The sequence below is a fragment of the Dactylosporangium sp. CA-092794 genome, assembly GCF_050948465.1.
In the GTDB taxonomy this organism is placed as follows: Bacteria; Actinomycetota; Actinomycetes; order Mycobacteriales; family Micromonosporaceae; genus Dactylosporangium.
Genome location: NZ_CP192044.1, coordinates 11,136,622 through 11,193,778 on the forward strand (window position 1 = coordinate 11,136,622; position 57,157 = coordinate 11,193,778).

The 57,157-nt window shown below is 67.8% G+C and carries 50 protein-coding genes and 6 pseudogenes (2 of these 56 running past the window's edge); 23 read left to right on the forward strand and 33 right to left on the reverse strand.

From position 1 onward, the window contains the following. The 4 genes from ACQPXD_RS48070 to ACQPXD_RS48085 all read left to right on the forward strand — a co-directional run. Positions 1 to 529, forward strand: partial view of an XRE family transcriptional regulator gene (locus ACQPXD_RS48070; RefSeq protein ID WP_432830501.1) — the 3' end only. 617 nt of this gene lie to the left of the window's left edge; 529 of the gene's 1,146 nt are visible here — the last part of the coding sequence; its start codon lies off the left edge, out of view; it ends in the stop codon at positions 527 to 529. Between the two features lie 343 nt (positions 530 to 872). Next, positions 873 to 2,273 carry a 3'-5' exonuclease gene (locus ACQPXD_RS48075; protein ID WP_432830503.1) on the forward strand — a complete coding sequence of 467 codons (1,401 nt, stop codon included), beginning with the start codon at positions 873 to 875 and terminating at the stop codon, positions 2,271 to 2,273. Then, positions 2,270 to 2,935: a DarT ssDNA thymidine ADP-ribosyltransferase family protein gene (locus tag ACQPXD_RS48080; protein WP_432830505.1), complete on the forward strand. Its 666-nt coding sequence runs from the start codon at positions 2,270 to 2,272 to the stop codon at positions 2,933 to 2,935. The genes ACQPXD_RS48075 and ACQPXD_RS48080 overlap by 4 nt, the downstream gene beginning before the upstream one ends. A gap of 47 nt (positions 2,936 to 2,982) precedes the next feature. Then, the gene (locus ACQPXD_RS48085; protein WP_432830507.1) at positions 2,983 to 4,602 is read left to right on the forward strand and encodes an ADP-ribosylglycohydrolase family protein; all 1,620 of its coding nucleotides are present in this window, start codon (positions 2,983 to 2,985) and stop codon (positions 4,600 to 4,602) included. Between the two features lie 227 nt (positions 4,603 to 4,829). On the opposite strand, the gene ACQPXD_RS48090 is transcribed toward ACQPXD_RS48085, so the two are convergent. The 4 genes from ACQPXD_RS48090 to ACQPXD_RS48105 all read right to left on the reverse strand — a co-directional run bounded on the left by ACQPXD_RS48090 (position 4,830) and on the right by ACQPXD_RS48105 (position 9,197). Then, on the reverse strand, positions 4,830 to 5,723 hold the full coding sequence (locus tag ACQPXD_RS48090; protein WP_432830509.1) for an IS982 family transposase: 894 nt from the start codon (positions 5,721 to 5,723) through the stop codon (positions 4,830 to 4,832). A 441-nt stretch (positions 5,724 to 6,164) separates the two neighbouring features. Next, on the reverse strand, positions 6,165 to 7,484 hold the full coding sequence (locus tag ACQPXD_RS48095) for a hypothetical protein (protein WP_432830511.1): 1,320 nt from the start codon (positions 7,482 to 7,484) through the stop codon (positions 6,165 to 6,167). A 179-nt stretch (positions 7,485 to 7,663) separates the two neighbouring features. Continuing rightward, the gene (locus ACQPXD_RS48100; RefSeq protein ID WP_432830513.1) at positions 7,664 to 8,248 is read right to left on the reverse strand and encodes a hypothetical protein; all 585 of its coding nucleotides are present in this window, start codon (positions 8,246 to 8,248) and stop codon (positions 7,664 to 7,666) included. A gap of 232 nt (positions 8,249 to 8,480) precedes the next feature. Next, entirely contained in the window at positions 8,481 to 9,197 is a 717-nt protein-coding gene (locus tag ACQPXD_RS48105) for a hypothetical protein (protein ID WP_432830515.1), read from the reverse strand. 140 nt (positions 9,198 to 9,337) lie between these two features. Between ACQPXD_RS48105 and ACQPXD_RS48110 the strand changes: the two are divergent. Then, positions 9,338 to 10,147 (forward strand): annotated as a pseudogene (locus tag ACQPXD_RS48110) (IS256 family transposase); the annotation flags it as partial. Here ACQPXD_RS48110 and ACQPXD_RS48115 read toward each other — a convergent pair. Next, a pseudogene (locus ACQPXD_RS48115) lies at positions 10,124 to 12,237 on the reverse strand (ISAzo13 family transposase). The pseudogenes ACQPXD_RS48110 and ACQPXD_RS48115 overlap by 24 nt on opposite strands. A 47-nt stretch (positions 12,238 to 12,284) precedes the next feature. Here ACQPXD_RS48115 and ACQPXD_RS48120 point away from each other — a divergent pair. Further along, positions 12,285 to 12,767: pseudogene (locus tag ACQPXD_RS48120) on the forward strand (transposase); the annotation flags it as partial. An 832-nt stretch (positions 12,768 to 13,599) separates the two neighbouring features. Here the strand turns inward: ACQPXD_RS48120 and ACQPXD_RS48125 are convergent. Beyond that, positions 13,600 to 13,731, reverse strand: coding sequence for a hypothetical protein (locus tag ACQPXD_RS48125; protein ID WP_432830517.1), 132 nt, complete (start codon positions 13,729 to 13,731; stop codon positions 13,600 to 13,602). A gap of 42 nt (positions 13,732 to 13,773) precedes the next feature. Between ACQPXD_RS48125 and ACQPXD_RS48130 the strand changes: the two genes are divergently transcribed. The 3 genes from ACQPXD_RS48130 (at position 13,774) to ACQPXD_RS48140 (ending at position 16,780) form a co-directional block, all read left to right on the forward strand. Continuing rightward, complete coding sequence (locus ACQPXD_RS48130; RefSeq protein WP_432830519.1) at positions 13,774 to 14,787, forward strand: hypothetical protein; 1,014 nt, start codon at positions 13,774 to 13,776, stop codon at positions 14,785 to 14,787. A 370-nt stretch (positions 14,788 to 15,157) separates the two neighbouring features. Continuing rightward, positions 15,158 to 16,114: a DUF4238 domain-containing protein gene (locus ACQPXD_RS48135; protein WP_432844222.1), complete on the forward strand. Its 957-nt coding sequence runs from the start codon at positions 15,158 to 15,160 to the stop codon at positions 16,112 to 16,114. A 78-nt stretch (positions 16,115 to 16,192) separates the two neighbouring features. Continuing rightward, complete coding sequence (locus ACQPXD_RS48140; protein ID WP_432830521.1) at positions 16,193 to 16,780, forward strand: GIY-YIG nuclease family protein; 588 nt, start codon at positions 16,193 to 16,195, stop codon at positions 16,778 to 16,780. 36 nt (positions 16,781 to 16,816) lie between these two features. Here the strand turns inward: ACQPXD_RS48140 and ACQPXD_RS48145 are convergent. The 5 genes and pseudogenes from ACQPXD_RS48145 to ACQPXD_RS48165 all read right to left on the reverse strand — a co-directional run. Further along, a pseudogene (locus ACQPXD_RS48145) lies at positions 16,817 to 19,042 on the reverse strand (Tn3 family transposase); the annotation flags it as partial. Positions 19,043 to 19,369: 327 nt separating this feature from the next. Further along, positions 19,370 to 19,831 (reverse strand): annotated as a pseudogene (locus ACQPXD_RS48150) (DUF4158 domain-containing protein); the annotation flags it as partial. A 21-nt stretch (positions 19,832 to 19,852) separates the two neighbouring features. Then, a complete protein-coding gene (locus ACQPXD_RS48155; RefSeq protein ID WP_432830523.1) occupies positions 19,853 to 20,389 on the reverse strand; it encodes a hypothetical protein in 537 nt (178 codons plus the stop codon). Next, a complete protein-coding gene (locus ACQPXD_RS48160) occupies positions 20,386 to 20,616 on the reverse strand; it encodes a hypothetical protein (RefSeq protein ID WP_432830525.1) in 231 nt (76 codons plus the stop codon). The genes ACQPXD_RS48155 and ACQPXD_RS48160 overlap by 4 nt, the downstream gene beginning before the upstream one ends. A 94-nt stretch (positions 20,617 to 20,710) precedes the next feature. Then, complete coding sequence (locus ACQPXD_RS48165) at positions 20,711 to 21,298, reverse strand: hypothetical protein (RefSeq protein ID WP_432830527.1); 588 nt, start codon at positions 21,296 to 21,298, stop codon at positions 20,711 to 20,713. A 392-nt stretch (positions 21,299 to 21,690) separates the two neighbouring features. Between ACQPXD_RS48165 and ACQPXD_RS48170 the strand changes: the two genes are divergently transcribed. Continuing rightward, positions 21,691 to 22,422 carry a hypothetical protein gene (locus tag ACQPXD_RS48170; RefSeq protein ID WP_432830529.1) on the forward strand — a complete coding sequence of 244 codons (732 nt, stop codon included), beginning with the start codon at positions 21,691 to 21,693 and terminating at the stop codon, positions 22,420 to 22,422. 246 nt (positions 22,423 to 22,668) lie between these two features. Next, on the forward strand, positions 22,669 to 22,911 hold the full coding sequence (locus ACQPXD_RS48175; RefSeq protein ID WP_432830531.1) for a hypothetical protein: 243 nt from the start codon (positions 22,669 to 22,671) through the stop codon (positions 22,909 to 22,911). Positions 22,912 to 23,312: 401 nt separating this feature from the next. Here the strand turns inward: ACQPXD_RS48175 and ACQPXD_RS48180 are convergent, their stop codons facing one another. From ACQPXD_RS48180 to ACQPXD_RS48190, 3 genes are all read right to left on the reverse strand, one after another. Next, on the reverse strand, positions 23,313 to 23,879 hold the full coding sequence (locus tag ACQPXD_RS48180; RefSeq protein ID WP_432830533.1) for a recombinase family protein: 567 nt from the start codon (positions 23,877 to 23,879) through the stop codon (positions 23,313 to 23,315). Positions 23,880 to 24,026: 147 nt separating this feature from the next. Further along, complete coding sequence (locus ACQPXD_RS48185) at positions 24,027 to 26,612, reverse strand: tetratricopeptide repeat protein (RefSeq protein WP_432830535.1); 2,586 nt, start codon at positions 26,610 to 26,612, stop codon at positions 24,027 to 24,029. A gap of 88 nt (positions 26,613 to 26,700) precedes the next feature. Then, positions 26,701 to 29,679, reverse strand: a complete 2,979-nt coding sequence (locus tag ACQPXD_RS48190) for a Tn3 family transposase (protein ID WP_432830537.1) — start codon at positions 29,677 to 29,679, stop codon at positions 26,701 to 26,703. Between the two features lie 317 nt (positions 29,680 to 29,996). Here ACQPXD_RS48190 and ACQPXD_RS48195 point away from each other — a divergent pair, with 317 nt between their 5' ends. After that, positions 29,997 to 31,457, forward strand: a complete 1,461-nt coding sequence (locus ACQPXD_RS48195; protein WP_432844224.1) for a tetratricopeptide repeat protein — start codon at positions 29,997 to 29,999, stop codon at positions 31,455 to 31,457. 284 nt (positions 31,458 to 31,741) lie between these two features. Here the strand turns inward: ACQPXD_RS48195 and ACQPXD_RS48200 are convergent, their stop codons facing one another. Together ACQPXD_RS48200 and ACQPXD_RS48205 are read right to left on the reverse strand one after the other, a co-directional pair. Beyond that, positions 31,742 to 31,891 (reverse strand): hypothetical protein, encoded by a 150-nt coding sequence (locus tag ACQPXD_RS48200; protein ID WP_432830539.1) that lies wholly within the window; start codon positions 31,889 to 31,891, stop codon positions 31,742 to 31,744. A gap of 109 nt (positions 31,892 to 32,000) precedes the next feature. Next, on the reverse strand, positions 32,001 to 33,188 hold the full coding sequence (locus tag ACQPXD_RS48205) for a hypothetical protein (RefSeq protein WP_432830541.1): 1,188 nt from the start codon (positions 33,186 to 33,188) through the stop codon (positions 32,001 to 32,003). Positions 33,189 to 33,327: 139 nt separating this feature from the next. Here ACQPXD_RS48205 and ACQPXD_RS48210 point away from each other — a divergent pair, with 139 nt between their 5' ends. After that, positions 33,328 to 33,504, forward strand: a complete 177-nt coding sequence (locus ACQPXD_RS48210) for a hypothetical protein (protein WP_432830543.1) — start codon at positions 33,328 to 33,330, stop codon at positions 33,502 to 33,504. Positions 33,505 to 33,607: 103 nt separating this feature from the next. On the opposite strand, the gene ACQPXD_RS48215 is transcribed toward ACQPXD_RS48210, so the two are convergent. Next, on the reverse strand, positions 33,608 to 33,784 hold the full coding sequence (locus ACQPXD_RS48215) for a hypothetical protein (RefSeq protein WP_432830545.1): 177 nt from the start codon (positions 33,782 to 33,784) through the stop codon (positions 33,608 to 33,610). Between the two features lie 65 nt (positions 33,785 to 33,849). Between ACQPXD_RS48215 and ACQPXD_RS48220 the strand changes: the two genes are divergently transcribed. From ACQPXD_RS48220 to ACQPXD_RS48230, 3 genes are all read left to right on the forward strand, one after another. Next, on the forward strand, positions 33,850 to 34,011 hold the full coding sequence (locus ACQPXD_RS48220; RefSeq protein WP_432830547.1) for a hypothetical protein: 162 nt from the start codon (positions 33,850 to 33,852) through the stop codon (positions 34,009 to 34,011). 491 nt (positions 34,012 to 34,502) lie between these two features. Beyond that, positions 34,503 to 34,832 (forward strand): hypothetical protein, encoded by a 330-nt coding sequence (locus ACQPXD_RS48225; RefSeq protein ID WP_432830549.1) that lies wholly within the window; start codon positions 34,503 to 34,505, stop codon positions 34,830 to 34,832. 3 nt (positions 34,833 to 34,835) lie between these two features. Continuing rightward, a complete protein-coding gene (locus ACQPXD_RS48230; protein WP_432830551.1) occupies positions 34,836 to 35,519 on the forward strand; it encodes a helix-turn-helix domain-containing protein in 684 nt (227 codons plus the stop codon). 167 nt (positions 35,520 to 35,686) lie between these two features. Here the strand turns inward: ACQPXD_RS48230 and ACQPXD_RS48235 are convergent, their stop codons facing one another. The 6 genes from ACQPXD_RS48235 to ACQPXD_RS48260 form a co-directional block, all read right to left on the reverse strand. After that, the gene (locus ACQPXD_RS48235) at positions 35,687 to 36,355 is read right to left on the reverse strand and encodes a hypothetical protein (protein WP_432830553.1); all 669 of its coding nucleotides are present in this window, start codon (positions 36,353 to 36,355) and stop codon (positions 35,687 to 35,689) included. 103 nt (positions 36,356 to 36,458) lie between these two features. Beyond that, a complete protein-coding gene (locus tag ACQPXD_RS48240; RefSeq protein WP_432830555.1) occupies positions 36,459 to 37,163 on the reverse strand; it encodes a recombinase family protein in 705 nt (234 codons plus the stop codon). Then, complete coding sequence (locus ACQPXD_RS48245) at positions 37,160 to 37,405, reverse strand: hypothetical protein (RefSeq protein ID WP_432830557.1); 246 nt, start codon at positions 37,403 to 37,405, stop codon at positions 37,160 to 37,162. The genes ACQPXD_RS48240 and ACQPXD_RS48245 overlap by 4 nt, the downstream gene beginning before the upstream one ends. Before the next feature lie 178 nt (positions 37,406 to 37,583). Continuing rightward, positions 37,584 to 38,081 (reverse strand): hypothetical protein, encoded by a 498-nt coding sequence (locus ACQPXD_RS48250; protein ID WP_432830559.1) that lies wholly within the window; start codon positions 38,079 to 38,081, stop codon positions 37,584 to 37,586. A 134-nt stretch (positions 38,082 to 38,215) separates the two neighbouring features. Next, a complete protein-coding gene (locus ACQPXD_RS48255) occupies positions 38,216 to 38,683 on the reverse strand; it encodes a hypothetical protein (protein ID WP_432830561.1) in 468 nt (155 codons plus the stop codon). Between the two features lie 52 nt (positions 38,684 to 38,735). Then, positions 38,736 to 39,953, reverse strand: a complete 1,218-nt coding sequence (locus ACQPXD_RS48260; RefSeq protein WP_432830563.1) for an ISAs1 family transposase — start codon at positions 39,951 to 39,953, stop codon at positions 38,736 to 38,738. An 877-nt stretch (positions 39,954 to 40,830) separates the two neighbouring features. Between ACQPXD_RS48260 and ACQPXD_RS48265 the strand changes: the two genes are divergently transcribed. From ACQPXD_RS48265 to ACQPXD_RS48275, 3 genes are all read left to right on the forward strand, one after another. Next, entirely contained in the window at positions 40,831 to 41,022 is a 192-nt protein-coding gene (locus tag ACQPXD_RS48265) for a hypothetical protein (protein WP_432830565.1), read from the forward strand. A 12-nt stretch (positions 41,023 to 41,034) separates the two neighbouring features. Then, positions 41,035 to 41,484: a helix-turn-helix domain-containing protein gene (locus tag ACQPXD_RS48270; RefSeq protein WP_432830567.1), complete on the forward strand. Its 450-nt coding sequence runs from the start codon at positions 41,035 to 41,037 to the stop codon at positions 41,482 to 41,484. Between the two features lie 85 nt (positions 41,485 to 41,569). Continuing rightward, positions 41,570 to 42,805, forward strand: coding sequence for a ParB/RepB/Spo0J family partition protein (locus tag ACQPXD_RS48275; RefSeq protein WP_432830569.1), 1,236 nt, complete (start codon positions 41,570 to 41,572; stop codon positions 42,803 to 42,805). Positions 42,806 to 43,474: 669 nt separating this feature from the next. Here the strand turns inward: ACQPXD_RS48275 and ACQPXD_RS48280 are convergent. Continuing rightward, positions 43,475 to 43,630 carry a hypothetical protein gene (locus ACQPXD_RS48280; protein ID WP_432830571.1) on the reverse strand — a complete coding sequence of 52 codons (156 nt, stop codon included), beginning with the start codon at positions 43,628 to 43,630 and terminating at the stop codon, positions 43,475 to 43,477. 347 nt (positions 43,631 to 43,977) lie between these two features. On the opposite strand from ACQPXD_RS48280, the pseudogene ACQPXD_RS48285 reads away from it, so the two are divergent. Next, positions 43,978 to 46,426 (forward strand): annotated as a pseudogene (locus ACQPXD_RS48285) (AAA family ATPase); the annotation flags it as partial. A gap of 330 nt (positions 46,427 to 46,756) precedes the next feature. On the opposite strand, the gene ACQPXD_RS48290 reads toward ACQPXD_RS48285, so the two are convergent. The 3 genes from ACQPXD_RS48290 to ACQPXD_RS48300 form a co-directional block, all read right to left on the reverse strand. After that, on the reverse strand, positions 46,757 to 46,951 hold the full coding sequence (locus tag ACQPXD_RS48290) for a hypothetical protein (protein ID WP_432830573.1): 195 nt from the start codon (positions 46,949 to 46,951) through the stop codon (positions 46,757 to 46,759). Positions 46,952 to 47,206: 255 nt separating this feature from the next. Further along, positions 47,207 to 47,347, reverse strand: a complete 141-nt coding sequence (locus ACQPXD_RS48295; protein WP_432830575.1) for a hypothetical protein — start codon at positions 47,345 to 47,347, stop codon at positions 47,207 to 47,209. Between the two features lie 196 nt (positions 47,348 to 47,543). Further along, positions 47,544 to 48,314 (reverse strand): zinc ribbon domain-containing protein, encoded by a 771-nt coding sequence (locus tag ACQPXD_RS48300; protein WP_432830577.1) that lies wholly within the window; start codon positions 48,312 to 48,314, stop codon positions 47,544 to 47,546. Between the two features lie 1,066 nt (positions 48,315 to 49,380). Between ACQPXD_RS48300 and istA the strand changes: the two genes are divergently transcribed. Together istA and ACQPXD_RS48310 are read left to right on the forward strand one after the other, a co-directional pair. Next, a complete protein-coding gene (istA, locus tag ACQPXD_RS48305) occupies positions 49,381 to 50,949 on the forward strand; it encodes an IS21 family transposase (protein WP_432830579.1) in 1,569 nt (522 codons plus the stop codon). Continuing rightward, positions 50,949 to 51,812, forward strand: coding sequence for an ATP-binding protein (locus ACQPXD_RS48310; protein WP_432844226.1), 864 nt, complete (start codon positions 50,949 to 50,951; stop codon positions 51,810 to 51,812). The genes istA and ACQPXD_RS48310 overlap by 1 nt, the downstream gene beginning before the upstream one ends. A 782-nt stretch (positions 51,813 to 52,594) precedes the next feature. Here ACQPXD_RS48310 and ACQPXD_RS48315 read toward each other — a convergent pair. Next, entirely contained in the window at positions 52,595 to 53,233 is a 639-nt protein-coding gene (locus tag ACQPXD_RS48315) for a hypothetical protein (protein ID WP_432830581.1), read from the reverse strand. 321 nt (positions 53,234 to 53,554) lie between these two features. Then, the gene (locus tag ACQPXD_RS48320; RefSeq protein ID WP_432830583.1) at positions 53,555 to 54,172 is read right to left on the reverse strand and encodes a hypothetical protein; all 618 of its coding nucleotides are present in this window, start codon (positions 54,170 to 54,172) and stop codon (positions 53,555 to 53,557) included. Positions 54,173 to 54,373: 201 nt separating this feature from the next. Here ACQPXD_RS48320 and ACQPXD_RS48325 point away from each other — a divergent pair, with 201 nt between their 5' ends. Next, entirely contained in the window at positions 54,374 to 54,724 is a 351-nt protein-coding gene (locus tag ACQPXD_RS48325; RefSeq protein ID WP_432830585.1) for a hypothetical protein, read from the forward strand. 139 nt (positions 54,725 to 54,863) lie between these two features. Here the strand turns inward: ACQPXD_RS48325 and ACQPXD_RS48330 are convergent, their stop codons facing one another. The 4 genes from ACQPXD_RS48330 to ACQPXD_RS48345 all read right to left on the reverse strand — a co-directional run. Then, the gene (locus ACQPXD_RS48330; RefSeq protein ID WP_432830587.1) at positions 54,864 to 55,868 is read right to left on the reverse strand and encodes a hypothetical protein; all 1,005 of its coding nucleotides are present in this window, start codon (positions 55,866 to 55,868) and stop codon (positions 54,864 to 54,866) included. Next, complete coding sequence (locus ACQPXD_RS48335) at positions 55,865 to 56,056, reverse strand: hypothetical protein (protein WP_432830589.1); 192 nt, start codon at positions 56,054 to 56,056, stop codon at positions 55,865 to 55,867. Before ACQPXD_RS48335 ends, ACQPXD_RS48330 begins: the two co-directional genes overlap by 4 nt. 65 nt (positions 56,057 to 56,121) lie before the next feature. Further along, the gene (locus tag ACQPXD_RS48340) at positions 56,122 to 56,682 is read right to left on the reverse strand and encodes a P-loop NTPase fold protein (protein WP_432830591.1); all 561 of its coding nucleotides are present in this window, start codon (positions 56,680 to 56,682) and stop codon (positions 56,122 to 56,124) included. Positions 56,683 to 57,076: 394 nt separating this feature from the next. Beyond that, positions 57,077 to 57,157 carry the 3' end of a ricin-type beta-trefoil lectin domain protein gene (locus ACQPXD_RS48345; protein WP_432830593.1) on the reverse strand. 6,561 nt of this gene lie beyond the right edge of the window, so only the last 81 of its 6,642 coding nucleotides appear in the window; its start codon lies off the right edge, out of view — the gene reads right to left on this strand; its stop codon occupies positions 57,077 to 57,079.

Sequence of the window (57,157 nt, forward strand, 5' to 3'; positions counted from 1 at the left end):
CCTTGTCATTCTGACGCCAGATCGCGCAAATGATGTTTATCGGCACCGGTTTACAGCGTGTCACGAACTTGGACATCTCCTCCTGCACCGCAACGTCATTCCAGGCGATCTTGAACAGGAAAAAGAGGCAGACCGGTTCGCCGCCGAGCTGCTCGCACCAGCGGCCGAGATCGCAGACGAACTCCCGGCACGGTTTCGTCTACAGGCGCTCGACGAGATCAGTCGGCGCTGGGGCGTGTCGGTAAAGTCATTGGTTCGGCGCTGTAGGGAACTGGGAATAATTTCCGACGCGTCTGCCCGGCGGTCGTACGTGCGGTTGCAGCAAGCAACGGACTCCGGCTTGTTGCGCCCGGAGCCAATTACAAAGTTCCAGGGCGAGACTCCTGTCCTTTTGCTGAGCGCCTTCGAACTAGCCGAACAACACGGGCTCGAACTAAAGACGCTTGCTGCTGAGCTGGCTTGGCCACACCGACGTGTCCGCCAGCTACTCGGTCAACCCGACCCCCGCCCTTCGCTACGTTTGGTCTAGTTCATAGCGTCATCCCCTGCCAGCCGGCGCATCCGCCCGGCTCGACATGGATGAAGTCGCGATCGAGCGATGCAGGTTGGCCTCTTACCGGGGCACGCCACAGTACCGTAAACGCACCGCGATCGGACCATCACTGATCGTCAAAGGCAGCTTCACGTTCAAGTAGACGATCGAGGATGCCCCGGCCGAGCGGCCGGGGCATCCTCTCGTTGACCCAGCGAGCGGTTGTCGCCCCCGAATCGCGAGCGCGGCGCCGGTTCAGGGCTCGACCGCGCTGTCCTGGTTGTACAATGGCGGCCATGTGAGCTCGGCACACCGAGCTCCGACCCGCCTGGAGGCGGCTATGCGGATCCTTCCGCCCATATCTCCAACCCCTGAGCAGTTGATCGTCCTGGGGGACAGCAAGCCGGGATTTGTCCTTGTACGTGGTGCTGCGGGTAGCGGCAAGACCACAACTGCGCTTTACCGGCTCCAGCAACTGAGTAAGTCGTGGCTCTCGCGTCGAATCCGCCTCGGTCTAGAGGCCCCCATTCGAGTGTTGGTGCTGACGTACAACCGAACGCTTGAGGGGTACATCAGCGAGCTTGCTCGAAGTCAGGTAACCGGTAATTTTGGCTTGGAACTCCAAGTGCTGACCTTCGGCAAGTGGGCCGTGGACCTGCTGGGTGGCGCCCAGATCCTGGATCGCGATGACTCTGCCCGGATGCTCCGGCCGCTCGCCAAGTCGTTATCTATGGACACCGACTTCCTCATTGAGGAAGTCGAGTACGTTCTGGGCCGGTTCGAACCAGGCGGCCTTGAGGCATACCTCCCTGCTCGACGTGGTGGGCGAGGAACGACACCGCGGGTGGATCAGGCGCTGCGGCGACGCCTGCTAGACGAGGTGATCTTCCCGTATACCGAGCTGAAGAAGCGGCACGGGTTGATGGACTGGAACGACATCGCCGTCGCCGCCGGGGAAGTCGATGACGTCCCTCCATGGGACGTCGTCATCGTTGACGAAGCGCAGGACTTTTCCGCGAACCAGGTCCGCGCAATGCTGCGGCACCTCGGTGACCCGTTCTCGGCGACGTTCGTTATTGATGCGGCGCAGCGGATCTACCCGCGGTTCTTCACGTGGAAGGAGGCTGGCGTCGAACCGTTCGCGAAAACCCATACGCTGAAGCGGAATTACCGCAACACCAAGCAAATCGCGGCGTTCGCGCGGCCCCTGGTGGAAGGGCTACCGCTTGACGATGACGGGACGCTTCCGGACTTCAACGCATGCGAATCTGATGGGCCGCTGCCGGTCGTGGTCTCGGGCATCTACAGCCGCCAGGTCGACTACATCTTGGCCAAACTACTGAACACCGTGGACCTGACCACGGAGTCCGTCGTGTTCCTCCAGCCCCGCGGAAATCGCTGGTTCGACTACCTGCGTACGCGACTGAAGGCCGCCGGAATCCCATGGACCGAGCTGACCCGTGCAAGCACGTGGCCGACTGGTCCTGAACAAGTGGCGCTGTGCACTATCCACTCCGCCAAGGGTCTGGAGTTTGACCATGTCATCATGCCTGGTCTCAACCAGGAGGTAACCCCTCATGGTAACGAAGACGGAGACGCCCAACTCGACCGACTCCGCCGACTCATCGCGATGGGCGTCGGCCGCGCCCGCAAGTCCGTCATCGTTGGCTACAAGGCGGACAACCCCTCCACGATCCTGAGCCTCCTCAAGCCCGAAACCTATGAGTTGGTGACCCTATGAGTGCGGGGGCAGCAAAGACCGACAAGATCAGCGCGTACGTGGCCGAACGAGGGATCACTGAAGTGCTGCATTTCACGACTGGCAATGGGTTGCTCGGAATCTTCGCGACGGCAGCGGTCCGATCCCGAGACCGCCTTGATGCAGACAAGTACATCGAGCATATCTACACCCCAAACTGCAACGACCGTCTCAAAGACGCCGATTGGACCGACTACGTCAATTTGTCCATCAGTCGCGTCAACGGACACATGCTGGGTACATCCGCAAACAAGTGGCACAATGACGGAGAGACATGGTGGGCGGTGCTTGCCTTCGATGTTTCAATGCTTTCTGACCCGGGCGTCTACTTTACGACGACGAACAATACGTATCACGGCTGCGTCAAGCGCGGAACGGGCATTGAGGGCCTCCGTGAATTGTTTGCCGACTCCGTCGAGTGGGGGTATCACGGCTCAAGAAAGACCCGGTATCGAGGACTTTCGGCTGCATGGACTACTGACCCTCAAGCCGAGGTACTGTACCCTGGCGAGCTGTCGATCAAAAAGCTAACAGCTGTGTATGTACGTGACGGCGAAAATCTCGACCATGTGAATGGTCTCTTAGGGATATTCCCGAACGTACCGAGCGTGCCGGTTGCGGTGAAGCCGGAGGTCTTCCAGTGAGCGCATCTAGTAACCAGGAAATACGTCAGAAGCGCATCGTTTCCTCGATGCTGTGGGCCGCTTGGGCCGACTCTGTCGGATTCATTTCGGAACTCACCGATGAGAGCGGTCTCAATCGCCGCCTTAAAGGTCGTTCGCTCGCCGAACCGGTCGAATGGATACGTCGGGTGGGCGGAAAGTTCGGCGTTGACGTCACCCTTCCGGCTGGCTGCTACTCAGATGATACGCAGTTGCGCCTAGCCACGGCACGAGCAATCTCCGGCCATGGGTTCGACGTCGAGGCGTTCGCGAGGGTGGAGTTGACGACATGGCCGGCCTACGCCCTAGGCGGTGGTCGAGCGAGCAAAGCCGCAGCGGTCAACCTGGCAAAACCGAATACTCCTTGGTTCGGCAACTTTTACGACGGATGGCATGACGCAGGTGGAAATGGCGTTGCTATGCGTATTCAGCCCCATGTCTGGTCAGCCCCAAGTCCTGGGAGACTAGGACAACACCTGCTCGATGTCATCGTCAACGGCACGACGACCCATGGTCACCCTCGGGCGCTGGTTGGCGCCGTTCTGCATGCTATTGCGCTCGGTGTAGCAATCGAATCTGGCGTTGCACCCAAACTGGACGATCTGCCAGGAATGCTAGATATCGCCGAAAAGGCGATCGGGTTAATTGATGGACACGCCGAGTTGGCGTCTTTGTGGCGCCCATCGTGGGAGAAAGCGAGTGGCCGACCACTCGCCGATGCGTGGCGCGATACGGTTACCGAATGTCGTGAACTACTGTCGAATGCGCAACAGGTGTGCGATTCGGCGGATAGCCCAGAAACGATGTACGAAGGACTTATTGCCGCCTTAAAGCTGACGGACCCAGCGCAGCGGGGCAGCGGGACCACCACGACAATCGCAGCACTCACGCTAGCCGCAGCCCTTCCCTCAGACCCGGCAGCCGTTAGCCTTCTGGCAGCTCGCGCACTTCACACGGACACAGATACAATCGCCACTATGGCGGCGGCACTCGTCGGGGCAACAGACAATGTGGCTGCGCCAACCCCCGTGCTTGATATCGATTACCTGCGGAACGAAGCCATTCGCCTCGCGACAGTCGCAGCGAACGGATCCACCCTCACCTTCAGCTATCCCGACCTCCTACATTGGTCACCTCCGCGAAGCCAACTTGAGGCTGTCGGACTGGCGGCAGACCGCACGGCCCTTGGCGGAATCGCCTGGATCCAGCCAATCCAGGGAATCGATCCCGTTGAAGGGAAAGACGGCGTCTGGCAATGGGTATCCAGCGACTTCGGTCCGTCATTTCTCGTAAAGAGGCGCCAGCAGGTCCGCCAACTGCCCGACGGCAATTGGCCTGTCCGGCGTAACCACATAGTGAACCCTGGGGACGTCAATCGACAAAGCTCGCGCCAACTCCCGTCGACCGCGACGCCTCGTGGCCAAAGCCGCAGAGGTCAAGCAGCAGATCAATCGCAAGGTCGAGCGCGAAGCCGCATGCATGACGATGGCCTCCCAATAGACATCGATCAGATCATTGAATGGGTAGCCCGGCAGGGATTCAAAGACGAAGCTCTTGGCTACGCTTACCGGCGAATCGCGCAGCAAGGCACAGTGGAGCAACTCGTCGCGTTTTCGACCGCCGTGCGGGGGCGGCTACGCCTGCGCTGACAATCGATGGAGAGCACCTACTGTGCAGCGCGCGCGATGCCAGGTGGCGGGCAACCGAAGTCGACAAGGGACGATCTAGCCCGGCTCGGTGCGCTGCCTTTGAGCCGACCACCAGCACACAGAGGCTGGATAGGAGCCACCAACCTGCAACCGTCTCAGCAGCTCAAAGGCCAGGTCAATCCATACATCCGCCCTGCTCAACCTAGACGAGTTGTTCCGAATCCCGGTCAGTGGTCGTAGGCGATCAGTGACCGGGTGACGGGTGCGCCGGTCTTGTTGTTGTGCCAGATCGCGGCGGCCATGGCGAGGAGGCGCTGTGCCACCCGCACGGCAACGCCGTCGAAGGTGCGGCCGCCGTGGTCTTCCAGGTCGAGCTGGCCCTTGAGGGTGTCGTTGACCGACTCGATCAGCTGCCGGACCTTCTTGAGCATCGGCTCGCCGTAGCGGGCCTTCTCCCGCTTCCGGGACGGGCGGAGCAGTTCGATGCCCTGCTCGGCCAAGCGCTGTTCGAGGGTCCTGGACGCGAAGCCCTTGTCGGAGATCAGCAGGATGCCTGGATGCTCGGCGATCACCCTGGCCTCGATCTGCAGCATCGCGGTCAAGACCTCTCGTTCGCCGATCTTCGGGTTGGCCAGGGCCCACAGGATCGGCATGCCGGTCGGGGTGCATACCAGGTAGAGGCGCAGGCCCCAGAAGAACCGGGAGTGTGAGGCGCGGTAGCCGTATCCCGCCCACCCGGCCAGGTCCGAGCGTTGCACCGTCGGGCGGGACATGCCGCACGGGATCGGTGTGGAATCGACGATCCAGTGGTTGTCGAACCAGAAGTCACTGTCGCGGGCCAGATCCCGGATCACCTTTTTGATCAGTGGCAGCGCGGCGCGCAGCCGCTTGTTGTAACCCGGCCGCTGGGGCAGGTAGGGAAACATGCCGTGCAGGTGGATGCGGGCATAGCGGATCCAGTGTGCCTCCGAGCGCGCGCCGAGCAGGACGTGAGCCACGGCCAGGCAGACCAGTTCGGAGTCGGTCAGCAGAGGCGGCCTGCCCCGCCATCGTGGCGTCTGGATGGTGTCGTCGATCTTCACGTAAAGTGCGGTCAAGAGGGTGTCGAGGTCTTGCGTCACAACATGATCATCGGCGCCCTCCCTTCATGCCCAGACATCGACCCCTGACTTCGGAACTACTCGTCTAGGCCACGTAACGATCGAGCCGTGGAGGTTTGTCTCTAGCCGGGGGCACGTCACAGAACTGCAACAACACAACGCGACTGGTCGATCACTGATCGTGGAAGCCAGTTTCGCGTTCGACTAGGCGATCGAGGATGACCCGGCCCAATGGCCGGGGCATCCTCACGTTGACGCGACATACGCTGACACACTCGCCCGAATCGCGGCATGATCGGGGCATCCGCGCGTTGGCTCGATCCATGGAAGCCGAGCGCGCTCGGATCGCGCCTACGTGTTGACTGGTGATGCGACCGTAGCCCGGCCAGGCTTGGAGAGACGACCCCGCAGGCTCGGCGCGGCACCACCGCAACCACTAGCGGGGAACCCACCCCGAAGCCTCTACCAACGCGCTGGATGACTGTTGCCGATGAGAGCGCGCCGGGCCAGGAAGCGACCCAAGGCCACGTCATGTGACAGGCGCCGAGCTTCGGTGCTGGTAGGCAGCAGCGGAGCGGCGCCCATACCACCGCCGTCGTCCTTGGCATGGACGATCCTGTTGCGAATCGCATAAACGCGCTTCGCTACTTGTTCAGCGAGCGGCTGGTCGTACCTCTTGCCGACAACGAGGGGCTCAACTCCTTGGAGGCCGTTCCTGTTCTCCAGGAAGGCACGACGGGCCGGATCTTGATTGATGAAGGCTCTTAACTCCTCCTCGTCGACACAATCAGCGAGCAGGAGCTTCAGTTGGTCGATCTCCCGTGACGACTTACGGGAAGATTCGCGGAACGCCCCCAGCACCCGGCCCATATGGAGGCCATCTTCAAGGTCGAAGCTCGGATCCCGAAGCACCCGACGCACCCATTTGAGAATCTCCTGATCCGCATATGCAGGAAAGAAGTGCTCTAACACCTGATAGTAGGCTAGGAACTGAAACAGCGGATACGCCTCGACCGTTCGGCCGTACATGTACAACTCAACCGCGGCAGCGGAGTAGCGGTTCTTTGGGTACCGCATCTCGACTTTGTCAGGATCGGGCTCACGTAGCGCCGGCTCGAAAGGCCACATATCCCGTTCGAGCGATATGTCGACCCCATACCGACAGTCAAGTTCAAAAAATAGGGAGCCCGCGAACCCCTCAAGAAGGGCCAGCGCCTCACCTGCATCCATCGGGTTGACATTCCTAAGTTTCAGCGACGCTGGATACTGAGAGGCGTGCTGATTCATCGACATGCCGGGCGAGGCAGCCAGGAGTGCGAGACTTACTCGCGACAACTCTGCGACGATAGCAGAGTTGGGCGAATTGAGATCCATGCGCCAAGAATCTGGATCAGTTTCACCCAGTACCAGCCGCTCGGGCACCGCGGGCATTTGAGAGAGCTCGTCAGAAGGCTCTCGCAGGTTCCGACCACGAGCTATGGCTTCCAGCACTGAGCTTTGAAGGTAGCCGCGTGACGTCAGATGGATACGGTCCACCATCGCCTCAATGACTTGCGCTTCACGATCGTAGATAGCAGCGTAGCCTTCGATATGCACAAGACGAGCGAAGTCTATCTTCCGAAGCACCTCAGCTTGATCCCCATCGACAACCATTGGCTTTTTGACAGAGCCGGCCTGGAACCGAAACACCAACACGGCCGAGAGATCTGGGTGCGGTTGGTACCACTCGAACTCTATCCGAGCGGCTTTCGCCTGCTCAATAAGGTCATCGAACTGTCCCACTTTAGCTCCGCTCATGATCCTCGCGACCCTCATCCATTCCTCACGTCAGCTTGCCGAGCCCCGGCATCACGCGTCTAGATCGACCCGAGGGGCACTTCAACCGAATGACCGGCCATTCGGCTACCTGGGTTGCCGTCACTCCCCCGTTGAGCCTTAGCAGGTTCTCACACGCGGCGCCGCTACATAGTGCAGCTGACCGACCGCCGGCTCACCAACGACAGACGACCGTCCTTGACGAACCAGCCCTGCCGAGCGAGCTGTTCAGTGATCGCGACCCGGACCTCGTCGTCGGGTCCGGTGTGCAACTGGTCGTCCAGCCACCGACCGAGGAAGCCACGCATGATGCGCCGACCTTCTGACCCCCACTGGTCGAGGGCTTCCAGGATGGCGTTCACATCGTCGCGCCGCGCGCCATCGGACAGCGGGATGCGGCCGAGCGGGATGCGGCCGAGCGGGATGCGGCCGAGCGGGATGCGGCCGAGCGGGATGCGGCCGAGCGGGATGCGGCCGAGCGGGATGCCGGCATCTTCAAGGAACAGCGGGATCTGGTCAAGCCGGTATTCGCTCTCGATGCTCGCAGCGACCTGCTTACACACGAGCCGACTGACAGCTCGCCCGTCATCCTCGTCCGGGTCTGGCGCGGGCTGAAGCACGAGACGTCCGCGAGCCCGATCCTGTCCCGCAGTCGTCAGCGCGAACCTGCGAACCTGCTGAAGGTAGAAGTACGGATTCGCGTTCGGGTCTGGTGGCTGGGCGCCCGCCATCGAATCGATGGTGAATCGCAGAAACCCACCGTCACGCAAGGATGCCCCGGGCGAACCGCGCGGGGCATCCTCGCGTTCAACCTAATGATCGACATCGGGCCCGCCCGGATCGCGGCAGACGAGGACGGGTTCGGCGTCCAGCGGTGGGCCGCTCGCGGATCAGACCGTTGGCACGAGGATCCGCGGCACGAGCATGCCTGCACCCGATACGTGAATGCCGACCCAGTCGGCCTCAGTCATCGGCTGGCCTGGTAGATCGATCTTTGGGATGTCGCCATCCAGCGGGAACTCGATCATCGGTAATATGCCGATTGGGGGTCGGCAGGTGCCGGTCCTCGATCCGGACCACGTAGCGGTGCCAACCCGACTCCGCGTGAAACCGTGCCAACCGGAGTTTCATCGTGCCCACTGGTTGGTCACGTGGTTGGTCAGGGTCCAGCCGTGCCCGGCCCCGGAACCATACGTCCGAGATGCCCTGTGGGAGGACAAGGTCATCGATGGGCTCGGTTTTCCCGTCGTCATCAAGATCGGACAATCGGAAGAAGTAGTGCTCTTCCTCGTGACGCCGCCCAAAGAGGAAGAGGTGCCGCTCATCGGCCGGTTGGGCCAGGAGCTTGTGGATGTTCTCCCGAGCCCAGTCCGCCGCGAGCATCTCATCGCACACCTGCGCGAGCTCGTTCAAGCGCAAGGGGATCGATCCGCTCTCGGTCTGGGGCAGTCCCGCCTTTTTCGCGCGCGCCCATCGCACCATCAGGCTTGCGGCCGGGGGCGAGGTGACCTCGACGATGCCGTGGCGCTCCTGGCCGTCAGGGTATACCCAAGAGCCGTCGGGCATCTTGTCGCCAGCGCCGGCATCCGCGAGCTTGATGTCGACCCCTAGCACCTGCTCCATGGCCAGAAACGCGATCTCTTCCTCGCGGGTCGCCTTCGCCCCAGCCGCGTTGCTCATGACTCGCAGAGTAATCGGTCGGGGGGGCTGCGTCCCCTGAGGTGGTGTACGACTCGCCCACTTTGAGTGGAGATGCCGGAATGGGAACAGCCACCGCTTGATCCTTCGAACTGACCAAAGATCGAAGGAGAGACCAAGCGATGGCCGCACCTGTGAGTGTGGACGGTGCCGCGTTCCTGCGCGAGCACATCGAGTCCGCGTCACCCGATCTGTTGCGCACGATGGTGAAGACGTTCGCCGAGGCGCTGATGTCCGCTGAGACCGACGCGCTGTGCGGCGCACCCTACGGCGAGCGCAGCGACGAGCGGGTCAACTCCCGCAACGGCTACCGGGCCCGGGACTGGGACACCCGCGCCGGCACGGTGGAGCTGGCGATCCCGAAGCTGCGCCACGGCTCGTACTTCCCGGACTGGCTGCTGCAGCACCGCCGCCGCGCCGAACAGGCCCTCGTCTCCGTGGTGGCGACCGCCTACCTGCTGGGCGTGTCGACCCGGCGGGTGGAGAAGCTCGTCGAGCAGCTCGGCGTCACGTCGCTGTCCAAGAGCCAGGTGTCGGAGATGGCCGCGCATCTGGATGGGCAGGTCGAGGCGTTCCGCAACCGGCCGCTCGACTCGGGCCACTACACCTTCGTGTGGTTGGACGCCCTCGTGATCAAGGTGCGGGAGCACGGCCGCACCGTCAACGTCCACGCCCTGGTCGCGGTCGGGGTCAACGCAGACGGCCAACGCGAGGTCCTGGGCCTGGACGTCGCCAGCGACGAGGACGGCGCCGGCTGGCTGGCGTTCCTGCGCTCCCTGACCGCCCGCGGGCTGTCCGGCGTGCGCCTGGTGGTCTCCGACGCCCACCGGGGCCTGGTCTCGGCGATCGGCGCCGCGCTGCCCGGCGCCGGCTGGCAGCGCTGCCGCACCCACTGGACCTGTAAAGAATCAACTGGCTGGTGTCGATGCATTGAGGGTGTTGGTGGTCAGGGATTCGAGCAGTGTGGCTGCGGTGGTGAATCGTGGTGCGCCGGGTGTGGCGGTGTAGCCGTCCTGGGCGAGGATCGAGCCGACCTCGCGGACGACATTGCCGATGGTGCGTCGGCTGACGGCGAACAGGTCGGCCAGGACGTCTTGGGTGCAGACGCGGCGCTGGTAGAGCACGGTGGCCAGGACACGTTCGGCGTCGGTGATCTTCTGGGTGAAGACGCCGCCGCGGGCTCCGGGCAGGCGTTCGCCGCCGCGGCGGCGGTGCCGGTGGCGTTCGGTCCGAGCGGCCTGCAGGTGCGCGACGCGCTGGGTCATGGCGGCGAGGTCGGCCGGGGAGATGCCGGTCAGCGCGGGGTGGGTGAGCAGGCTGGGAACGCTGGAGCGGACGGGGTTGTCGTCGTTGCTGGACACGAAGGCGGTCAGTGCGGTCGCGGTGGTGAACCGCAGGGTGGCCGGTGGGATCGCGTGGCCGCGCTCGGTGAGCAGCTGGCGGGTCTCGGCGATGATCTGGCCGACCGTGTTCGTGTTGACGCCCAGCAGGTCCGACAGCACGTTCTGGCTGCAGACCTGACGAAGGTAGACGACTGTTACGAGGACTCGGTCGGCGTCGGTGAGCAGGCTGCGGCTGCCCGCGCCGGGGGCGCGGCGGCGTTGCCCGCCGCGTTGTTCGTAGCGGCGTTGCGCTGTCTGGGCGGCCTGGGCGGGGGCGAGCAGCACGGCAAGCTGGGTGAGGTCGGCTGGTGGCATGCCGGTGAGCCGCTCGTCGGTGAGGACCTGCAGGGCTGCTTGCCGAGTGTGGGCACGTTGATCGACGGTGGCGGCCGGTGGGGCGGTGCCGGTGGGGTGCACGGTGTAGTTCCAGATGCCGCGTTGCGTGTGGGCCAGGATGGGCAGCGATTGGAACTGGTCGCGGGTGACCGACAGCCCGAGCGGGTAGCTGCGGGTGTCCAGTTCGGCGTGTACCCGCAGTCCGGTGCGGGTGCGGGTCGAGGCGATGGTCGCCACGACAACCTCGTGGCTGGTCAACGGCCGGCCCCGCCAGTTCATCGTGATCTGGGAGAACAGCCGGTGCTCGATCTTGTTCCATTTCGACGTGCCCGGCGGGAAGTGACAGACCGTGATCGTCAGACCGGTGTCCGACGCCAGCGCGGCCAGTTCGGCCTTCCAGAGCCGGTAGCGGTGGTTGTTGGACCCGCCGGCATCGGCGGTGATCAGCAGCTTGGTCGCGCCCGGATAGTCGGCGGCTCCTCGGGCCTGCCACCACCGCCGGATGGAGGCCACGGCGAAGGCCGAGGTGTCGTGATCGACCCCGACGTTGACCCACCCGCTGTCCGCCGTCAGGTCGTAGATGCCATACGGGATGGCCTGCTGCGTGTCGGGGCCGGTGGTGAAGAAGCTGTGGTCCTCGACCCGGACCGGATCACCTTTCGGGCGCCATTCACGGCCCGCAGCCGGCAGCTGCCCGAGTTGTTCCTTCTTCTTCGCGTCAACGCTGATGACCGGGGCTCCAGCGGCCTGATGGGCCTTGACCTGTTCGTTGATGTACTGAAACTGCACGTCGCGGTCGGGATGCTGTTCGCCTTCCAGTGTCTTGGTGGTGCCTTGCAGGCTGAAGCCGTGAGCCCGCAACAGCCGGCCCACCGTGGGCGCGGACACCGGATGCCCCTGCCTGGTCAGTTCCCCGGCCAGGTGCCGCAGCGACTTGGTCGTCCAGCGCAGCGGCGACATCGGATCCCCACGTTCGTCCGGTTCCACCAACGCCAGCAGCGCAGCGACCAGCTCACCGTCGTGCTCCGTGACGCGTTTGCGGCCGCCGCCCGGCCGCCGGACCCGCCCGGCCGCCGGACCCGCCCGGCCGGCAGTGGATCGTCACCGGCTTCCAGCTCTGCCACGCCTCGACGCACGGTGCTCGTGCTGACGCCTGCCGCGCTCGCGACCGCCCGGACCCCACCATGGCCGAGCAGACGGGCCTCGGTCGCGAGCGCCAGCCGCTGCTGACGCTCGTTCAGATGCGGCAGCAACACCTCGAACCTCGTAGAGAGCTGGCTCCGGACCGCACCGTGAATGCGCATAGCAGATGATCGAACGCTCCGACGAAAAAGACCAAGTTGATTCTTTACAGGTCCACTACCTGCGCAACCTGCTCGCGAAAGTCCCCAAGTCCGCGCAGCCATGGGTCGCCACCCTCGTGCGCACCGTCTTCGACCAGCCCGACGCCGACGCCGTGCACGCCCAGTACACCCGGGTCGTGACCGCGATCGCCGAACGGTTCCCCGCCGCGGCCGAACACCTCGACGACGCCCGCGGCGACCTCCTCGCGTTCACCACGTTCCCGCGTGAGGTCTGGCGCCAGATCTGGTCCAACAACCCCCAGGAACGGCTCAACAAGGAGATCCGCCGCCGCACCGACGTCGTCGGGATCTTCCCCAACCGCGCCGCCATCATCCGCCTCGTCGGCGCCGTCCTCGCCGAACAGACCGACGAATGGACCGAAGGCCGCCGCTACGTGGGCCTGGACATCCCCGGCAAAGCCCGCACCACCGTAATCACGAACGAGGGAACCGACACCGAACCAACCACGGCCGAACTCGCCGCGGCATAACATTCAAACAACTGGATCAGCGCTGGCCGTTCCTACACCACCAGCGCGGACGTGGCCGGTCGGGGGTAGAGCGGGCACGTGGAGCCGTTCCCGGCATGAGTGCGGGTCCAGCCGTCACCGGTAAGCGACATGTGCGCGGGTGCACGCTCATCAAGCAGATGAGTGCGTCGTGGTCGACACGGTGACGGTGCTATGCGGGCACCGGCAACTGGCCAGCCGTCACCACACGAGGCCCGCTCGGACCACCAACCTGCAACCGCCTTTGGCAGCTCGAACACGAGGTCAACCCGTGCATCGGCCCAGCTCAACGCATGCAACTGCACGGCCAAGCCGTGCAGGTTTGTCTCTAGCCGGGGGCACCAAAAGAACTGCGCCGCACCGTCAGGCGTGTTGATCATCGAAGCCACGTATCCGCTACCTGCTTCCCGTACCGAACGGCAGCGGCCTGAACAGCCAAAATGGTGTACGCATGCGCGGCGATGCCCGACCTCAGGTTAGGCATCGCCGCACTGCGACATCGTCGGCATCGGCCGCTGCTGTGGGTCATTCACCGATCCCGCTCAAGCGGTGTCGTCCGCCGATACGGCGAGTCGTGCGGTCCAGTGCTCCTCGGCCGGGGCCGAGTTTCCACACGGCGGTCGCGACCGCCCAGGGCGGGCATGAACAGGCCGATGATGGCGTATCCGCCTAGTCGAGGGGGATGTCGGCAGTGGCGGCGAGGGGGCAGTGGCGATGCCGGCTTGGTCGGCGAGGACGCCGATGATCAGCGCCACCGCGCGGTGGAGATCGACCCTTCCGGACCGGCGCCTTGGGCCCGAGCCTGGCGATGAGTTCAGCGGACGAAGCTGATGATGACTCCGGCGAGCGCGGCGGTCGCGGTGAGCAGAGCAGTCAGCTCGGTAATGAGGCGTCGCATCCGTTGGATTTTGTTGATGAGTCGAGTGAGGCGCGCGTTGGGTTCCATGCCCACAGATGTTGTTGCATCTAATACGGATACGCTTAACCGATGCAAGAGGGGGACCTTGAGGCGTACGTCTGTGGAGAGTTGCGGTCCAGGAACTTTCCGGCGGTGTGGTCGATGCTGCTGTATGGGCAGTACGTCGAGGAGGTCATGGTTGGCGGCCAGGACCCGGATTGGTTGGTCGAGCGGGCTCGGGAGATCCGGTCGCTCCTGACGGCACGGCCGGTGGACACGTTAGCCGCATCGGTTGCCAACGTGGACGGGCCGGACGTTGGTGAGGAGCGGATGTGGGCGCTGTCCCAGCTCGTAGCCCGCGACGCCGCCGAGGATCCAGACGTGGTGAGGTTCCGGGCAGCCTATCTTCCGGGCGGTCTCATCGCGCGGTCCGAGGTCGAGGACTGGTTGAACAACCAGGCGGATCGAGACGGCGAGCGGACATCGGACGTATCATTCACGATCCCACCTGGAACAGCGGTGGAGTGGGACGGCCCGGTGCCGCGGTTCGACCCGCCAATCGCCGCTGTGACGACCGGCGTCCACTTCTCGAGCCGCCTCCTGGCCTACGCGCTGCCGGGCGATAGGGGTGTCCGTCGTCGAACGGTGACGGCCAACGGCGGGCTGGATCAGTTGGGCCAACTCAGTATGACCTTGGCCACCACCTTCAGCTGGCAAGCGGCGCAGGCGACGGTGTTCGTCCTGACAGGCGTACCGCCGATGATCGCGGCGGTGCGGACAACGGTTCCGGTGGTGAAGGTTCGGTACGAGTCCGAGCTGGACTGGGCACGGCGGATTGTCTTGGATGTCGACCCGGGCGCGAGCTCGCGGGAGGTGGTTTCTGCGTTCGAACGCGCTCGCGCCGAGTACCACCACGCGGGCCGGCGACGGACGACGGTGAAACATCTGCGGTTGGCGGCGTTTGCCGGGGCCGAGCACGCAGACAAGCCCTGGGCGGAACGATTCCGGCTCTGGAACGAACGCTTTCCAGACTGGGCATACCCCCAGCAGTCGAACTTTCGCCGGGATGCGGCTGCCGCCGAGCGGCGCCTACTGTCGCCCTGATGTGCGGCGGTGCCAGACATCGCACCGCCCTCCGAGCGACGATGGTGCAAATCCATCGCGGACAATAGCTCCGACTCAACGTCGTCTCGATCGAGGTTGAGCAGATCAAGCGTGCTGGGCGCGATGGCCAGATCGAAGTCGCCTGTGAGGCGACTAAGCACGCCTTCGGCGGTGGCGTACCAGGAAGCCGACACTGTGGGCACGTTGGTGTCGCGGGAGGATGCCTATCCCTGTGACAGGGTCCGTCCCGCCAGTAGTGAGCCACCGCGATGATCCACACATGGACCGCAGGTCATGGCGCTGTCGACGGCCATCCGGTTACATCGCAAATGTGTTTTGACGATGATGCGACCATAGATGTGTGAGCGCCATGGACCCCCTCGATCCGAGTACCCTAGCCCTTCATATTGAAGAGCTCCGAGCCGAAGCAGACGACAACGTCGAAGAGCAACATGTTCTTTCGAAGGTGGTTTCCAAGCAGTTCACCAACAATAACCGGCTCCTCCATGCGGTGAGCGTCACCGATCGCGATGCGAAGGTCCTCGTGAAGGGCCCGCGTGGGGTGGGTAAAGTGCCCAACTTCGTGCCGCGGGCGTCGCGATCGGCCGAGGCACTGTGGGGTAAGACCGAGACCCTCATACCGCGGGTTATTAAGCTCTGCGAACAGGACCGCCTGCACGCCGATCCCGATGCGCTCGGGGTCGTCCGGGATATTGTGGCGCTGCACTACGTTCGAAGTCGCAGCCTGTGGACCGTCCACAAGCGCGGCTATGAGCAGGTCCGGGCGGAAGTGCGGCGACGGGCCCCGAACACGCCGGGGTATGAGCAAGGATTTCGTAGCCAGTTTGGCCGGTCGCCACGCGGCGACGAAGACCATGACTTGTATTTTGATAGGGTGTTAGTTCGGAAGAGGGACGCGGACTTCCACAGCGGCCTGATGTTCCGGGCGAGTGTGGAGCGAATGTTTAGGCGATGTCGTCAGTGGATGGCCGATAAGCCGGTGCAACTGCTGCATCCAGCGGAGGGAATGTTCCTCATCGGTGATTCGCCGGTGGTTTCCTTGGACCGCTTCGGCCGACTGGGCCCAGAGGAAGGCGTGGCGATCGGCGACGCAATCCGGGTGTTTATGCCGCTCACCCCTCGGTCGTTGATCGCGTTCGGCCCCTCAGCGGTCGGCGTGGTGCCCGTCGAGGTCGTGGAGGAGTTGAACGCATTCCAGGTTCGGGCGGCCAGCGAGTATGTCTTCGTGCACCCCGCCAGTGGTCTCGAAGACTTCGTACGGACCGTACGGTTCGGTGCAGAGCATCTGACGTCAACCGATTCGTGACTATAGGCGCCGGGCTGCCGAAATTGATCGAGTCTATGCGACGTGAGCCAACGCGCCGGGACGCCTAGCATGGTCTCGATGACCACTCTCGAAACGCCACCTGCTGACGTCCCAACCGACCGAGCCCGGGTCGAGGAGGCCCTGCGGCTGCTCTCCGGCGTACCGGTCGGACTCGGTGTCGCCGTCAAGCGACTCAGCCGTGGCGGCGGTGTCTACGCCTGGTGGGCCGCTCCTTCGATCTTTCCCGACCTCCCCGGGCCGCCGAATGAGAGCGCCCCGTCGCTACGGCTGCTGTATCTCGGACGGGCGACCAGCCTGCGGGGCAGGATCCTGCGCAACCATCTGCGGCGTTCGGGCAGCTCGACGCTGCGCCGTACATTGGCCGGGCTTCTTGTGTCCGAGGGCTACCGGACAACCTGGACCGATCGTGTTGTCCTGGTCCCTGAGGATGAGGCGCGGCTGACCGCCTGGATGTACGCGCACCTGCGCTTGACCTGGGCGGAGGACGCGGAGCCGGCAACCATCGAGGCCGAACTTCTCCGGCGTGTGCGCCCGCCGCTCAACGTACACGGCGTCGACCCCGAGCACATCCAGGCGGCCGTGGTCGCCGCCAAGAACTCATACAACACCAGCAGCCGCCCGGTCGAGCCCTCGCAAACTCCGTAACCGGTTGCCCGCACGCGTGCGGGTACCGTGCGCACTCATGTTGATGTGCGCGTACGCCAGCGGAGACAGCCGGGCGGCGTCCTCGTCGCGTACCGGGTAGCCCTGCCCGCGGAGCACATTGACGGCCAGGTCGATGTATCGCGAATTCCACAGCACCACGGCGTTGAGGACCAAGCCGAGCGCGCCGAGCTGGTCTTCCTGCCCGGCCCGGTAGGGCTGCATGATGTCGCCGCGGTGTCCGTGCAAGATCTTACGGGCCAGGGCGTGGCGGGACTCGCCGATGTTCAGCTGCCGGGTGACGGTGCGCCGGTACGTCTCGTCGACCGGGTCGACCATCGCCAGCAGGTGCAGCGTCTTCGGGATACGGCCGTACTCGGCCAGAGCCTGCCCCAGCGGGGTCGGGTACCCGTCGCGGGTCAACATGCGGAGCAGGTCGTATGCGCGGACCTGGTTGGTGATCAGGGAGCCGGCCACCCGCAGCATGTCCGGCCAGTGCGTGACGATCCGGTCCAGGTTGACCCGGTTGCGGGCGATCGCGTTCAGCGGCCCGTAATCCCCGGCTGGCTGCCCGGGCACGTCCGCACGCCAGAACCCGGTACCCCCGAGGTCGGCGATACGTGGGGAGAACCGGTAGCCCAGCAGCCGGAACAAGCCGAACACGATGTCGGAGTACGAGGCGGTGTCGGTGGCCACCATCTCCGGCTTCGGCCCGGCGTCGAGGTTGAGCAGGGTGTCCAGGATGTAGAGGCTGTCGCGCACGGTGCCGGTGACGATGATCGCGCCGAGCCCGGCAAACCGATCGTTGACCGCATTCAGCCAGGTGATGCCCCGCTTGTAGCCGAAGAACCTCGGGCTGGGTCCGGCCTGGATGGTCTGCACCGGCACCCGGAACCGCAGCCCGTCGACGGAGGCGACCAGACCGCCGCCCCACAGCTCGGTGATACCGATGCGGGCCTGGTAGTCCACTAGGCGGGCGTTGGCGGCGGCATGCGTGTCGGCGCGCACATTAGTTCTGGTCCACATGGGAGAGCCGGTCGCGGGACAGCGCCGGGTCGCCCGGGCGGGTCACCGGGACCAGGCCGACGTTGCAGGCGTCGGCGACCAGCAGCGCCGCCACACTGACCGGCAGCAGGTCCATGCTGGTAGCCAGCCCGCCGACGTGGGTGTAGGCGTCAAGCATCCCGGTCCAGGAGTGCACGTCCATCAGCAGCTCAGACAGGTCGACGATCGGCAGCATCGCCGCGACCCGCTTGCGCATGTCGACCAGCGACAGCGGGTCGCCCAGCTTCTCCAGCCGCTGCACCGACAACCGCATCCGCCCCCGTCGCCTGGTACCACCCGCACGCTGGCGGCCGGCCCGGCCTCCTCGATGCGCTGCGCGAGCTGCCGCCAGGCCGCGTCCAGCGCGGTGGCGGACTCCGCGAGGTGCTGCTCGACCGGCGCGGTCAGGCCGAGACCGGCCAGCACGTCCTCCCGGACCGCGGACCAGTCCGGGCCGTCCAGCAGCCGGGCCCGCGGGTCTGTCCAGCGCAGCGACGGCTCGGCGAAGATGTCCCGGCGGCGCACCGCCGCGTGTAGCTGGGTGAGCAGGCACATCACGTACGCGTCGCGGTCGGCGGCGCCGTCCAGCGCCGGGTTGTCCAGTACCGCGCGGCGCCACATCGGCGGGACCAGCATCATGTTCAGGTCGGCCGCGGTCAGCGGTTTGCGGCTGACTTGGCGGCGCAGCAGGGTGGGCAGGCCACCGCGGATCTCGGTCAGCAGCGCCACCCCGGCCGGGGCGGCGTGCAGTGGCAGCGTCTCGGCCAGCAGCCGGACGAAGGGGCGGACCACGCCGTACCGCGCGGCGATGGCCTGCCGGTTGTCCGCCCCCCACGAATCTTCGTCGGGTACCAGCTCCGCCACGGTGGCCACCGCGCCGGCGACCTGATCCCGTGGTCCGGCCACGCGCTCGACCGCGGCCCACACCTGCGCGAGGTCGACCGGCCCGGACGCGGCGTCCAGTAACTCCAGCACGGTGCGGGTCACCGCGACCAGCGTCGCGGACGCCTTCTCCAGCCGGGGCATCGCCGCCAGCCTCGCCTTGTCCGTGGCCCGCCGGGCCGGGCTGATCAGTCGGGTGGCCATCAGCGAGTCGAACAGGTCCAGCGCGTCGTCAACCGCGGCGGCCTCCAACTGCCGCACGGTGGCCAGCAGCGTGGCCGTCTTGCGCGGCTCGGTCAGGTTCTTCAGCAGCGGCGCCTTGCCAGCCATGCCGTAGCGGGCCAGGGCCGCCATGCGGTTGGCCGGCACCGCCTGGACCTGCGCGGCGCCGGCGCCAACACCGAGCACCTCGTCGACCCGGCCCAGGGCCTGACTCATCGCCAGGCCGGAGTCCCGCCGCGGGGCTTTGCGCAGCCGCTCCAGCTCGGAGAACCGCTTGCCCTCCGGCACTTCTAGCAGGTCGCGCAGCCGCAGCGGCAACTCCACGTCAGCGCCGGCCGCCGCCTCCGCGAGGGTGCGGTACATGCGCTGGTCGGTCTCCTCCCGCACCGTGGCCACCAGCCGGGCCAGCACGCTGACCCCGGGCAGCAGCACCCGCTCGCGGCGCAGCCACGCCTTGGCCTGCTCGAACATCGCCACCGCACCCTCGGCGTGGATCCAGGCCCGGGCGGACATGAACTCCACCAGCGGCTCGTGCACTCCCGGGTCGGCGAAGTCGCGGTACCTGTACGCGGCGCGGATCTCCCACGAGTGCTCGTACGCCGTCGGCTTCCGCTCGGTGTACCTCTTGATCACCGAGGGGTCCGCGATGTCCAGCTGGCTGGCGACGTACTCCACCGCCGACCACGGCACCTCCGGCGGATCCTCCGTCAGAAAGTGGCCCAGGTACCGCACCGTTCCGATTTGGAGCCCGAACCCCAGACGGTTGTGCTCTCCGCGCTTGTTCGCGATCAGGTCCAGCGCGGTGCCGTCGAGCAGGAAGAAGCCCTCCAGCTCGGACCGGGTGAGGTCGCCAACGAACCGCTCGTACGCGGCGGCCTGATCATCAGACAGGAACTCGACGGGCACAGCCGGACACCGTACGTGCCCTCACCGCGCGGCCGCTGCCCCGTCCGCAAGATCATCCTTAGCGTTAATTCCTGTACGGATTTTCCTCAGCCCCGGGGTCCGTTCGGGGGTGGTGACATCCACCTGCAGCACGGCGACGTCGGGCCAGTGCAGCGCGGTGTGCAGCTGCGCGGCGGCGGCCGCGCGATCGTCGGCGGCCTGGGCCTGGGCCCGGCGCAGCAGCAGCACGCTGCGGCACGCCGGGCACAGCGGCCGACCGTCCAGGTCGACCGGCAGCAGCCGCTGGCACCACGCCGCGCAGTCGGCGCACACCCGGCTGCGGGTGGCCCGGGCCGCCGCGGCGGCGAGCTGCCCGGCCGACGCCCCGGTCGGCGGGCACCGGCGGGCGTCGAACAGCGTCACGGTCGTGTCGTGATCCGACCAGTCCCGGGTGTGCACGAGCGCCGCCCGGGCGGCCGGATCCGGCTTCCGCGGGAACTCCAGCTCGCCGAGCAGCGTCGCGCTGAGCAGGTGCGACGGGACGTCCCGCCACGAGGCGTAGGAGTCGAGCCCGGTCATCCGCGCCGCCTCGGCCGCCGGCTGCCCGGCAGCGCGCGGCCCTGGACGGCGGGCACCCGGACCGGACCGGCCGGTGGCGCCGCGGCCGGCGCGTAGTCGGCCATCTTGATCACCGCGTACTGGTGCACGAACTCGCCGCGGTCTTTGCGCCCGCCCACCAGGACCTCGATGCCGCCGGCACGCAGCACCTCGAGGAACGCCTGCGCCTCGGCCAGGTCGCCCTGCACCCGAATCTCCAACGTGCCCGCACCGAGACGGCATAAGCTCGATATGTCAAATAGAAATACCAGGTCAGAGCCACTTTAGACGGTGGTTAGGCTGTTACCTTTTCGCCTCGGCCAAGGCGCGGCTGATTGCTTCACGCAGCACCTTGCCGGTGGTCTGGATGCCCTTGACCAGCTGGTCCCGGGCGGCCAGGTCGGCGTGGCTGGGTCCCGCGCCGGCCCAGCGAGTGCCGTGGTTGTGCAGCTGGCCTCGCCAGTGGTCGCCGTGCTGGTCGTACCACTTCTGCAGCGCGGCGACGGCTGGCGCCGACGTCCAGTGGCAGGCCCGGGCCAGGGTTTCGCCGAGCGCGTCGGGAAGGTAGAGGTTGACCCTCGCCTCGAACGCCTCGTCATGGGTGCCCCACGGCCGGCCGCGGCGGGTCGGGGGCACCGGCCGCCACCGCCTGGCGCTCCAGCCGCGCTCGTCGAGCAACTGCCGCAGGGCGGGCAGGACGACCGCGGTTCGGGTACCACGCAGCTCGCCGGCGGCGCGCAGCTGCTCATGGCGGGCCTGCAGCGCATCCGCCAGCTGCGCGCGCTCGGCTGCGGTCAGGCCCAGGGCGTCCGCCCTGTCGGCGAGAGCCTGCCGTTCGGCCTTCCACCACGTCCGCTCGGCGTCGAGCTCGACCTCGACGACCGCGGCCAACCGGTCTGCCTGATTCCGGGTACAGCGAACATTGAACAGACGCATATCAGCACCTTATCGGCTCTGCCAATGGTGGTTAGGTAGCGACCTATCCATCACAACGAGCGGAGCTACGTCCGCGGTCACGGGTAGTTGCCGAGGACATCCTGCTGCAGCTGCCGCCGGTCCCAGACGGTGCTGGTGAGGTGGCCGCCGCAGCGCGCATCACCGCCGAGAACGACGACCACAACCGCCGGCACCGCCGCTGAGCTGAGCTCGCGAGCCGGCTCCCTCGCCCGTGTCGTGCCGTCCTGGCGGGGCCGACGGCCAGGCAGGTTCCCGGCGAGTGCTGCTCGCGGCCGCTCAGCATGAGCACGGCGTGTCGGCGGCGCCCGACCGGTACCTTGACCGCCGTGCAGCCTGATCCCACATTCCTGCCGCCGCATCCGGTGCCGATGGCGTCGGTCGTGCCAGTGCCGAAGCCGCTGCTGCGTCCGGTCGAACACCCAGACATGTCCGGGCTGCTGACGCACTTCTGCCACCGCTCCAGCTCGCAGACGGGAATCCCTCAGCACGTCGCGGCGATGTCCGCGCAGGAGCGGCTCGCCTCGATTCTGTGGAGTGGCCAGTTGTGGGCCTTCACGACGCACTCGGGCGGTGACCCGGCGGTCTGCCTGACCGAGGCCACCCTCAACGGCCTGGGCTTCCTGATCACGCGCCGGCAGTATCAGCCGTGGGGCCTGGTCTTCGACCGGCAGAAGGTGTATGAGGCCGGCGGCGGTCCGGTGTGGTACGTCCGCGGCGACGAGTACTACGAGCTGCGGCAGACCTGCAGCACCCGCGCGCAGGCCAGGATGGTCCGGCTGGACACCGGATCGTCGGACTGGCTCGAGGAGCGCGAGTGGCGCATCCCGATCGCGCCGCTGCCCGGCCCGTACCAGGCCGCTGTGCCCCTGGCCAGCCTCGGCGTCGTGGCCGTCCTCGTCGGCGACCATGCCTGGGCCGCGACCCGGCACGACTGGGCCGTCTCGCCGGTCACCGGCCGCACGGAGTACCTGCCGGTCGTCCCCGCGGCGCTCAGCGGGATCCCCAGATGGTGGTGGAGCTCCGCGCACAACCAGTTCTTCGCGCTGCAGCCGTACTGAGGCACGGCCTGTTCATGGCGGCGGACCACCCGTGCGGACGCCCGCAAGCATGCCGGGTCGAACGGGGGTGCGACACGCGCGCGAAGGTCGGCAAAGAAGTCGGCGCGACATGAGACCGTCAGTGACGGCTCCATCGCTGTGCAGCGTGTCCCCGCGTCGCGAACCCGTCCTCCGGTAGCGCGGCCGCCTATCGGACCGTGCGCCTGGAACACGTCCAGGCGACGTCCGGGGCGGGAAGGGGGTGCGGTGACGCACCACAGCGGACGGGGCCGGCACCAGCCGGGACGGCATCGAGCCGGCCCGGAGCACGACCCGATGCACCGAGGACCGTCACACCGCGGCCGCGACGAGCGGCTGTACACGGTGGGCCTGCAGGTCATCAGCGCGCTCGTCGAGGCGCTGATGCACCACGAGGACCCCATCACGTGGATGGTGGCCCTCGTGCGCATCGGCTGGTCAGCGACGTGGTTCTTCAGGCGACGCCGTTGACCGTGTAGGAGACGGGGTCGGTCGTGCGGTCAAACGCGCGGCCGGCCCCGGCTGTTTTACCCGTTACCGGGTAACCCGTTGCCCTAGTGACTGGCACCACGGTAGCGGACCCGTCGGCCAAGATGTCGCAGACTTTCCGTGCGCTGGTTCCACTGGTTCCACGGATTTCCCACTTGACCCGGTCGGTACGACCGGGTCAAGTGGACGCCCGGGCGCAACGCCGCTACCAGCAGCATCGGCCCCCCACCGGCATCGCCTCCGCCCAGCTTCGCCGCGGCCGCCGGCGCGCGGTGCATCGACGACCGCAACAGGGCCGGGGGCCATCCACGCCGCCGGCGCCGACACGGGGCGCGGGTAAGGAAGCTGTCAGGAAGTGCCAGGTAGCCACCCGATGTGGTGTCTCAGCCTGCCGCCGGCACCGTGGTCTGGATGTTGCGATAGATCGTCATCGGGGTGACGCCGCAGGAGGCGGCGATTTCGGCCATGGTGAACTGGCGCGAGTCGTACATCCGTTGCGCCTTGCCGATCAGGGCCGGGGTCATCTTCGGCTTACGGCCGCCGCTGCGGCCACGGGCGCGAGCGGCGGCCACGGTCCGTTCCTTGATCAGGGAGGCTTCGTACTCGGCCATGAGGGCGAACATGCCGAAGACGAGCTTGCCGTGGGCGGTGGTGGTGTCGACGATGCCGTTGGTCAGCGACTTGACGCCGACGTTGCGGGCTTCGAGGGCGGTGACGATGTCGACCAGGTCGCGCAGGTTACGGCCGAGTCGGTCGATCTTCCAGATGATCAGGGTGTCGCCGGGGCGTAGGTCGGCGAGGCAGGCATTCCATTGCGGGCGGTCGGCTTTGGTGCCGGTCGCGTTGTCGGTGTAGATCTTGAGGCAGCCCTCGGCGGCGAGGGCATCGAGCTGAAGTTGCGGGTCCTGGTCGGCGGTGGAGACCCGGGCGTACCCGATCTTGTGGCCCATAGACCGGGAGCCTATCGCAACCCAACATCATCGCCGTGTTGTGTGATGTTGAAAATGTGATGGCGAATGTGAGAGCCGGGCAGGGCGATGACCTGCGGTCGCCGAGATTCATGATCGTTCTGGTTGAGGTCTATCGCAGACGACCGTTTATGAGGGAGTTACTCGCCGGGTCCAGTAGGCCAGGTTGTGCCGGGTGTCCAGGGTGTCGGGGTGCTCGGCACCCAGGACCCGCTCGCGTATCGGGAGCAGGGCGGCGAACTGGTCGCGGGCGGCCACCGCATCACCCGCGTTCCCGGTCGCCCGTGCCAGGTTGTGCCGGGTGGCCAGGGTGTCGGGGTGCTCAGCACCCAGGACCCGCTCGCGTATCGAGAGCAGGGCGGCGAACTGGTCGCGGGCGGCCACCGCATCACCCGCGTTCCCGGTCTCCCGTGCCAGGTTGTGCCGGGTGGCCAGGGTGTCGGGGTGCTCAGCACCCAGGACCCGCTCGCGTATCGAGAGCAGGGCGGCGAACTGGTCCCGGGCGGCCACCGCATCACCCGCGTTCCCGGTCGCCCAGGCCAGGTTGTGCCGGGTGGCCAGGGTCTCGGGGTGCTCAGCACCCAGAATCCGCTCGTACAGCGGGAGCAGGGCGGCGAACTGGTCCCGGGCGGCCACCGCATCACCCGCGTTCCCGGTCTCCCGTGCCAGGTTGTGCCGGGTGGCCAGGGTGTTGGGGTGCTCGGCACCGGGCACCTGCTCGAACAGCTGGAGCAGGGCGGCGAACTGGTCGCGGGCGGCCACCGCATCACCCGCGTTCCCGGTCTCCCGTGCCAGGTTGTGCCGGGTGGCCAGGGTGTCGGGGTGCTCAGCACCCAGAATCCGCTCGCGTATCGAGAGCAGGGCGGCGTACTGGTCGCGGGCGGCCACCGCATCACCCGCGTTCCCCGTCCAGCTGGCCAGTGTGTGCCGGGTGGACAGGGTGTCGGGGTGTTCGGCACCCAGGACCCGCTCGCGTATCGGGAGCAGGGCGGCGTACTGGTCGCGGGCGGCCACCGCATCACCCGCCCGTCCGGTAAACAGAGCAACGTCGTGGCGCGCTTGGAGGACCGCCGGATGCTCAGCGCCGAGAACCCGCTGAACGGTGTCCAGGATCGTGGTGGCTTGGGTCAAGGCGGCGGTGTACAGGCCGGTTTCTGCCAGGTATCGGGCCGCCCGGAGCGCCGCGGTTGCCGCCTGGACCGTCATCTGAGCGTTGGAATTGGACTGCGCGGAAACAAGGGCCATCAGATGAAAGCAGTGCGGACTGAGGGCGCGCCAGCGCGGCCAGGTGGTCGGGTCACGGGGTGGGCCCGCATCTGCCGTGGCCCGCTCCAGCAAACCTGTGGCGAGAGTGAGGGACGCCGCCGTGTCTCCGGAGACTTCGAGGTGATGTCGGCTGGTGTCCCGGATCAGTAGATGTAACCGCAGCGTGGCCATCGTTGGTGTGCTGGTCGGGTCGGCACCGTCGGTGGAGGTGTTGTCAAGATCGAGTAGTCCCAGCGTGCTGAGGGCGTGAAGGAGCCCGTGCAGGCGGGCGGCGTCGATCTGAGCGAACAGCGGCGAGGCCGCGAACATCATAGGGTGGAGGATGAGCGGGTAAGGGATCGGCGCATCGGCCAGCAGGGATAGCAGCCGCAGCAGCGGACGGGCCTGCGCCAGGCCGCGTTCGTCAAGCAGATCCAGGGACAGTTCCCATGTGCGGGCAATGACGGCGCGGGCCTGGTTCGGGCTCAGCGTGCCACCAGGGTCGATGAACACGGCGCTGGCGCCGTCGACGTCGAGCGCGGCCTGGTAGGCGGCGAAGGTGCCGATCGAGCCGGGCAGTGGCGGCCAACTGTCGGCGATGTAACGTCCGGCCAACCCGAGAGCGAGAGGGAGCCCGCCCAGCCGGGTGGCAAGAGCCGCAGCCTGGGCCGCAGTGCCGGCACGGGACCCGGCGTGGCTGAGGAGGACCTGGGCACCGTCCACGGTGGACAGTGTCCCGACGTGCCGCAGCTGGCACCACGCGCCCCACGTCCGCGGATCACCGTCGCGGGTGGTCACGACGATCGCACCGCGGCGGGTGCTGAACGGGCGGATCCAGCCGCGCTGCGCCGCGACGGTTTCTCCGTCGGGGGCGAGCATTCGTGGGTCGTCGGCGTTGTCGATGACCAGCAGCCACCGGCCCGGACATTCCATAAGGCGACGCCACAGCACGTCGGGGGCGTTGTCGGCCCAGTCTCGGTCGAGTTCCTGCGCTGTGGCACCCAGCCGGGTGGTCACCTGCCGCAACCCGGTCCGCAGGTCTGTCGCGTCGGCGGCGGATACCCACCACACGATGACGCCGGCCTTCTGAAGCCTGTGTGCGGCCTGCAGAGCCACGGTGGTCTTTCCGGATCCGCCCATCCCGTGCAGCACATGGATCCGGAGCCGATGACGTGCCCGCCAGCGGTACAGGTCGGTCAGCTCGGCGATGAGCGCGTCCCGCCCGTGAACGTCCTGCGCCGCCATCGCGTATGGAATATCCAGTGACGCCATTCCTGCCGGAGGTGGCGGTCCACCAGTCGACCCCATCGACGCGGCGAGCGCCGCACGTCGCTCGTAACGAACCTGAACCATCGGGCCGACGACGGACACCAGGAGCGAGGCGATACCCACCCACAGGCTGGCCGCGCTGCTGAGCTGATCCCGGGTTGGCAGGTCGGCCTCGGCGTAGTCGGTGAGTCCGCCGAGCACCGCCGGCCCCAACCAGTACCAGCCCAGCGCGAGGACCCCGAGGCACGCCAGCGCGGTCCATGGCCAACGCCGTCGGCGTCCGCGTGGGTCACGCATCGGCACCTGCCGACACCGCAACGGCCAAACCGAGGCGCCGGCTCATGTCGAGTCGGATCTCGCCGTAGGGCAGCACGTGCTGCCAGAACAACGGGGTCAGCCCTCGACGGTCCGGTCCGGTCAGCAGCGCCGCCCGGTCGTCGTCGACGAGGACGTCCTGCAGCATCAGGGTGTTGACGTAGACCAGGGCCGCCTGCAAGATGCGCAGGCACAACATGGTCATTTCCTGTTCCTCGCGGCGGTTGGTGGCCAACTCGCCGCCCTTGCCGCAGCACAGGACCGCGTTGGCTCGGTTCCACGACTCGACCACGTTCAACCCGCTGTTGATCTCTCGTTGCAGCTCGCGGCTGCGGAGGAAGCGGGCCGTGAAGATGCTCTTCTGCGCCCGCCCGACCTCCAGCATCGCCGCATAAGTCGGGTGCGACGCGGTGCGGGTGAAGCGGCGCAGGATCGCCTCGGTGGAGGCGGTGCCGACCCGGATCGCCGTGGCGTACTTGACCATCTGGTCGTACTGCTGAGCGATCAGGTCCCAGCGGATCGGACGGGTCAACGCCGGCTGCAGGCGTGGATAGGTGTCCGGTTCGCCGCTCGCCGGCCGGTATAGGCGCACCTTGTTGATCTGCTTGATCCGAGGGAGCAGGTCGAAGCCGAAGTGTCGGGTGATGCCGAACCCGATCTCGGACTGGCCATGGGAATCGACGTAGTTCCCGGCCACGCTCATCGACGTTCCGTGCCGGATCGCCCCCTCGACCATCGCGTGGACCTCGGATGCCGAGCAGGACAGCAGTTGCGAGTGCACCACCACCGACCCACGTTCGACGTGCCAGTAGATGAGCACGCCGCGGCCTCCGTATCGGGAATGCCACTCCGTGAATATGTTCTGGTCGAAGGCCCGGAAATGGGTGGAGTCCGACGCCACCGCGGTGGAGCCCTCACCCCAGATCGTCTGGGTGCGAGCGGCGAACGTGGCGTTGGCGATCTGCACGGCGATGGCCCGGGCCGCGTCGGGGGTCAGGTAGCGGCGACGCACGTAGCGGATGTCGTCCTCGCTGTGGCCGTGTTCGCCGGCGGCGACCGCCCGGATGCCGGTGTTGGTGCCGTAGCCGTAGATCGCCAGCATGAGCCGCTCGGCCAGGTCCTCGGCACCGATCGCGGACCGCCCAGCGACCGAGGTGACCACGGTGAGGCAGCCGGTGCGCAGCACCGCCTCCTTCAGCATGTCGATCAGCGGGACGGTGCCCCACCGCCGGTGGACCTCGGCCTTGATCTGGCGTAGGTTCCGCGGCTCCGGGTCGGGGTCCAGCGGGGTGAGCCGGATCGCGCCGGCCTTGCGTTCGGCGATGTCCACCCACCCCAGCCGGGGCAACTCGGCGTCCAGTGCGGCCAGCTCGGCGCGCATCTCCGTCTGGAGGGCGGTGATGAACTCGCTCGGGTCGAGCGGCTTTCGCAGCCGGGCGTAGTGCTCGATCCGGCGTTCGTCGAAGTCGCGGGGCAGGTCCTCGTCGGGGTTGCGCCGCTTCTCCGCCCCGTCGACCCAAATCTCCTTACACCGCAGCTGGTCGCACAACGCTTGGAAGGTGGCCACCTCGTAGGCCATCCGCACCGTACGCCGCCGGCCCCGGTTGTCCACAGCGCCGACCAGGTCAGCCCAGTCCCCACCAGTGCTGCGATGCACTGGCGGGCGTTCCGCGAGCGGGTAGTACCTCAGGTTTCCCGCCGTGGTGTACCGGCCGACCAGTTCCAGGGCATCCAGGACCGGCCGATGGGTGCTGTTGCCGCTGCGAAAGGCCAGAACCTGTACCAGTCGGATCAGGCCGCGCCGGTAGTGGTTGGTGTAGGACGCCTTCAACGTGGTCCGCACGATCCGCCGGTACACCGGGCCTTTGGTCTTGTACTCATAGACCAGGTCCCGCAGGGTCGCCTCCCCACCCCGCACCGCGGGGAACACCACCTGCCGTACCGGGTCGTCCGGCGCGGCCAATGCCGCCTCGGCCACCGCGAACAGGATGTTCTCCTTGCCGGTCACCCGTTTGAACGCGTTGACCAACTCCTCGGTTACCCGCTTCTCCGCCCGCGCCCCGATCCGGTGCACCGTGGAGATCAGCAGCTCCACCAGGGCGTCGGTGATCTCCCGCTGCCGGGCCTGCAGCAACGCCGCCAGCAGCGTCACCGTCTTGGCCCGGTTCGGGTGCGCCCACAGATGCGACGGGGACTCCACCGCCGCCTGCCCCCGCCACCCGGCCACCACGTTCGGCGCGATCCCGGCGAACACGTCCGCCGGGATCGCCACCTCCCGCACGGCGAGCAACTTGTTGATCTCGGTCAGCATCGACTCCAGGCTGACGTTGCCCGGCACCGACCGGATCAGCGCCAACACCCCGGCCGCATCGTCACCACCGGCGCTGTCACGGCCTGCGGCCGGTGCCACCAGATCCAGCAGCCGCGCCACGACCGGTGCGCCCAACCTGCCCGCAACCTGGGCGAACAACGCCTCCTCGGCCTGCCGCAGCGCCGAGGCCACGATCCGTTCCACCCGCGTCCGTTCCGGCGGTTCGATCCGCTCGGCGTGGCAGTACGCCAACAACTCCAGCCGGACCTGCTCCACCCGCCGCTCGGCGTGCGCGACGCTGCCCGCCAGCCAGAACGTCAGCTTCTCCGCGTCCGCGACCGAACATTCCCGAAAGCCCAGCACCCGGCGCAACTCCACCCGATGCCGCTTGATCTGCCGCCCATCCCAGTCGTACAGACCCAGCTCCGCCGCCGAGACCCCCACCTGCCGCGCAACATGATCTACCGCGTTGTCCGGCAACTCCGCCCGCCCGCGTGGAAAGCGACCCCGCCAGATCAGGAACTTCATCAACAAGGCGAACCCGAGCCTTGTCGGCCCCGACTTGTTCCGCAGCAGCTTCAGATCCTCGTCAACAAGCGTGAAATGCTCCACCAACTCGTCGAACTCCAACGGACGGGCCAACCCGGCTCCCACGCCTCGGCAGGCCCCCGCCCCCGCGCCACCATGACGAGGCGAAGCCTCCCGCGAACCACCCCTCGGGTCAAGTCCGGATTACTGACAGCTACCTGGCACCTGGTGGCGGACTCCTTACCGGCACCCCGACACCCGCCAGCACTCGCCACCTGCGGTGGTGGACCAGATGGCGGGAACCCGACGGGGCGCCGCTGCTCGGCGGGGACAAGGTCACCGTGGTCAGCGCCGCCCCGCCGGACCAGGACACGCAACGGGCGACGTGAGATCAGCACCGGGTCGCGAACCTCGACTGGGATGACTACTGGATCTTCACCGACAAGCGTTTTGGCCTGGCTGAAGGTGACCGGCCCCTGCTGCGCTTCCTTGTCGAGATGCTGCACCCGGATGTGCGACATGACCTGGGCGAGGTGCATGACCTGCTCGCGTTCTTCAACATCGACTTAGCCGTGGACGGCTACGAGATCGTCCAGGTCGACGCGATCAGCGGCGCCCCGATCTTCGACTGGCAGCGCATCGGCCAGGGCGTGCGCGGCACGATGAAGAACCTGATCTTCGCGGCGGTCGGGCCCAAGCCCGAGATCGTGCTCGCCGACGCGGTCAACAACGACCTGCGCATCGTGCGCCACGAGGAGCACTGCCTCGTCTACGACCGGCCGCTCAGTGCGGACGGGCTGACCTGGCGCGACCTCACCACCTGGTGGGCAGCCCGCGACGGGACCATGGAGGCACCGACGGTCGAGGTTGAGCGCAGCCTCTATCGAAGGCTGCAGCAGTCCCTCGACGGCAATGGCGCCGAGCTGCGGGTGCTCAGCGCGTACGCCGAGCGCTACGTCCGCCTCGGCCCGGACATTCCCGCGCTGATCCCGCAGGTGTACCTGCACTACGACCCGTACAACCGAAGCCGCCACCCGGCGCCAGCGCGCGTGCTGCATCCCCGGCGGATGGACTTTCTCCTGCTGCTGCCACACCGCGTCCGCGTGGTGATCGAGTGCGACGGCAAGCAGCACTACGCCCACGACGACGGCCGTGTGGCCCCCGACCGGTACGCCGCCTACGCCACGGCCCTGCGCGCCAACACCACAGCCCTCCGGGACAACACCGGCGATCGGCTCCTCACCCCCGACGCACATGAGGTGCTGTTCACCGCAGCCACCAGCCTGGGCAACGCCGGCCTGGTAAGACCGGCCATCACCGCCTACCAGCAGCTGCTCACCGATTGCCTGCGGGTGCTCGGCCCCGACCACCCCGACACCCTGACTGCCCGCGGCAGCCTCGCCTCCCGGCGGGCCGAGGCTGGGGACTTGGCCGGCGCCATCGACGCCTACCAGCAGCTGCTCACCGATTACCTGCGGGCGCTCGGCCCCGACCACCCCGACACCCTGACTGCCCGCAACAACCTCGCCTACTGGCGGGCACAGGCCGGGGACCCGGTCGGCGCCGCCAGCGCCACCGAGGAACTGCTGGCCGACCGCCTGCGGGTGAACGGTCCCGACCACCCCCACACCCTGGTCACCCAAAACAACCTCGCCTACTGGCGGGGACAGGCCGGGGACCCAGCCGGCGCCGCCACCGCCTTCAAGCAGCTACTCATCGATTCCCTGCGGGTGCTCGGCCCCGACCACCCCCACACCCTGACCGGCCGCCACCACCTCGCCCACTGGCGGGGACAGGCCGGGGACCCAGCCGGCGCCGCGAGGGCCAGCGAAACACTCCAAGCTGTCAGCCGTGACACATCTGCTGACATCGAGATGACCGACGAGCACTAACAACGAGGTGGCGCCTCCCAGCGGCGCCTACCGTCACACCACACGGGCGCTAACATCAGGTCCAACCGCTGGCGAGGCTGACGCCACCGGGGCAGCACACCAAACACACCATGACGCGGTACCGCCGGCCGTTCCGGCGGATACAAACCATGGAGTTCCTGGTGTCACCTCACCTCTTGTGGCTGCCCTGGCTCTCACTTCTCGCCATTACAGTGTGCACCGTCGTCCCCGCCGCCGAGCGGCTCATTGCTCAACATCAGCGCTACCGAGCCGAACGAGTTTGGCTACGCACCTTCGAACGACTCGCGGCAGATCATCAGGCCAGTCTTGGCCAGGTCGCCGAGCTCGCGTTGGCGCTGCGTGCAGACCCCGGCCAGCGCTCGGCACAGGACCGCCATGGACGGGCCCACCGAGACGTGAGTGCTGACCGGCACGCCGCACCACGCCAGGTGAAGGCTGGGCGGGCGTACAGGGCGGGCGAAGCCCTGAGCGGGATGGCCCGGCCAGGCCCGCGTGGGTCCTGAGTGGGTGTGGTTGGGCGTGTCAGGATTCGGTGCGCCGACCCGGAACATCAGCCTCGCACTGCGCGGCCGGTGCGGCCGCGCCGGCAAGCTCGTGCAGGAACAGCGGCAGGATCTGGGGCAAGAGATCGAATTGGGCGTCGGGCACCAACTGGCGCAGGCGCTGCATCCCGGCCCCGAAGTCCAGCAACGTGATCGCGGTGGCGACCCGTGTGGCGGTGGACCAGCGGCGGTCGGTCAGCACGTCACGGACGAAGAAGCGAGGCAGGCCGATCGCGGCTGCGAGCATCCAGCGGACGGTGGCGTCGCCGAGCGCTCCACTGTCCAGCTCGGCCTCGACCGCGGCGCACTCGCCCAGCGCCCACGCGCGCATGTCGGCCGCCGCCCGCCACGCGGCGCGGAGTTGCTCGGGCGGGGCTCCGTCGATGACGCGTAGCAGGTGTTGCCGGACGTCACCGGCTGGGAGCAGACGCAGGCCGGTGTCGTCGGCGACATCAGCGGCGTCGCGGATGTCGCCCTCCGGGTACTCCATCCAGGACGCGATCGGGCTGGCCGCGCCGGGCGGCAGGACGGCCCGCACGTATGGGGCCATGGCCGGGCCGGTCAGTTCGGCCGCGCCGGCGAGCACGCCGGCGACGGCGAAGGTGGTCAACTCCTTGGCCATGACCGGCTCGGAGCCGGCGAGACCCCGGTCGTACTGCGCCAGGTCGGGCACGTTCCACGGCATGCCGTAGCCGGTGATCCGTGCGTCGATCCGGCGCATCCGGCGCGGGATGACGACTATGCCGGTCCGGCGGCCGGCGGCGGCGCGCTCGGCCAGGTCCCACGCCCGCTCGGCGCGCTCCTCCGCTCCGGCCGGGACGGGTGCACTCTGCTCGCCGGGCACGACGAGGCGGTGCACGGCGGCCCGCCAGGCCGCCCTGACCGTCGTGAGCGGGACGGGGAGCCCGTCGCCGAATGCCTTGAGCGCGAGATCGTGCGGGCGACGGCCCGGGCGGGCGTGCTGGACGAGCCAGACCACCAGGTCCAGCGCGTCGCGGTGTGCGGTCGATGTGGTGCCCCGGCCACGGCCGAGCGAGCGGATCAGGTTGGGCGGCACCAGCCCGGCCGCACGCCACCGCTCGAGCTTGGTGATGGTCGTGGGGGCGTTTCGGAGCCGGGCAGCGTCGAGTAGTTGCTCGTCAGCGCGGCTCGCAGGCTTGCGGGGCACCAGCCGACCGTATCGGGGACGACGGCATCGCGCCGTTACAGCCCCGCGATCTCGTGCAGATTCCTGGCTGCCCGTTCTGGTCCGCTTGCAGGAGCACCGCCCGGGCCCCTGGGCGAGCAGAAGGGAAAGGGACTCCGTCATGAAGCACGCGGACAAGTCGGCCCGCCGACCTGGCACCCGACGGTGGCTGACGGTCACCGGCGCGCTGACCGCGGCGGTACCTGCGGCCGTGATCGCCCTGCACAGCCCGGGCTGGGCGTTGGCGCTCGGCACGGCGGCGTCCGTCTTCGCCGCGATCGCCGGCGTCCGTCGGTGAGCTGGGATCTGGGCCCCGGGCTCGGCGCACTGACGTGCAGCTCGGTTGGGCTGGGCAGGGGATCAGCTCTTCATCGGGACGCCGGTCATTCACCCCGGGACGATCAGACTCCTCCGGTCCTCCACTGTGTGCAGCTGGCGCCACCGGCTTGCTGGGGGTCGACGTCGGTGAGGCGGTCGACACCTTCCAGGCCGTTGATGGAGAGGACCTCCGTGAGCTCCTCGGAGTAGATGAGGAAGTCGCCCTGCAGGCCGGCCGCTGGGAGGCTTCTGCGGGGCACGCCGCCATTTGGGGTGCTTCCGTGGCGCTCGTGCAGGGTGCCGCTTCGCGGGGCTGGAGCTGGAAATGTCGATGATCGTGATGACCGCCCAGACGATGTACCCGACAAGCACGAAGAGGAGCGTTTCGGCGGCGGCGCGCGTGCAGCCCGGCTCGTTGACCGCGGCCATCAAGCCGGGCTGCGCCGGCACGCTGTGCGGTGAGCCGGCTGCATGTCGTCCAACTTGAGGGGGACGGCAGAAGGGATCTTGCGGCAACAAGACGAGCTCCCTTCAACTTCCGGTCACGACTGCCTGCCGATCTTGATTCCTGACCGCTTCACATCCGGACCAACGGACTTCTTGCGCCAGGGCCGACCGGAGCCAGCCAGTCCATTACCGGGTTGTTCACGCCGCTTCGGAACACCTTCGTACATGGTCGGCCAAAGTCGGACTTCGCGACTGAACAAAATTTGTTGATCATAGCCTTGAGCTGCCAAAACATAGATGATCTAGCTTCACGATTGTTCATCCAGTTCATTGGAATCGCACACCTACGAACGTTCCAAAAAACAATTCTTATAAACGCTCGGATCGTTTCATGATAGGGTCTGAAATTCGTCAAAATAAGTAGCGAGGCCCTCTGGACTATTGACAGAAGGCTGCGGGATCGTTGGTTCACGTGCCCGCGCGCGCCGGACGGCAATCCGGCGTGAGCGGGCATACCGGACCAACGGACTCTTGGAGAACGTCATGGCTCTCTTCCCGCAGGAGGGGGCCGGCGAGCAGCCGGCTTCTTCCGCTCCCGCACCGGCGCCCGCTCCTGTCGACTTCGACCGGCCGGCGTCGCTGCTGCCGCCCGCGGCCACGACGCCGGATCACTCCTCGACCGCCACGCCGCGCGGCAACGGCCAGTCCACCGGGGCGCTCGCGCTGCGCCTGGGCTTCGCCGCGCTCGTCATCGTCAGCGCGCTTGCCTTGATGGCCATGGGCTTCGGGGAGGCCGCGATCATCACGGTCATCGTCGGCGCTGGCGGTGTTGCCGCCAGCGTGCTGCGACGCGTGAGCTGAGTCATGGGGCGCGCCAAGAAGCCCATCACGCGGCCGGGCCGGGTCGGTAATCTTGCCGGCCAGGTCCGGCTGCTGGTGGATGAGGCCGGCTTGACCCTGCGCGACTTGCGGGAGCGCACCGGGATGTCGCTGGGCACGTTGTCCAATGCGCAGGGCGGCGACGAGCTGCCGACTTGGAACGTATTGAGCAAGATCGTCACTGCTTGCGGTGGGGATCTTGCCGACTGGCGAACACGCTGGGAGAACGCCAGCGAGTTCTCCCGGTCTCCAGCCCCGGTCCGCGTCGGCAACACCGAGGTCCTCGCGCCGGCTTCGGCCATGACGCGGCGGGAGTGGCGGCAGATGGCACTGCGGGAGCTCAACGGGCCGCCACCGATACCGATCACGGCTCAGAATGCCGCCGACTTCAACGACTACATGCGGCGGTTGAAGATCTGGGCCGGCGACCCGCCGGTCCGGGAGTTGGCCTACCGTATGCAGCTCTCGTCGAGCACGGTAGGCGACCTGATGCGCAGGAGGGACAGGCTTCCATCGCTTGAGGCGCTCAGCGCGCTCTTGGCTGGCTGCGGCGTCGCCGACGACAACGTTGTCCGGGAGTGGCTGTTCGCTTGGCGCCGGATCAAGCTCAGCGACTACAAGGCCCCGCGCCAGCTGCGGCCGCGACATCGGCCCTCGCAGTCAGCCTGAACGGCGCTGCGAGGTGTGGCTGGCGGCGAGCAACGGTCCGGGCCTGGACGACACCGGCCGGGTGACGCGCCGGTGGGGCCGCTCGGGCCCGGCATGGGCCGATGACGCCGCCGTTGGGCGTGCGCTCACGCTCGACCTGCCGGGGGCGGCTCGAGTGCCCCTGACGGTCATGCAGGCGAATGCTCATCGCCGTTCCCAGGCCCGGCCAGGTCGGCGACGACGCGGCCGCGCAGCACGGTGAGGCGGCCTGCGGCGTGCCGGAGCCGGTCGGCCTCGACGGCGAGCTGCTCGCGCAGGTCGTCGTCGGTGATCCGGTCCGGGACGGCGGGCGCGGCGTCGAGCCCCGCGGGTGCGCTGGTGAGGGTGCCGGCCATCCAGTTCAGCAGTTCGACGTGGGCGTCGAGCGCGGCCGCCAGGTCGCCGGCGTTCAGCGCTTCCTGGGCCCGCTCGAACGGCGGAAACGGTGTGGTGCGGGCCGGGGCCGGGGTGCCTTCGGCGACGATGACGGCACCGAGCTCGATGCCGGGGATCACCCGGCCGTAGGTGCGGATCCGCCCGTCGTCCTCAAGGACGTCGACCGGGTCGGTTCCGTCGGCGAGGGTGAGCACCGTGACGACCGCCGCGGTGCGGTTGTCGGTCTCCTCCAGCTGCAGGGCCGGGTCGATACGGAGCGTCTCGGCGATGCGGACCGGGGTGCCGGCCGGCAGCCTGGCCATGAGCTGGGCCAGCTCACCGGCGGTGCCGAACTCGGCCGGGGTCGGCCCCAGCCCGTCACGCACTGCGGCCATCGCCGCCGCCTGCTGCGCCTGTGCAGTCTGCTTGTCCAATGCCGTCATTCGGTCCTCGCCCTCGTCCAGTCTGTGTCGACGTCGTCGTTCTGAGCCAGCGCCTGGTGGGACCCAGCACCTCGAACGCGGCCGGGCGGGCGAGGACCTGGTCCTACGCCCCGAGGGCCGGCAGTGGTCGGGTGTCGCCGGGCAGCTCGGCGACCCGGGCGTCGAGGCCCGGCTGGGCAAGGTCGGGCGGCAGCAGCTCGGGCAACACGCTGTAGATGGTGGTGCGGGAGACGCCGAGGAGTTTCGCGATCGCGCTGATCGTGCGATTGGGCTCGGCCAGCAGCTGCCGGGCGTAGGCAAGCTTCTCGGGGGTCATCGCCGGCGGCCGGCCAAGGCGCTGGCCGCGGGCCCGGGCAGCGGCGAGGCCTTCGTTGGTGTTCGCCACGATGATCGTGCGGATGAACTCCGCAAGCGCGGCAAAGACATGGAAAACGAACATGCCGCCGGGGGTGGTGGTGTCGAGCTTCTCGTGCAGCGACAGGAACCCGACGTTCATCCGCTTCAGCTGCCCGACGATCGTGATGAGGTCCTCCAGGGACCGGCCGAGCCGGTCCAGGGAGACCACGGTCAGCGCGTCGCCCGGCCGGACGTACTCGAGCATCCGGGTCAGCTCGGGCCGCGCGGTGTTCTTGCCCGTCGCCTTGTCGAAGAAGCACTTCGCGCAGCCGGCCGCGGTCAGGGCCGCCTCCTGCCGGGCGAGGTTCTGGTCCCGGGTGGACACCCGGCCGTAGCCGACGAGCACGCCGGTCAGCGGCGCCGGCGTGAGCAGGTCCCCGCCGTCTGGCGCGACGATGCCGCCGGCGGTCACGGGGCGGCCCGCCGGGCGAGTTCCGTGGCGACGGTCTCGCACCACTGCCAGGTGAGCGGGCGGTCGCCCCAGCGGCTGATGACGTCGAGGCGCGACGCGAGCACCGTCATGCCGGCGGCCGCGGCGCCCTGGGCGTCGATCGCGCAGGCGCCCAGAGACGGCGAGGAGGCGATCACCGGGTCGACGGCGAAGCCGAGCTCCATCAGCTGCAGCACGGTCTCGGCGGTCAACGTCTCGATCATGTGGTCTCCGTCCGGCGAGGGGGCGCGGCGCTGCTCAGCATGCCCGGAAAACGGGTCGGCGGGTTGTTGGACACGCCGACTTTCTGGACACGTTTTCTGGACGCCCCTGACCGATCCGGCGGCCATTTTTGATCTTGTTCGGGAAACGATCGATTCCCGGACAAGATCAAGCTGGCGGCTAGACGGAGAACGTCGCGCAGGTGGGATCGGCGATGGTCTCGCCGGTACCGATCTTGCCTTCGGGCCAGAGTTCCCCGGTGATCTCGTAGTCGCCGTGGTCGAGCTTTGCCGGTATCCGCAGCGGCCGCGGCACTGATTGGACGCCGGGCTTGATCGGGTAGTTGTGAAGATCCCCGAACCCGTCGGCCAGCGAGGTGCCGTCATCCGCGTACACGTCGGCCCCGAGGTCGGCTCGCCCCTCGATCTTCGCCGTGATCATGTAGGTGAGGGTTACTTGCGCGCCCGGAGGAGCCGGCTCGACCGAGCAGGTGACGTTGAGATCGTCTTTGGTCAGCGGCCGCGGCGCGCTTGCCGGAGTCGGACTTGCTGGTTCAGCTCGGACGCTGGACGCATCCGGCTGCGGAGCTGTGCTTCCGGGAACGGGGCCGATGCGCGTTGGATCGACGACCGGGCCACCCGGCGATTGGGGCGCCAACCAGGCCAGCACCGCGACCACGATCCCGATGGTGGCGAGAACTCCCGCACCTCCCACCCACTCCGGCCGGGTGAGAGCGCGGCGCCAGAATCCTTGCACCGGCGGTTGTGATTCCACCGAACCTCCCAGCGAAGAGAGAGGACGTCGAACCCTGTTTAGGCTCGGGTGACATCACACCCAGCTGTCGGCCCTGGCCGCACACGCGAGAATCGCTCGCGCCTGATGTCACGGACCCGATCGCAGCGCGCATTAGCCCTGTTGGCGGTGCAGATCGCTCGGCGTGGTGGCCGACTGCCAGCGGCGCCAGTAGCAGGTGGCCTACAGATTCGAGTCACGCTTCGGACACGCGGACCCCACAGGCCGCGCGCCGGGCTCGACCAGTTGCAGGCCGGCCGGAACTGCACCCGGCACACGTCGGCCGGGGCGAGGGAGCGCAGCGCGGCGTTGACCGACAGGGTCTTGCCCAGGCCGGCGTCGCCGTGCACGCACATCATCGCCCGCGCGTGTAGGACGTCGGCGAGGTTGTCGCGCAGCTGCAGCAGCGCCTCGGCGGCCACCACGTGCGCCCCGGCCAGACCGGGGTAGTGATCGTCGCGCTCGTCGAGGTCGAGCCAGGTCGTCACGTCGCCTCCGTCTCCGCTGCACCAGGCGAGCCCGTCGAGCTGGGGGCCAGGGTCATTGCATAGTCGGGTAGCCGCTGGTCACGGCATCGATGAGGTCGCGTGAGCGGCGGTCGGCGCGTCGGGTGGCGCGGGCGATGTTGGCTGCGTTGTCGGTGCGGTGGTAGCCGATCGCGGCGTTACGCAGGGTGGCGATGACGGCGGGTCCGGTGCCGGTCCGGGCTTGATGGTGGTCTTCACGGAATGTCACGTCCCGCACGTGGTGCAGGCGGTTCTCGATGTGCCAGTAGCGGCGGATCCAGTCCTGCAGGTCGGCGGGCTGGGCGTCGGCGGCGGGCAGGGACACGGTCAGGTACGCGGTTTCGCGGCTGGTCCGGCTGGCGGTGATGCGGGTGCGGGTGATCCTGACGGCCTGCTCGGCGTGCGGGAACGCGATCCCGCCTGGGGTGGCGAGGGTGATCGCTGTGACGGTGCGGGTCTCGCGGCGGCCGTGGCCGCGGTCGCGGGTTCGGTCCCCGGCCGGGACCTGCGCCCATGGCAGGGCTTTGAGCTGGGCGAACAGGGTCGGCTGGTTGGCCTTGACCTGCACGAGCAGGTGCGCGCCGCGGCCGGCGACCTCGGTGGCGTGGCGGGTCTGGGTGTGCAGTGCGTCGGCGACGAACAGCAGGTCGGTCAGGTCGCCGAGCACGGTGGTGACGGCGTCGAGCAGCGGGGCGAACGCGGGGATCTCGTTCGACTTGGCGTCGATGGTGACCTGCGCCAGGACGATGCCGGTGGCGGTGTCGAGGGCGGAGAGCAGGTGGACGTAACCGCCGTCGGGGCGCCGCGAGCCGCGCAAGGTTTTGCCGTCGATGGCGATGACCTGCCGGTATCTGCGTGGACGCCGCAGCGCTGGCCGGGTGCGGGTGCGGGTGCGCAGCCAGCCTGCGAGGACCCCGGTCAGCAGTCCAGCGTCGAGGCGGGTCAGCAGCCGCCACACGGTCGTGCCCGCGGGTGTCCGGCGAGCGAAGCCGAGTCTGGCCTTGGCCTGTTCGTCGAGGTCGTGGAGCCAGTCGCTGATCGCGGCGAACGATGACGCACCGGCGAGGGCGGCGCAGACCGCGACAGCGAGCAGCCCGGAGAGGGGGTATCGGATCCCGCGGGGGTCACGCGGGTCCGGGACCGCGGCCAGGGTCTGCAGCAGCCCGTGCTGCTCACTATCGGTGACAGGTGCGGGTGCGGTGTTCGCGACAGGCGCGGTGACGGCCAGTGCGGGAATGAGGGATGATGCCATCGGCGGGTGAGGTCCTTGCGGTGTCACGGGGCGTCGAGAACTCCATGATCACCGATGCGGCCTCACCCGCTTTCACGGCCTCTACAGCGTCCACTCACCCCTAGAACCTCCTGCTCAGAGCCCTCGCCGCTCGACTACGCAATCGCCCTGAGCTGGGGGCCGATGCCGCCGGCATCGGCGGCGCGGGCCGAGCGGGGCAGGACCCAGCCCGGCGCCGGCGGGCCGAGCGGCATCACCCACGGCCGGGCCTGGGCCGGCTCCGGTGTGGTCGCCGCGGCGTAGATGACGCGGCCCCAGGTCCCCGGCCGACTCGTAGCCGCCGGCGAGGTTGTTCATCGAGGTCAGCGTGTTCGGGTGGTCGTCGCCCAGGACCCTGTACCTGCTTCTGTTTACCTTTGAGCCCCGTGTGGCCTTATGTGTGCATCAGCCGTTGTACCTCTCGTGTTCACCTTCCGTTCACCTGTGACGTTCGTATCAGTCAGCGTCAGCCATCGTTAGCGTCCGAACGACGGAACCTGACGAACTTTCGCATTAGCTCAAGCCTCCGTGCGTAGTACTCGAAGTACGTGCCCTCAATGTTGGTTCTGCGAGAACCAACATTCTCTACCATTGAGGACATCTGCCCTTTCGGTAGACGCGGAAATAGTCTCTACCAAATGAGGTGGTGGGTTCAATTACGTTGCCGAGCCCCAGCTAGAGACCTACTTAAACGATTAAGTTGTTTCATTCTTAAAGTAGAACGCTTTGACTCGAAGCATCGCTTGGCGTGCGTCATCAAGCAATGCCAAGATGACGAATAGCAATCCAGCGGAGGTGACTCCTCCCGCGCGGAAGGCCTTACCCGAGACCGCCTGGCCCACCACCAAAGGACACGATCATGAATACGGTTCCTCGTCCGCCGGAAGCCCTGTTCGCCCGGATGATCGCGTTCGTCGCGATCCTGTTCTGCATCGACGTGCTCCTCCTCGTGTTCCATGCTCAGGGCTACGACGCCCGGGCCGCGCTGGCCGCTGCGTGCGGCTTCGCCGTCCTCACCGCCGAGATCGCAGAACGTCTGCTCAAGGCCTAGGGACGCTGCGTCATGACTGAAGTCGGTCATCGGCCCGGGCGTGACGTCGCCACCCCCGGGCCGGCCAGCGCGGCGTGCGCTGCGGCCGCGCTGGGGCAATTTGTCCTTGAACTGCGCGAGGTCCGCCGCGCCTCCGGCGACTCGTCCTACGCCACCCTCGTGCAGGCCATGAACGGGGAGTACTCGAAGGCCACCATCTCCCGAGTGCTCAACGGCGCGGAACCTTCGTGGCGGTTTACCCGCAGCTTCCTCGCCGCGTGCGGAGTCACCAATGCAGAGATCGCGGCCATCTGGCACCCGAAGTGGACCGGCCTGCGCGATGCCTTACGCCCGCTGGCGGCTCGCAGCCCGGCGGCGGGCGCTCCGTACGGCGAGGAGTGCCCCATCTGCGGCGGCTGGACAACAAATCCGCAGCGGCACGCCGAGTACCACCGCCACCACGACGCGACCGCCGGTAACTGATGTCTGACCGGCGACCGAACTACCTCCCCTTCGAGTCGCGGCCCGGATACTGCCTGTACATCTTCGACAGAGAGTGAGCACGGTTATGGCATCCGCCGCGGCGGCATCCGCTGGATGGGACGACGAGGAGCCGCTAGAGGACCGGGAGGCCCGCGCGCCGGGCACCCGCCCGGCCACCGGGTCCATCGAGTTCGCGCGCGTGAGACCCAACCAACTGGCCGACGACCCACGGAACCCGCCGCGGCGCCTCGACGACCTCGACGACCTCGCCAACGTTGCGGAGTACGGCCTGTTCCAGCCGATCCTCGTGACCACCCGGCAGAACTTCCTGAAGAACAACCCCGCGCGGGCCGAGGCGATTGGTGACGCCCCCTACGTCATCCTGGCCGGCCATCGGCGCAAGGCTGCCGCCGTCAGGTACGGCCTGGCGGAAGTCCCGGTGCATATCCGCCACGACCTCAGCGCCAACGGCGGCGACGCAATCGTGCGGCTGCTGGAGAACCTGAGCCGCAAGGCTCTCGACCCGATCATGGAGGCGCTGGAGTATCAACGGCTCCGGGATGAGAACGGCCTCAAGGTCCGCGAAATCGCCGACCGCCTGCACATCCCCTCGCACTCCGTTGTGTCGAAGCGTCTGCAGCTGCTCGGGCTGCCAACAGCGCTCCAGGAGGCGGTCGCCGACTACCACCTCGGTGTCACCGACGCCGAGGCGTTGAGCAAACTCGCCGACGGCGAGCTGCAGATGCACGCCTGGGAACTGATGTCGGAAGGGCGCATGCCGGTCGGGCAGGCCATCGCCGAGGTACATCGACGCCGGTTGCACCGCGCCGCCGCCGAAACGAAACAGCGCCGCGGCACGCACGACCCGCTCGACTCGCCAAGGAACACGGCGGATACCGAAGCTCGAGCGTCCGAGCGCGAAGCGGCGCAAAACTCCGGCGCAGGACGATTCAGCTCATGCGAGCGGCTGGCCGCGCAGCGAGCCAGTGCCGAGGACGTCACACAGGTCATCGCGCAGTACGCAATACGAGGCGCCTCATACCACCGCGACGCGGTGCGGCTGGCCCATCGCTGGCTGCGCAAGGCCGGCATCGGCCCGGTCGGCCTCACCGATCCGACGGCATACCTGGCGGCCGTCGAACCCGCCGACGTGGTGCATGTCGCCTTCGTGATAGCGGTCGCCGCGGACGAGGCGCGCATGCGCGACCCGCGCCGATCGTGGGACGGACGGGACGTTGCGCATCTGCGCCGGCTCGAGGCGGCGGGGCACCAGACCACAGAATGGGAGCGGTGGCGCGCGGCCGAGGCCGGCGGGGCGTGACGCGCGACCGGCCCAATGCCGCCGCCCCTTGCAGTGAAAGGGCTCCCCTAGCGGTGACGAGCCGCCCGGGGAGCCCTCTCGAAGCCCGGCGCTCGCCTGGCCCACAGACAAGGTCATCCGGGTGACTCATACCGCGCCTGCAGCACGCGGAGGGGGTTCCCACGGTCAAGCATGCCGACGGCGGCGCCGCACCACAAGTAGGCGGAACGCATCGCAACATAGTGAACGGATGAATGTGATACTGCCACCGACACGCGACGAACACCACCGGCCATCATGACCATGGACCGGAGGTTCGCCACACCAGCCGTGATCGGCATGACTATCCCACCCAGCCCACCCGAATCGCGCACGCCGGCGCAGTCGCAGGCCCTGGGCCCGGCGGAGGAAGCCGGTCGAGTCGACACCGCCGGCATCGGCGGCGCGGGCCGAGCGGGGCAGGACCCAGCCCAGCGCGGGCGGCCCGAGCGGCATCACCCACGGCCGGGCCTGGGCGCGCAGCGCGCCGACGTCGGCGTCGACCAGCTCGGCCGAGGCCTCGCCCCTGGTCATCGCACCCAACGGCCGGACCGGCTCCGCCGTGGTCGCCGCAGCGTAACGCCGGCGCCGCGTCTGCTCGACCGCCTTGAGCTCGCGCGCCAGCCGGTCCCGACGCGTCGTCCGGGCCCGCTACACCGCGCGGATGTGCTCGGGGCCGGCCTGGTCGGCGAGGACGGTCCGGCCGAGGTGCGCGCCGGTACGGGCGTCGAAGACCTCGATCTCGTGGTCGTGGTGCGGCATCCACCGCACCCGCACCTGCCGGCCGGCGTTGGCGCTGCCGTTCATCCACGCCCCGACGTAGAACCGTGTCCGCGTTGAGCGTGTCGGAGGGTCGGTGCGGTGGCGCGTGCGGTCGGCCCAGTTGGGGACGCGGTTCACGAGGCCGTCCAAGCGGACGTGACGACGACGGCGGTGGGGGAAGGCCGGCTCGCGTCGGGGAGGTAAGCGCGCGCTCAGCCGGGCCGGGATGCCGCCCGCGCGGTCGGAACGCCTGCACGACCTATCCGTGAACCTGCCGCACCTCACCGCCCGCGGTTACCTCGTACAGGTCGATGCGCAGCCGATTACGGACGTAGACAGGAACCCGTTGGACGGCGCTCACTGAGGCGGTCGGCACTATCAACGCGTAGCGCACGCTGGCGTGGTACCCGGAGCTCGCCGCGGCCGGGGCGCGCCATGGCGTCGTCGTGTTCCCGGGCATTGAGTTTAACGTCAACAAGTGCCACCTCATGGCGATCTGGGACTGCACCGACGACGGGTATCGGCGCGGCCAGCAGCTCCTGGCGCGGCTGTTCCCGCCGGACGGACCAGCGGCGCTGACCGACAAGCGCTTCCCGAACCCGACGTTGTCCGGATCGCCGCTGGAGCTGGCGAAGGAGGCCACCGAGCGCTACGGCGCGCTCGTGCTTGCGCCGCACGCCACCGCGAAAGACATCGGCCTGTTCGGCAAGAACGTGTGCAACATCAGCGCGCAGGTCGCCCAGAGCGGCTACGTGCTCGGCCTCGACGTGTACGGCAACGATCACGCGGACGTGCTCACGAACCCCAAGTCGCAGTTCGACGGCCAGCGGCCGGCCTGGTTCATCTCCGGCGACGTCCGCAGCCTCGACACCGTCGGCGAGCGAGCCGTGTACCTGAAGCTGGGCGAGCCACCGACGCTGGAAAACCTGCGGCAGGCGTTCCTAATGCCCGAGAACCGCATCCGGTTCCCGGAGAAGCTTCGCGGCAAGTACGGGCACCTCACCGGCATCCGCTTCCTGCCCAGCGCCGACGCGACCTGGCCACACATCACCCGCATCGCCATCAGCGGCGGGTTCCACGACGGTGTCACCGTCGACCTCGGCCCCGGCCTCAACGCGATCATCGGAGGCAAGGGCACCGGGAAGTCCACCGCGATCGAGATCGCGCGCCACGTCTGCGGCGGCGCCGAGTCCACCGTCAGTGACAACCAAGACAACCGCCGGACCAACTTCCCGGCGAACGCAACCGCAACGTTCGGCGTCGTCGCCGAGGACCTGCAGCGGTACGATATCGTCCGCTCCGGCGACAGCACACCAGCGCGCCTGACCCGCAACGGCCGCGACATCGGCGTCGACCCCGGCCGCCGGTTCGCCATCAACGTGTTCGGCCAGCGTGAGCTCGCTCAACTGGCCGAGCACCAGGACGCGCTGCGTGACTTCGTCGCCATCTCCGCCGGCCCGCAGATGGGCGACGCCAAGGCCGGCGCGAGCAACTGCCTCGCCGAGCTGAACCGAATCGACGGCGACCTCCGATCCCTCGAAGCCGAGGTCAGCCGAGCCGAGGAGCACGAGGCCCAGCTTGCCGACCTCACCGATCAGTTGAAGGTCGCCGGTCAGCGTGGTGCAGCGGAGCAGGTCGCCGCATCGCAACAGCTGACTGCGGTGGAGGAGGAAGTCGCCGCCGTCCAGCAGTGGCTGACGGACGCCGAAGGCCTCATCACCCAGATCCGTAAGCAGTCGGTCCGCCCAGCGGTTCAGGAGCACGACTGCGTTCCGGAACAGCTCACCAATACCGCCGACCAGGTGGCAGCCGCCCTCGCCGCTGCCACCGACGGCATCGAGGCAGCGACCCGAGCAGCGAACGACGTGATCGGGACGCTCATCGCCGAACATCGCTCCCGGGTCGACGCGCGACGCCACGAGATCAACGTCGCGCTCGCCGACGCCGGCCTGAAAGACCCTGAAGAACTCGCTCACAAGCAGCGGACCGCCGCCGAGCTGGCTCGCGCCGTCGCCGCCGTGCCCGCCCAGCGCGAGCAGATCGAGGCACACCTGGCAACCCGAGCCGAGCTCCTCGAAGACCTGCGCACCTTCCGCACCATGGTGTCCCAGCAGTTCCAGGACGCCGCAGCGGACCTCAACACCAGACTCGGCGACCGCGTCCGCGTCGTTGTGCAGCCGCTGGCCGACACGGCGGACCTCGACACCCTGCTGGCGCGGCTGCTCGCCAGCCAGAACGTCCGAGCCGACCAGCAGACGAAACTGGCCGAAGCCGGACCGGCAACACTCGTCGCTGCGTTGGCCGCCACCGACAACCGCCTGCTGAAGCTCGGCGTCACGGAGCTCACCGCGAGCAAAGTGCGTCAGCTCGGCGTCTCCGAGGTCCGGCAGATCGAGCAATGCGCCATGCCGGACCTCGTGACGATCGAGATCAACGTGGTCGACAGCGGTGAGCCTCGATGGCTGGACGTGCGGAAGGTCAGTCCCGGGCAGAAGGCGACCGCGATGCTCGCCCTCGCGCTCGCGACCGGCACCGACCCGCTCATCATCGACCAGCCCGAAGACGACCTCGACAACCGATTCATCTACAACCAAGTCGTCCGGCAGCTCGCCGAGGTCGCAGACCGACGCCAGGTCATCGTGGCCACGCACAACCCGAACATCCCGATCCTCGGCGACGCCGAGATGATCCTCGCCCTGGATGCCACCGATCGACCAGAGCCGCGTGGTCGCCTGTGGCGCAATCGACGAACCGGACGTCGCCGACGCAGCACGACACATCCTCGAGGGAGGCGACGAAGCCTTCAAAGCACGGGCCCGTCGGTATCGGGCCGCGCGATAGCGCACCCCATACGCCACGCCATCGCTGGCCTCCAGGTCCGTTTCCGGATTGCCGATACGACGCCATTGACGGCTGGGCGGGCGGCACCTCGCCGTAACCCGCGTCGCATCGCTGGAGCGTTGCACAGGAGCGGATGCCCAGCTGGGCATCCGCTCCTGCGTCCGGGCCGCCGGGCTTGCGACGGGTGCCGCGCCTGGCGGCGTTCCTCAGACACCGGCGGCCCGCGCTACCTCGTGTCGTGCTGGTCGCCGCGGTCGGCGCGGGTGCCCTGGAGCGCGCCGCACTACCGGCGTGCCGTAATCCACGGTGTCTTTCCGCGGCGGCGAACGGTCAGGCCCGCCGAACCCGGACTGCCTTCCGCATGCCCTTGACCTGCATCTTCTCGCCCGAGATCGTCACCGCGGGACGGTACGCATAGTGATACTCGTAGTGATACTCCGCCTGCTTCCAGATGGAACCGTCGGTGAGCTCGACGATCGTGTCACCCGACCAACCGGTCCAGCTGCCGTTCACGTACAACGTCATGCGGCAAGCATTGCAGGCACCTACGACATTTTCTGGGGCCGGCGCGCTCTGGCGGGTCAGTCGCCCGGACCAGCGACTTGGACGACGGCGGGCGGCGAGAGGTCGGTGGGGCCGGACGTAGCGGGTCCGGTACCGCGGCTGGCCGCGGCCCAGTCGCGGGTGCCGCCACCGGCCGGGCTGCGAGTCCCACGCGGTGTCCACCTATCCACGGCATGGATGCGCACACGCTAAGCCTGCAACATCGACCTCAACCTGCTACTGAGTCTCGATGCACTGTTCACCGAGCGCAGTGTTACCCACGCGGCTGGCGCAGATGCCGCGGATCCTCACGTACCACCGGGGTACCGCCTCGACGACCGCAGCCCGCAGCTGCGCACCCACGGCGTCGAGCTCCATGTCCGGATGGTCACCGAGAGCTTGATCAGCTGTGCTTGTGCCTCGCCGCGAGCGTCGCATGCGAGACACTCGAACGACTGACCCTGCCCTTGGTCAGATCAGAGCAACGCAAGGATGACCGGCCGTCTTTCCGCTTGGAGAAATGGCTCTGCGTCGATAGGATCAAACGCATGCATCCCTGTTTCATTCAGGGGTGCTATGGGTGGGGGTTCAAGTCCCCCCTTCGACACGAGCCTTCGTACATGATCGCCGATGGCGCCGCCTCGGCGATCACTGCGTTTTGGCCGGGTTGATAGGTGAGTTTCAGTCCTAGGGCGAGGTAGATCTCGGCCTTGTCGGCGGGGTCAGCGTCGCGGAGGACAGTCAGCAAGTTACCGAGACTGGTCACGATGGTCTGGATTTCGTCGGCGGTCATACGGGTGGGTTTTGCGCCCGTGGCGTCGCGGAGTCGTGCTTGGGCGGCGGCGCGGGTGGCGGTGACCTCGGCCGTCCACCCGGCCACCAGGCTAGGGTCGGTGCCGGCTTCCAGGGCAGCCCGGTAGCGGGCGAGGCGTTGGACGCATTCGGCGATGACCCGCCGGGCCTCGGCCGCGCGAGCCGCCTGCTCGCTGTCGCGTCCGTCGTCCTGGGCGGCAGCCAGCGCGGCGAGGGTTTCGGGGAGCCGGTGCGGAGCGAATGCCTGCAGCAGCCACCGGTCCAAGGCCGGCACGAGCTGCTCCTCGCGCAGATAGAGGCTGCACGGATGCGTGGTGTGGTTGGCCAGGCCGTACTCGGCCAGATAGACGCAGCGGTAGTGAGGCTTGTCGTTGTTCCAGCTGCCCTGCATCCGGCGCTGGCACAGCCCACAGAACAGCAGTCCCCGCAGCTGATACGGATGCCGGGTCCGCTTCACGGTGGCGATCGGGGCCTGCCGGCGCCGCCTGCCAGCCAGCAGCGTCTGCGCCTGCTGGAAGTTCTCCGAGGTCACCCATGAGGCATTTCGCCAGTGGTTCCAGCTGCGGCACCACGAACGCGGCGACTTCGACACCAACCCTGCGGCAGCGTCGGTTGGCGTGCTGCTGACGCCCCGCCACGATGGCCTCCGCGAGTGGGACACGAGCATGATCGCCATGACTGGTGACCCAGGGCTCAGCCCCGACGAGGTCGATCAGCTCTCCCGGTTCTGGAACCGGGAGAGCCAGCCCTGAACGTCGCGAGCCTGCAACACCCGCCGGCTGGCGTTCAGGCGACCCGTGGCCTCATGCCGGCGTCCGGCTATCCGGATCTGCCGTTGCGACACGAAGTCGCACCTTGCGAGAGAACTCGCTGATTGGAGGCCGGCGTGATGTCGGTGGCGTAGTTCCGGGCGCGTGCTCATGGCCTGGCTCCGCTCTCGGCGTGCACTGCTGGCAACGGCAGGGTGCGAAGCCCGGGAGGAAGCCGAAGGGCTCCCGTTCCATCCGGGAGTTACGGGCGAGGGGCAGACCGGACGGGTGAATCGCGTGAACCTTCGTTGATGCCTCGTAAAACGGAGCCCTGTCGATGGGTGGCTGCAGCAGGGTGTAGGGACAGGCCGTGGTGATGCGGCAGGCGCCGATCGGGCACGGCATCCGGTCGGGAGAGTACCGCCGTCCCCGGGGTCGAGAAGGCACCCAACCCGGTCGCAGCTCGTGGGTGTGGAACGTGGTAACCGTGCGCCACGAGGCGCTCATGACCGTGTGGAGGTGAAAGGACTCCACCATCGGCCTGTCGCAGCAGGTCGGTGAAGCTGAGGGCAGCCTGATCTGGGGGACGCCGGTGAGGGTGGGAAGCAGCCCTGACAACGTCGGGACGGGCCGGTACTGCCAGACGGTCCGGGTCCGGTTAGCTGTCGCCCGCCACGAGGATGGGACCACCGTGAGCCGGTTTTTGCCACGGTGATGGGACCACTCGGTTGCCAGTGATGGGACCGCCTGCGGCGTGTCGTCGCGGGTTCCGGTCACTGCCGTTTTCCGATCTTTCCAGGTCTTATTTGGACATGGGGGTCGGAGCCGATGGCGTTCCGGGAGGTATCAGTGATCGAGGTTCGTGAAGTGCTGCGCGGCTGGCTGGCCGGGGCGGGGTTACGCACGGTCGCGGCGCGGGCGGGCGTGGACCGCAAGACCGCACGCCGCTATGTGCAGGCGGCGGAGGCGGCAGGCGTGGCGCGTGAGGGCGGGTTCGAGCAGGTCACCGACGCGGTGATCGGCACGGTGGTCGCGGCGGTGCGCCCGGACCGGCCGGCCGGGCACGGCAGCGCGTGGCAGCAGTTGGAGGGACAGCGGGAGCAGATCACCATGTGGGTGGAGCAGGGCCTGACCGTGGTGAAGATCGGCACGTTGCTGCAGCGGCGGGGTGTGGTGGTGCCCTATCGCACGTTGCACCGGTTCTGCGTGCAGTGCTGCGGCTTCGGCCGCGGCGGCGAGACGGTCCGGGTCACCGACGGGGACCCGGGTGCCGAGGTGCAGGTCGACTTCGGGCAGATGGGCCTGCTGCCCGACCCGGACTCGGGACGGCGCCGGGTCACCCATGCGCTGATCTTCACGGCGGTGTACTCGCGGCACATGTTCGTCTGGCTGGCTGTCTCCCAGACCCTGGACGCGGTGATCGCCGGCTGTGAGCAGGCGTGGGGGTTCTTCGGCGGGGTGTTCAAGGTCCTGATCCCGGACAACATGGCCGCGATCGTCGCTGGCGCCGACGCGGTCAACCCGAAACTGACCGTGGGCTGGCTGGACTACGCCCAGCACTGCGGGTTCGTCACCGACACCGCCCGGGTCCGCCACGCGAAGGACAAGCCCAGGGTGGAGCGGACCGTCCACTATGTCCGGTCGAACTTCTGGGCCGGTGAGGCGTTCCTCGATCTCACTGATGCGCAGGCCCGCGCCCGCGCCTGGTGCGCCGACGTGGCCGGACAGCGTATCCACGGCACGATCCAGGCCCGGCCCGCCGACGTGTTCGCCGCGCATGAGGCCGACCTGTTACTGCCGGTGCCGGCCGGCTATGACCAGCCGCTGTTCCGGTCGTGCAAGGTGCACCGCGACTTCCACCTCGAGATCGGCAAGGCGTTGTACTCGGTGCCGAAGGCGTTCATCGGCCAGTACGTCGACGTCCGCGCCGACTCGGCACTCGTCAAAATCTTCCACAATGGACAGTTGGTGAAAGTCCATCCGCGGCAACGGCCCGGTGGCCGGTGGACCGACCCGGAGGACCTGCCCGCCGAGAAGGTCGGCTACGCGATGCGCGACCTGGACCGGCTCATCGCCGCCGCCCGCCGCCACGGCCCCGACGTCGGCATCTACGCCGAGCGACTCCTGGACGACCCGCTGCCGTGGACCCGGATGCGCGCGGTCTATCGACTGCTCGGGCTCGCCCGCCGCTACGGCGACCACGCCGTGAACGCCGCCTGCGGCAAGGCACTGGAAGTCGACGTCGTGTCGGTGACGAAGATCGCCTCGATGCTGGAACGAGCTACCGAACACACGCCGGCCCCGCCGCCGCGCCCAGCCGCGGTCGGCGCCGCTCGCTTCGCCCGCGATCCGGGCGAGTACGCCACCCGGCGGGCCCAGCTCCGCGTCGTCGGCGACGCGGGCGAGGGGGTGCGGTGATGGTCACCAGCCGCAAACCCACCACACCATCGCCGCCGCTGGCCGACCCGGTCAGCGCCGACCTCAAGCAGGTGCTGCGCACGTTGAAACTCGGCAAACTCCTCGACACCCTGCCCGAACGGCTCACCCTGGCCCGGCAGCAGAACCTGCCCCACGCCGACTTCCTCGAACTCGTCCTCGCCGACGAGGTCGCCCGCCGCGACACCAACTCCGCCACACTGCGGGCCCGCGCCGCCGGTCTCGACCCCGCCATGCGCCTGGACACCTGGGACACCACCGCCGCGGTCCGCTTCGACCAACACCAGTGGAACGAACTGACCACCCTACGCTTCCTCGACGGCCCGCACGGCGCGCTGCTGCTCGGCCCGGTCGGCGTCGGCAAGACCCACCTCGCCACCGCCCTCGGACACATCGCCGTGCGCCGCCGCGTCAGCGTCCACATGACCCGCGCCGACAAACTGTTCAAACGCTTCAAAGCCGCCCGGCTCGACCACACCGTCGAGGCCGAGATGCGCCGCCTCGCCCACATCCAACTACTCATCCTCGACGACTTCTGCCTGCAGGCCCTCGACGCCACCGAGACCGCCGACTTCTACGAACTCGTCGTCGAGCGCCACCACAAAGCCGCCACCATCGTCACCTCCAACCGCGAACCCAACAAAGCTGGCCATGATGACCGACCCACTCCTGGCCCAGTCCGCCGTCGACCGCCTCGTCAGTACCTGCCACGAACTGGTCATCGAAGGCGACTCCTACCGACGCCGACAACGCCCCACCACCCCCTAACCCCAGTCACCCACCAGCCCCACCCGAGCCGACCTGACCGACCCCACCACCCGGTCAGGTCGGCTCGATCACGTTGACACCCGACCCACACCCGGCCATGCTCACCCACGCAGCCAAGTGGTCCCTAGCCAATGGCAAAACCCTGGTCCCATCGGACTGGCGAGCGACAGTTAGCCAGACGCGAAGGTGTACGAGAGGAACCAGCGTTAAAGCCTCGTAAGCGTTCCACCGGCTCAAATCTGGTAGATAGGGGCCGGGGTGCAGTGCACGACCGTCCTGTGTGGGCGGTCGACTCCGAAGCCGGTGGGTTGCGTCGGTGAGGAGGCCACGGTGAAGGTCTGCGGCGTAGGCGATGCTGCCGGGGCAGGAGTTGGGCACCTCCCGCGTCGAACGGTCATGTGGCGAACGTGGGAACAGCGCTGTGGTCGCCTTTGCCGCTGGGCAGCCAGCTCGGTGGAGGGGCAAGGTCCGTCGCCGACTGACGACCGCAAGGCTGGGCGGAGGCCCTGTAGTAGTCCGAGCACGCGAGAGGCGTGCACATGGCGAAGGGGGCCAGCAAGTGCGCAGTGCGGAGGTTGGAATGCTGGGAGGCCGTTGGTGAATACCGACGCACCGCCATCTCAGCCGCTCCTGTGGGGCGCGGCTGCGCGGCGGGTACGAGAGATCCAAACCAAGCTGCACCGTTGGGCTAACGACGATCCTCATCGCGTGTTCGATGATCTGTACAACTTTGTCTGTGATCCGGCGTTCCTTCTGATGGCGTGGGATCGCCAGATCGCGGCGGCCCGCGTTGGTGCGCCGGTCGCAGGTCGCCAGCAGCCGCTGGATCTTGTCGGATCCGACCGCCCGTGGCAGCCCGCTATCCCGCCAGCTCGGCGCGGTCGGCACCGCTGCTGCCAGCGAGAGTGGTGTGTGGCCCTCCAAATGCAGCCACCTCAGCAACGCGCGCAGGCCCCGTCGTCACGTTGTTCATCGACCCGGCACTGCGTCGGGCCGCCTGCGCGAGTACGAACGCGGTGACGTGCTCGGCGTTCGCTTCGGCGATCCGATCGGGCCAATCGCTTTCCATGGCCAGGAAGCTGACCGCGACCCGCCGGTAGTTGTCGATGGTGGATGCGGCCAGTCCTCGTTCGGTGACAAGATGGCCAACGAACGCGCCCAGGAACTGCTCCTGCACGGTCAACATTGCGGGCGCCGGCCGCGGCACGACTCCCAGCACTCGCAGATACTCCAGCAGCGGGGCCATCGCCCGCGCCGTCAGCTGACGGTCGTCCCGGCTGACTGAGCGTCGGTAGGACACGAACTGCTCGATATCGTCATCGGACAGTTCCTCGACCTCTCGGCCGAGCTCTGCGATCCGGCGGCTCAACCGGGCCATGATCAGCAGCAACCCGGTCGCCCGGCTTCGTGAGTAACCTCGGCCAGCCAGCTCCTGCCGGAACCCGACGGCGTAGGCCGCCAACGGCCCGGGCACTTCCACGTGCGAAGGCTTATGCATGCCGCGCCTCCTCTCACCCGGAGCACCATGCTCCGGCAGAGGAAGCCTTGGTCAACCAGCAGGATTATGCCGAGATCCAACCGGCCCTAAACAGGCACACCGACCACTCTTGACACGAACTCGGCATAACCCCGGGCTCGGCATAGTCCGCGCTATCCAGAGTTCGGGATAGCGCGGAAACGCGCAAGTCCGGTTCTGAGGGGGGCCACGCGCAGCAATGCGCGTGGCCTACCCGGCCGTAGTGGCGCGCCGCGCCAGTGACGCACGTGAACCGTGATCGCCTGCGGACGATGAGTAGCGACCGGAGGTGACCGTGCTCCTTCACCGATCAAAGGTGTGGACGTTGGTGCGGTATCCGCCGGCGGCGTTGTCCTCTGGGTTGATCAGCAGGGTGAAGTCGGGCAGCGCGGTCGGCGCCGGCGCTCCAGTGTCGTCCTGCTGCCCGGGTTCGGCCTCCCATTCGATCAGCGAGATTGTCACCCTCCAGCGACCCGCCGGTAGCCGAATCGGCAGGCCGATGTCGGCCTCGGCGCGGACGTGTTCGATCCCGCTGAGCATCGCGTCACCGGTCGTCATGAGCAGGTAGGACTCCGACGCCACGAGAACGTACCGGCGTTCCCGCTCGGTCAGGCGGGCAGGAGCGGAGGCGGATCCGACCCGCACGCCAAATCCGAACGCGCCGTCACCTCCGATATTCACTGGAACGAAGGCGCCGCCGACGATGTGCCGGACGATGTCTTCGTTCTCCAGCAGCTCCGCCTCCCAGGCGGAGTAGTCCACGATGTTGTCGAACGAGGCAGGCGCCCACAACCCGAACATGCCCGCGTCGGTGGCAACGACCCCAGTGACGTTCACCGGCCACACTCCCATCGATGAGCACTCCGGACTGCGGCAGTGCGGCCGCAACCGGAGGCGGTGGAGCGGCACGGAGGCTTTCATCCGGATCGTACCGATCTGCCCGGAGGCTCCGACGGGCAAATGGCCACACCGACCCTAAGCCCCTGCACCGCGGCTAGACCGCCACGCACACGAACACGCGCGAAGGTCCCCATCAGGTTGATCATGGCGTCCTCAATTGCCGCGATCCGCTCGGTGTGAGCGCAGCGCCGACGGTCGGTGGCCGTCTGCCAGGATCTGCACATGACGTCCGAGTCCACGCAGGCAACGCCGCGCACTGTGGTCCGCATGCTGGTCAGCAGCTACGACGAGGACAAGGGGTTCGATCTGAGCGTCGAACCTGAAGGCATGTCGTATGCCTTCCCGCCAGAGCGGCAGATCGTGTTCCTGTTCCGCGGACCGGACGCCATGGATTTCGAGGTGAGCCATGCTCCGTCCGCCCTCATCATCTGGCGTCCAGCCAACACGCAGGTATGGGCAGGCCCGATCGGCGGGCCGATGCAGCAGATCGGTGGCCAGCGCCACAACCCCTTCTGGATGGACGACGCAGGCAGCGAGAGCCTCAGATCGTGGTGGCCCGAAAAGCACTGGTAATCCGGGGGCGTCCACGCGATCGGCTGCCCGCTCACGCCCCGAGCGGATCACCACGAACAGTCAGGCTCGTGCCCGGGGCCCGGCGGGCGAACGAGCCACCCTCAGCCCTCCGCGTATCCAGCCGCGGCCGGGATGCGCGTCACTGCGACGATCGGCGCCGGTGCACGACAGCGACTGGGCGTTCGGGCCCAGTGGGGAGTACGGCACACCGCCGGTTGCCGAGGCCTGGGCGAAGACGCCGTCGAAGATCTCGCTGAACAGCGGGCCGGATCCGGACGAACTCGACGAGCCGCTGATCGGCTTGCAGGGTCCGCCAGGCCTCCGGCAACTCCGCCTCGTCGGCCGTGCCGCACACCGCCGATTCCAGCAGCCGCAGCCACTTCGGGCCGCCCGCCGTTGTGGCCCGGGCCGTGAGCTCCGGCCAGCCGAACTCCAGCATCTGGACCTTGGCGAACCGGCGCCGCTGCCAGAGATCGCGCGCCACGTCGAGCCGGGCCGCCACCGGCAGGTCCAGGCCCGGATCGGCCCGCAGCGCACCCCCGGCCCATGCCTCGACGGTTTGGCTGAAGGCGGTGTGGTCCACATCGGCCGCAGTGAGCCGCTCGCGCGGCAACGCGCGCGCCGTGGGCGGCGGGATGTGGGAGGGCCGCGGAACGCCGGCCAGAAGGTCGCACCACGCGTCGTGGGTGATCGCGTCGGCGGGATTGGACTGGCGCGCGAGGAGTGGGCGTCGGTCAGGATCACTGGTCATCGGCCCGTCCAGCCAGCGGTCGAACTCGGCGGCCGCCTCCCGGTAGCCCGCGGTCCGGGCCGCGGTCCGCAGCGTTCGCGAGAAGTCAGGGTTGCGCGCCCAGATCTCCAGGAGGCGGTGGAAGAACGCCCGGTGCAGCCATTCGGTGCCGGTCACGCCGGTTTGCTCCGCCACCGCCGCGGCGATGTAGTTGAAGGTCCCGTCGGTCCGGCTGACCGGGCCGCCGTCGGCGCCCGGCTCGGCGTCGACGAGCTCCAGCAACGTCTCCCGGGTGGCGTCGTCGAGGCCGGCGAGCTGCGAGTCGGCCGCTGCGGCGAAACGGTCGGGGGCGACGGCCTTCGCCGCGACCAGCCGGTGCCAGGCAGCCACCCGCGCGGCGGTCGTCTCGTTCACAGCGACTCCTCGAACAACGCGTAGCCGTAAGAGAGCAGCTCGCACTGCTGCTTGAGCCGCCGCAGGTTCGCGCCGGTCGCCAGGGTCAGCAGGTCGATCGCGCCGTTCCACTGCGGGTACTGCGCCGCGACGAGCCGCCCCGGTCCGGTCGAGCGCACCGCCGACATCGACACGCCGAACTGGATCACCTTTTCCAGGTAGGCGCGCGCGGTGACCGGGTTCTCGACGCCGAGCCGGGTGTGCAGGGCACGAGTCAGGATCGACTGGTCGACCGCAACGACGAACGCGCACCCTCCGCCGACCTCGGCGCACTCAGACAGGAAGATCTTGATCGTTCCAGCACGTCCAGCGCGACTTCCGGCATGCAGCGGTCGAGGTCGTCGACGATGATCACCGTGCGGGGCAGGGTGGCGTCGGGGAACAGCTCACGCACGGCCGAGCGCGCCTCCTCGACCGACGCGACCGCCTGCTCGGCCGGGGACGCCTTCAGCACAGGCGGTCCGAACGACTCGGATCCGAGGCCGAGCACCCTGCGCAGCGGACCGACCGGCGCGGCCACCGCCGAGACCACGTCCAACAGCAGCCCGGCCAGCAGCGACACGTGCCGGGCCGTCCCGGTGTCCTTCGTGCTTCGCGCGGCCAGCGCCGTGACCCGGCCCAGCAGCTGCATGAGCCGCTCGTACTTCAGCGCCTTCTCGCCGGCCGTGTCCCGGGCGGGCGCGGCGACCACCTCGGTGAGCAGCAGCCGCCGGAGCCGGGCCCGCGCCGGCTCGGGGGCGGGTTTCGATGCGGGCGCCGACAGCGCGGGCTGCACCTCGTAGACCTCTCCTGGGCGATGGCGTCCACAGCGCCCGCCACACGGCGTCGGCGGTGACGTACGGCCACGCCGAGAACGTGACGAGCCGCATCTCCTCCCAGACACATCCTCAACGCTCCTGAGACGGGCCCACGCGGCGGCTGCAGACGGTCGCGCCGCAGAATCGGCGTCCCGGGACGGTTGTCGTCGCTATTCATCCGGTCGATAGGGAAGGTCTACGAGTGGTGCGCCCATTTCAAGTAGAGCCGTTACCGTTTGGCGATATACTTCGTCATCTTCGATTAGCTCCACCATCTCATGCTCGGGGTGATAAATTGAGCCTGCACGCCCATCAGACTGCCTTACGATGACATACTCCGACGGCGGCCAATGGAGGATGTTGGACAATTCACTATATTCCATGCCCACCGTCTCCGTCGATCTGGCAGCACATGTGATTTCCATAGTCCGACCACAGTCCGCCGTATCTCAT

Excerpts from the sequence above, each read along its gene's own strand:
- ACQPXD_RS48075 (WP_432830503.1), top strand. The coding sequence starts at position 873 with ATGCGGATCCTTCCGCCCATATCTCCAACCCCTGAGCAGTTGATCGTC.
- ACQPXD_RS48080 (WP_432830505.1), top strand. The coding sequence starts at position 2,270 with ATGAGTGCGGGGGCAGCAAAGACCGACAAGATCAGCGCGTACGTGGCC.
- ACQPXD_RS48085 (WP_432830507.1), top strand. The coding sequence starts at position 2,983 with ATGCTGTGGGCCGCTTGGGCCGACTCTGTCGGATTCATTTCGGAACTC.
- ACQPXD_RS48100 (WP_432830513.1), bottom strand. The coding sequence starts at position 8,248 with ATGGCGGGCGCCCAGCCACCAGACCCGAACGCGAATCCGTACTTCTAC.
- ACQPXD_RS48105 (WP_432830515.1), bottom strand. The coding sequence starts at position 9,197 with ATGAGCAACGCGGCTGGGGCGAAGGCGACCCGCGAGGAAGAGATCGCG.
- ACQPXD_RS48125 (WP_432830517.1), bottom strand. The coding sequence starts at position 13,731 with ATGGAACCCAACGCGCGCCTCACTCGACTCATCAACAAAATCCAACGG.
- ACQPXD_RS48130 (WP_432830519.1), top strand. The coding sequence starts at position 13,774 with ATGCAAGAGGGGGACCTTGAGGCGTACGTCTGTGGAGAGTTGCGGTCC.
- ACQPXD_RS48135 (WP_432844222.1), top strand. The coding sequence starts at position 15,158 with ATGGACCCCCTCGATCCGAGTACCCTAGCCCTTCATATTGAAGAGCTC.
- ACQPXD_RS48140 (WP_432830521.1), top strand. The coding sequence starts at position 16,193 with ATGACCACTCTCGAAACGCCACCTGCTGACGTCCCAACCGACCGAGCC.
- ACQPXD_RS48155 (WP_432830523.1), bottom strand. The coding sequence starts at position 20,389 with ATGACCGGGCTCGACTCCTACGCCTCGTGGCGGGACGTCCCGTCGCAC.
- ACQPXD_RS48180 (WP_432830533.1), bottom strand. The coding sequence starts at position 23,879 with ATGGGCCACAAGATCGGGTACGCCCGGGTCTCCACCGCCGACCAGGAC.
- ACQPXD_RS48210 (WP_432830543.1), top strand. The coding sequence starts at position 33,328 with ATGAAGCACGCGGACAAGTCGGCCCGCCGACCTGGCACCCGACGGTGG.
- ACQPXD_RS48220 (WP_432830547.1), top strand. The coding sequence starts at position 33,850 with ATGTCGATGATCGTGATGACCGCCCAGACGATGTACCCGACAAGCACG.
- ACQPXD_RS48230 (WP_432830551.1), top strand. The coding sequence starts at position 34,836 with ATGGGGCGCGCCAAGAAGCCCATCACGCGGCCGGGCCGGGTCGGTAAT.
- ACQPXD_RS48235 (WP_432830553.1), bottom strand. The coding sequence starts at position 36,355 with ATGACGGCATTGGACAAGCAGACTGCACAGGCGCAGCAGGCGGCGGCG.
- ACQPXD_RS48245 (WP_432830557.1), bottom strand. The coding sequence starts at position 37,405 with ATGATCGAGACGTTGACCGCCGAGACCGTGCTGCAGCTGATGGAGCTC.
- ACQPXD_RS48260 (WP_432830563.1), bottom strand. The coding sequence starts at position 39,953 with ATGGCATCATCCCTCATTCCCGCACTGGCCGTCACCGCGCCTGTCGCG.
- ACQPXD_RS48265 (WP_432830565.1), top strand. The coding sequence starts at position 40,831 with ATGAATACGGTTCCTCGTCCGCCGGAAGCCCTGTTCGCCCGGATGATC.
- ACQPXD_RS48270 (WP_432830567.1), top strand. The coding sequence starts at position 41,035 with ATGACTGAAGTCGGTCATCGGCCCGGGCGTGACGTCGCCACCCCCGGG.
- ACQPXD_RS48275 (WP_432830569.1), top strand. The coding sequence starts at position 41,570 with ATGGCATCCGCCGCGGCGGCATCCGCTGGATGGGACGACGAGGAGCCG.
- ACQPXD_RS48280 (WP_432830571.1), bottom strand. The coding sequence starts at position 43,630 with ATGAACGGCAGCGCCAACGCCGGCCGGCAGGTGCGGGTGCGGTGGATG.
- ACQPXD_RS48290 (WP_432830573.1), bottom strand. The coding sequence starts at position 46,951 with ATGACGTTGTACGTGAACGGCAGCTGGACCGGTTGGTCGGGTGACACG.
- ACQPXD_RS48295 (WP_432830575.1), bottom strand. The coding sequence starts at position 47,347 with ATGGAGCTCGACGCCGTGGGTGCGCAGCTGCGGGCTGCGGTCGTCGAG.
- ACQPXD_RS48310 (WP_432844226.1), top strand. The coding sequence starts at position 50,949 with ATGGTCACCAGCCGCAAACCCACCACACCATCGCCGCCGCTGGCCGAC.
- ACQPXD_RS48315 (WP_432830581.1), bottom strand. The coding sequence starts at position 53,233 with ATGCATAAGCCTTCGCACGTGGAAGTGCCCGGGCCGTTGGCGGCCTAC.
- ACQPXD_RS48320 (WP_432830583.1), bottom strand. The coding sequence starts at position 54,172 with ATGAAAGCCTCCGTGCCGCTCCACCGCCTCCGGTTGCGGCCGCACTGC.
- ACQPXD_RS48325 (WP_432830585.1), top strand. The coding sequence starts at position 54,374 with ATGACGTCCGAGTCCACGCAGGCAACGCCGCGCACTGTGGTCCGCATG.